Raw genomic sequence first — 56437 nt, forward strand, 5'->3', positions numbered from 1 at the left:
GGCGACGTCGTCGACCAGGATCAGGCGCGTTTCGCGACCGGCGCTGGCGGTGATCCAGGTCAGCGGCGGCTCGCTGTTGCGCGGCGCCAGGTCGAGCGTGGCCACCAGTTGCGCCAGCGCCACCGCATCGACACTGCCGGCCGCGGCGCGTGCCTGGATCCGCTGCGCGGTCGCCGCCAGGCGCTCGCGGCTGACCGGCTTGAGCAGGTAATCGATCGCGCCATGCTCGAAGGCATCGACGGCGTACTGGTCGTAGGCGGTGACGAACACCGCCTGCGTTACCGGGCTGGCCTGGGCCGCGGCCGCGGCGACGTCCAGGCCGGTCAGGCCCGGCATGCGGATATCGAGGAAGGCGACATCAGGCCGGTGTTCGGCGATGGCTTCCAGCGCACTGGCGCCGTCCTCGCACTGCGCGACGATCTGCAGTTCCGGCCAGACCTCGCCCAGCAGTTCCACCAGCGCGGTGCGCAGCAGCTCTTCGTCTTCGGCGACGACGGCTTTCATTGCTCTCGCCTCAGCCATGACCGGGCTCCTGCGCGTCCGCACCGGTGCCGGGAGCGACAACGGGAACGGTGATCGTGGCTGCCACGCCGTTGGGGAAGTTGGCGACGATCGCCAAGGTTGCGGCGTTGCCGTAGACCAGGCGCAGACGCTCGCGCACGTTCTTAAGGCCAATGCCGGTGCCGGTACTTTCGGCGTTGAAGCCATCGCCGTCGTCGGCCACGGTCACCGAGACGATGCGGTCGTTGCTGCGCGCCAGGATCCACACGGTGCCGCCGCCGGGCTTGGGCTCCAGGCCGTGCTTGATCGCGTTCTCCACCAGCGTCTGCAGCATCATCGGCGGCAGCGGCGTGGTGCGCAGGTCCTCGGGCACGTCGATCTGCAGCGCCAGGCGCGGGCCCATGCGCAGTTTCAGGATCTCGAGGTAGGCGCGCGAACGCTCCAGCTCCACGCCCAGCGTCGACAGCGCGTCATCGGTGCGCGGCAGCGAATGGCGCAGGTACTGGATCAGGTGTCCGAGCATCTCGTCGGCGCGGGCAGGATCGGTGCGGGTGAGGTATTGCGCGCTTGCCAGCGTGTTGTAGAGGAAGTGCGGCTCGACCTGCGCGTGCAGCAGGCTTAGCTTGGCCACGGTCAGCTCCTTCTCGGTCACCGTCTGGGCGGCGGCGGCTTTTTCACCGCGACGACGCTCGGCAATCCGGCGCGCCACGGCGCGGGTGATCGCTTCGGCATTCTCGAGGTTGGTGCCGTCGTCGACGCGGAACCAGTCGCTCCAGGCGCCGCTCTCGGGTTCGCAGATCAGCGTCACGCTGCCGGTGCCGTCGGCCGGCGTCACGGTCGCCTGGATCTGGTTGCGCGGAATGCCGAACAGCGCCAGTGGATTGACGTAGCGCGAGGGCGAGTGGCCATAGGGTTCCAGGCGCTTGACCTTGGCCCGGATCTGCAGGCTGTCGCGGGCGCTTTCGATTTCTTCCGTGCGCGGCAGTTCGCGGATGGCCGCATCGAGCAGGTCGAAGGCTTCACCGGCCTCGAACGGGATCTCGATCTGCCGGCGCTGGCGGTTGCCGAGCGTACCCGCGTCGACCTGGCCGGCGATCAGGCGAACCCGCCGCAGGTGCGAGACCGCGCCGATGACGACAAAGCCAATCGTGACAAAGAACAGGAACGTCAGCGGCCAGCCATCGAAATACCCCAGCGGCGTGGCGTCGATCAGGATCGCCAGCACCAGGAATGCCACGAACCAGGCGGCGATCAGTCGAACGATGAAGTAGAGGCTGGTGGTCATGCGGCGTCGGCAAGGTCGCGTCGGGATTCTGTGCGGCCGAGCATAGCCGCGGCACGCGGCGACCGGGGCGCGGTTGCGACGGAAGCGGCGTGGCGGCGACGAAATCGCCTTTCCGCCTCCCGAATCCGGACGGCCGCAGGGGCGGGCGCCTACATGCGCAGCCAGCGCATCGTCACGATCCCCAGCACCGTCATCGCCAGCGACCCCAGCAGGTGCAGCGCGATGGTCACCAGCGCCCAGCCATAGGATTCGCGCTGCAGCAGTTGCACGGTTTCGGCAGAAAACGTCGAGAAGGTGGTCAGCCCGCCGAGCAGCCCGGTGATCACGAACAGCCGCCATTCCGGCGCCACGCCCTGGCTGGCGCCGAACCACGCCACTGCCAGGCCAATCAGGTAACCGCCGCCGAGGTTGGCCGCGAGCGTGCCCATCGGAACACTGGCGTGCAACGAGTTGAGCCAGACCGACAGCCCCCAGCGCGCCCATGAACCGAGCGTTGCGCCTACCGCGATGGCCAGCAATGAGTTGAGCATCGGGACAATCCGCCGTGTCTGTGCGGCAAGGCTAACCCAGCCTGGAGCCTCGGGACGAGCGGTCAACGGCGGAATGGCTGGTCTGATCGGCGTCAATACGGCACTCGCGAGGCGAGGACTAAACTCGGCTTTCCCCCACTGTGCACCTTCACCATGAGCGATCGCATCCGCCACCCCGGCCTGCGTGACCGGCGCATGTCCGCCGCGCAGGCCGCCGCCCTGATCCGGCCCGGCATGACCGTGGCGATGAGCGGCTTCACCGGCGCCGGCTATCCCAAGGCCGTGCCGCAGGCACTGGCCGCGCAGATCGAACAGGCACACGACGCCGGCGAAGCGTTCCGCATCAAGGTGCTGACCGGTGCGTCGACGGCGCCCGAACTCGACGGCGTGCTCGCACGCGCGCAGGGCATCGAACTGCGCCTGCCCTACCAGTCCGATCCGGCGCTGCGCGATCGCATCAATGCCGGCGAGCTGGACTACATCGACCTGCACCTCAGTCATGTCGCGCAGTACACCTGGTTCGGCTTCTACGGTGCGGTCGATGTCGCCGTGATCGAGGTCACCGCCATCACCGAAGACGGCCGGCTGGTGCCGTCGTCGTCGGTCGGCAACAACAAGACCTGGCTGGACCAGGCCGACAAGGTGATCCTCGAGGTCAACCGCTGGCAGCCGGAAGCGCTGGAGGGAATGCACGACGTCTACTACGGCACCGCACTGCCGCCCAACCGCAAGCCGATTCCGTTGCTGCATCCCGACGACCGCATCGGTGAGGCCTACCTTCGCTGCGATCCGGACAAGATCATCGCGATCGTCGATACCGACGCGCCCGACCGCAATTCGCCGTTCACTCCGCCCGACGCCGATTCGAAGCAGATCGCCGCGCACCTGCTGGACTTCTATGCCCACGAGGTCCGCCGCGGTCGGCTGACGCCGCAGCTTCTGCCGCTGCAGTCCGGCGTCGGCAACATCGCCAACGCGGTGCTGACGGGCCTGGCCCAGGCCGGTTACCGCGACCTCACCGCGTTCACCGAAGTGATCCAGGACGGCATGCTGGAGCTGCTCAAGAGCGGCGTGGTGCGCATGGCGTCGGCGACGTCGTTCTCGCTGAGCCCGGCCGGCATCGACGAGTTCCTCGCCCATCTCGACCACTACCGACAGCGCATCGTGCTGCGCACGCAGGAGATCTCCAATCATCCCGAGCTGGTGCGGCGCCTTGGCTGCATCGCCATGAACGGCATGATCGAGGCCGACCTCTACGGCAACATCAACTCCACCCACGTCGCCGGCACGCGGATCATGAACGGCATCGGCGGCAGCGGCGACTTCGCCCGCAACGCCTACCTGTCGGTGTTCATGTCACCGAGCACGGCCAAGGGCGGACGCATTTCGTCGATCGTGCCGATGGCGAGCCACGTCGACCACACCGAGCACGACGTGATGGTGGTGGTCACCGAACAGGGCCTGGCGGACCTGCGCGGTCTGGCGCCAAAGCAGCGGGCGCAGCGTGTGATCGATGCCTGCGCGCATCCGCAGTACCGGCCGATGCTGCAGGACTACTTCGACCGCGCCAGCCGCGAAAGCTACGGCAAGCACACGCCGCATCTGCTGACCGAGGCGCTGTCGTGGCATCAGCGCTTCATCGAGACCGGTGACATGCGACTTTCATAGCCGCACCGTCACTTCAGCGGATTCGCCGCCCGCAGGTAAGCCGCCAATCCACGCTCCTTGCTCTCCACGAACGTCTCGCCCGTAGGCGAATAGTCGACGATCCGGTCCGGCCGGAAGTTGCGGAAGTCCTCGCGTAGCCGGCACCACGCGCCCAGCGTCCAGCTGCCTCCCCAGAACGCCAGGCACAACGGTTCGATCTCGCGCTCGCTGGCACGGGCATCGTTGTCGCGATAGCGCATGCGCAGCACCTGCGCGCTGGTGACGGCCGCATGCAGGTCGTCGATCAGCCCGCTGTTCTCCAGTCGATCGACTTCCGGCGCGAAGATGCGCGTGCGTTCACTGCGCTCGCGCAACTCCGGCGGCAGTACCGCCTCGATCTTCAGCAACGCCGCAGCGGCTTCGCGGCCCAGACGCACACCGCCGAAGGCACGGACGAATCGCGTGCCGACCACCAGCGCTTCGAGCTCGTCGGCGGTGAACATCAGCGGCGGGATGTCGGAGCCCTTGCGCAGCATGTAACCGACGCCGGCTTCGCCTTCGATCGGCACACCGGATCGCTGCAGGTCGGCAACGTCGCGGTAGACCGTGCGCAGCGACACGGCCAGGGTCTCGGCCAGTCGTTGTGCGGTGAGGGCAGAGCGGCGTCCACGCAGGGCATGGATCAGCAGGAAGAGACGGTCGGCGCGGCGCATGCGGCATGATCGCCTGCCGCCGCGTCCGGCTCAATGTGCCGCTCGGTGCGAGTTAGCGATATCACCGGCGGATTTGCTACAGCATGTCTCATATGCGCAACTCCGACCGCGGCGTCGGCGCCAGCCGCAGTCGTTGCGGCGGTTGCCTGAGTCCATCGAGCAACGCCTGCGCCACCGCGGTGTTCCACAAACCATCGGCCAGCAATGCCGACTCGTAGCGGTGATGGGCATCGACATCGGCGAAGCGCGCGAACCAGACCAGCACCGGTTCGCCTTCGCGCACCGGCAGGCGCGGGAATGTGTTCGGCGCCGCTTCGGTGATGTAGATACCGATGATCTCCGCCCCCGCGGCGCGAAGACGCGGCGCCATGTTCTGTTCGAACCTCGCGAGGAAGCCGGCGTCGGCCGCCGCATCGAGATGGCAGATGCCCGCTTCGACCAGGCCCTTCGACGTGGCCGCCTTTGCATCGGCGGAGCGCTCTGCACTATGCGGCAGCGCCGAGTCCGGCCGTGCCGGTCGCAACAGCAGCACGTCGTCGCTGTCGATCATGGTTGCGTTGGCCGCCTCGCGATGGCGCCCCCACGTCGGCCCGGAATAGAAGCCGTTCAGTGCCTCGGCGCGCACCTGCATGTCGGCGAATCCACGCATCCAGACAAATCGGTCGTCCTGGTCGAGGTCGCGGAACTGCCCGATCACATGCATGCCAACCGCCTCCTGCGGCTCGATGAATTCGCGTTCGAACAGCTCGACCAGTTCATCGCGTCGACCCGGTCGCAGCGTGTACTGGCGCAGTTCGATCACGCCGTCGTCGTGCAACAGATGCCCTTGCTCGTCGGTACGGCGGAACCACATGTGCCAGTTGGTTTCCCAGCTTTCGCCCTGGTCCGGCGAGAACGCCTGCTGCCAGTGCGCGGTGTTGGCGCTGACCTGGTTCCAGATGAAACGCACCTGCACCGGCCTGCCCGCGTGCTCGGCCAGGCCGAGGAAGGTGCCGGTGCCATGGTCGAAGTGACCGACCATCGGCGGCTCGAGACGGCCATCGTGATTGCCGGCCCAGTAGATGCTCCACTGCCGCGATTCGGGGCTGAACAGGCGCAGGGTCATGCCGATGAAGCGCTCCGCGGAACCGGGACGCTGCCAGTCACTGACGAAGTCGTCGACATTGCCGATCCCGCCGAGCATCGGCTGGCACCACTGGCTGGCGCCGAAGATCTCCCAGTCACCGGGTCCGGGATTGCCCGAGCTCTCCAGTCGGCGCTTCAGGCGCTCGTTGCGGATCTGCCACTGGCCGTGGAGGAAATCGAAGTCGTGGCGGCCGTCGCCGGCGGCGCCCGCGGTCGCAGCGGGTGTCGCGGTCCGGGACGGACGGGCCACCGCGCGCAGCGGCAGCAGCACCATCGCTTGGGCGCTGGCGGCCAGCTGCAGCAGCAGGCGACGGTAGCGGTCGACCGCCCTGGCGCCGGGAGCGCCGTGACGGTTGGCGGTACTGGGGGCCGTCCTGCTGGCCATTTCGTTGTTTCTCATTGCGGCGCTCCAGCCGTGGGTGCCCATCGCACCAGTGCAGCTTGCGACCGGGCTGCTGCCAGCCTCCTGTCAGCAGGCGCGAAGGCGAAACAGGCTCGCCGACATGCCACCGCGACTGCCGCATCGGCGACAATGGCGCCCCCGTTGCCGCTGCCCGCCGTGCCCATGTCGAACTCAATGCCGCAATCCATCTCCCTGACCCGCTACCTGATCGAGGAGCAGCGCGCCGGCCGCATCAATGCCGATGCCCGCCTGCTGATCGAAGTGGTCGCCCGTGCCTGCAAGACCATTTCCATCGCGGTCGGCAAGGGCGCGCTCGGCGGTGTCCTTGGCGATGCCGGCACCGCTGGCGAGGCCAGCATGAATATTCAGGGCGAGGCGCAGAAGAAGCTCGACGTGCTGTCGAACGAGATCCTGCTGGAAGCCAACGCCTGGGGCGGCCACCTCGCCGGCCTGGCGTCGGAAGAGATGGACACCTCGCAGCCTATTCCCGACGTCTACCCGCGCGGCAACTACCTGCTGCTGTTCGATCCCCTCGATGGCAGTTCCAACATCGACGTGAACATCTCCGTCGGCACGATCTTCTCGGTGCTGCGCTGCCCCGAGGGCGTCACCCAGGCGCAGGACGAGCATTTCCTGCAGCCGGGCACCGCCCAGGTTGCGGCCGGTTACTGCACCTACGGCCCGAGCACCATGCTGGTGCTGACGATCGGCAACGGCACGCATGCCTTCACACTCGACCGCGAGGTTGGCAGCTTCGTGCTGACCACGCGCGGCATGCGCATCCCGGACGAGACCAAGGAGTTCGCGGTCAACATGTCGAACCAGCGCTTCTGGGAAGCGCCGATGCAGCACTACGTCGGCGACCTGCTCAGCGGCAAGGAAGGCCCGCGCGGCAAGGACTTCAACATGCGCTGGGTCGCCTCCATGGTCGCCGACGTGCACCGCATCCTTACCCGTGGCGGCATCTTCAGCTATCCGCTCGACAGCAAGTGCGCGGCCAAGGGCGGCAAGCTGCGCCTGATGTACGAAGCCAATCCGATGAGCCTGCTGGTCGAGCAGGCCGGTGGCGCCGCCAGCACCGGTCGCCAGCGCATGCTCGAAGTGCAGCCGACCGGTTTGCACCAGCGCGTTCCGGTGTTCCTCGGCTCGAAGAGCGAAGTCGAGGCGGCGGTGCGTTACCACCGCGAGCACGACGAGACGAGCGACACGAAATCGGCATGAAGTGCTGCGTGACGTGCTGAATGCGAGTGCGGCGCCCTTGCGCGTCGCACTCACGAAGTTGAATCACGTTGGCGCGATTCGTGCCGGGAAAATGCGTGGTTTTTCGTATTCTTTTTGACCGTTCATCGTCATCCCTGCCGTAAATAACACTGCGTATCCATGCGTGATGGCAGCATTCTGCAGCCACGGCAGGGCCCGTTAATGCATTTCGGACCGGCCCTCCGGGTTGCCACTCACGCGGCCCGACCCGGATTGTTCGAAATGCGCCAGCAGGTCCTGTCCGGCGACGGAGACGGAGACGGAGATGGCGATCGAAGGAACGCAGGAATCCCTGTCGGGCGACCCCGACGCACGTGAACTGATTTACGTCACCCGCGGCGGCGCCGGTCGCGTGCTCGCCCTCGGTGGCCTCCAGCAGATGGGATGGAACCTGCGCCGCGCGCCTGACGCCCGCAGTGTGCTGCGCATCCTCCAGCGTGATCCGCGGCAGCCGCACGCGGCGCTGCTCGACCTGCGCGAGGGTTTCAGCCAGCAGGACCTGGCCGAGTTCGGCGGCGCGCTGTCGGCGGCCAACGTCGGCTGGGTTGCCGGCATCGATGCGCGCCAGCTCGACGAAGAGCCGGTGCGCAAGCTGATCCGCGACTACTGCTACGACTACCTCACGCTGCCGTGCCCGGAAGGCGTGATGAACACGGTGATCGGCCACGCCCACGGCATGGCCAGCCTCGCCTGCGAGGGCGGCGACGTCACCAGTGAAGCCGGATTCGACGGCATGATCGGCGAGAGCGGTGCGATGCGCACCCTGTGCCGGACGTTGCGCAAGGCCGCGTTGACCGAGGCGCCGGTGTTCATCGCCGGCGAAACCGGCACCGGCAAGGAGCTGGCGGCGATGGCCGTGCACCGGCATTCGCGCCGGCACGCGCATCCGTTCGTGGCGATCAATTGCGGCGCGATCCCGCACAGCCTGATCCAGTCGGAGTTATTCGGTTACGAGCGCGGCGCATTCACCGGCGCGCAGCAGCGCAAGCTCGGCCGCATCGAGATGGCCAATGGCGGCACGCTGTTCCTCGACGAGATCGGCGACCTGCCCCTGGAGAGCCAGGCCTCGCTGCTGCGTTTCCTGCAACAGGGCAGCATCGAGCGACTCGGCGGCCACGAGCAGATCCCAATCGACGTGCGGATCATTTCGGCCACGCACCACGACCTGGATGTCGCCGTCGCCGATGGCCGTTTCCGCGCCGACCTCTACCACCGCCTGTGCGTGCTGCGCCTGCAGCAGCCGCCGTTGCGCGAGCGCGGCAGCGACATCGACCGCATCGCCGAGTACGCCCTGCAGCGGTATTCGCAGGAGGGCCATCGCACGCTCAAGGGGTTTGCGCCGTGCGCGCGCCAGGCGCTGCACAGCCATGGCTGGCCGGGCAACGTGCGCGAACTGATCAACCGCGTCCGCCAGGCGGTGGTGATGGCCGAAGGCCGCCTGATCACCGCCGCCGACCTGCACATCGAGAACGCACTGGCGACGCCGCCACCGACCCTGGACGAGGTCCGCGATGCCGCCACGCGTACCGCCATCGAGCACTCGCTGCACCGCAACCGCGGGCGCCTGGTCGATGTCGCGCGCGAGCTTGGCGTGTCCCGCGTCACGCTCTACCGGTTGATGCAACGCCACGGTCTGCGCGCCAGCGATCCCGACTCTCCGAACACGGTCAGCATTGCCTGAGCGCCATTGCCTGGACGGCGTCGCCTGAGCCGGGCGTGGCCCGTCGGCCCGGTGGCGTGCGAGGATGGCCACTGCCGCCGGATCCCCTGCCTCCCGCATGTCCAGCCAACCCGCAGTTCCCGTCGCCGGCGAACACGCCCGGGACAACGACTTCATCGAGGTTTACCCGGACGCCCTCACCCGCGAACAGTGCGCGCAGCTGGTGGCGCGCTTCAGCGACAGCGGCGACACCGTTCCCGGGCGCGTCGGTGGTGGCGTGATGCCCGACCTCAAGGACAGCCGCGACCTGACCATCAGCGGGCGCGACGGCTGGCGCGATGCCGAAACGCTGCTGAACCTGGCGGTGTTCCGCGGAGTCATCGCCTACCTGCGCCGTTACCCGCACACGCTGATCGCGCCGCTGATGCTGGAAACGCCGGGCGCCGACGGCAAGAGCCATCGCCTCACGCCCGAGCGGATGGCGGCGATGGATGACGAGGACCTGGCACCTGTGATCAAGACGGTGCTGCGGCCGGGATCGATCAACCTGCAGCGCTACAGCGCCAATCGCGGCGGATATCCCTATTGGCACTGCGAGCTGTATCCGCGCGACCCGCGCGCGGAAACGCTGCACCGGCACCTGCTGTGGACGATCTACCTCAACGACGAATTCGAGGAAGGCGAGACCGAGTTCCTCTACCAGCAGCGCAAGATCGTGCCACGCACTGGCAGCATGCTGATCGCACCGGCTGCGTTCACCCACACCCATCGCGGCAACCGGCCCAAGGGTGGCGACAAGTTCATTGCGACCAGCTGGGTGTTGTTCCAGCGTGCGGAGCAGTTGTTCGGCGCAGGCTAGGGCGTTGTCGCGCTACGCAGTACGCGGGTGGTTCAGCACCAGCCAGTACAGACCGACCTGCTTGACCGCCCAGACGAACTGCTCGAAGTCGACCGGCTTCTGGATGTAGCTGTTGACGCCCAGCGCGTAGCTGGCTTCGACGTCGAACGGTTCGGCACTGGTGGTCAGCACGACCACTGGCAGCGTCCGCGTGGCTTCGTTGGCGCGCACCGCCTGCAGCACTTCGCGACCGTCGACCTTGGGCAGGTTGAGGTCGAGCAACATGATCGAGGGCAGGTCCTCGGGGTCGCGATCGCTGTATTTGCCACGGGCGAACAGATAGTCGAGGGCTTCTGCGCCATCGCCGACGACCATCAGTCGGTTGGCGATCTTGGCCTCGTCGAAGGCCAGCCGGGTCAGCTCGACATCGTCGGGATTGTCCTCGACCAGCAGGATTTCCTTGTGCATCAAATACCATCCTCCGCCGCGGTAACCGGCAACTCGAGGGTGAAGATGGCACCGGCTTCGGGCTGGGACTCGGCCCGGACGCTACCGCGATGTCGCTCTGCGATGCGTCGGGCGATCGCCAGCCCCAGACCGTGACCACCCCCCTGATCCGGTCCGTGCAGCCGCTGGAAAGGCTCGAACAGCTTGTGAGCATAACGCATGTCAAATCCGATGCCCTGGTCACGGATCTGCACCTGCAGCGTGTCGCCTTCGCGACAACCGCTGACATCGATGCGGATCGGCTCGCGTTCGCGCGAGAACTTCCAGGCGTTGTCCATCAACTGCACCAGCAGCAGCTTGAGCAGGCGCTCGTCGCCCTCGACCTGCAGATCCGGTTGCACGCGGATCTCCGCGCGCCGTTGCGGATCGGCGTCCTGCAACTCGGCTCCTACCCAGTCGGCCAGCAGGCTCAGGTCGACCGTGGTCGACTTCAGGTCGGCGCGGGTGACGTAGGACAGGTCGTTGAGTGACGTGAGCAGGCCACTCATTCGCGCGGCGGCAGCGCGGATGCGCGCGAGGTAATCGCGATCGGTGTCGTCGAGCCGTTCATTGGCGCGGTCGGCCAGTAGTGCCGAGAAACTTTCGATCGAGCGCAACGGCGCGCGCAGGTCGTGCGCGACCGCATCGGCGAACAGTTGCAACTGGCGGTTGGAGATGTCGCGCGCGGCGTGCTCGGCCTCGGCGCGCGATTCCAGCGCCAGCTCGGCGGCACGCTGCGCGCTGATGTCGCGCAACTGCACCAGCAGGTACAGCGGAGCGCCGAAATCATCGCGCATGACGGCGATGTTGATGTGCGCCCAGATGGTCTGGCCGCTGCGGTGCAGGTAGCGCTTCTGCGCATCGAGCACGGGAATGCTGCCGTCGATCAGGCCGCGCAGGTAGGACTGCGTGAGCGAGATGTCGTCGGGATGGGTGAAGGCAACAGTGGGGCGACCAACGACCTCCTGGGCGCTGTAACCGAACATGCGCTCGAATGCCGGATTGACCTCGACCCAGTGTCCGTTCAGATCGACGATCGCCATGCCGACACCGGAGGCGGCCATTGCCAGCCGGAAGCGGTCGACTCCGGTTTCTTGGCCGGTGGTGTTGCTCATCGGAGGGGTGACTCTTGAACCTGCCGCAATGGCGAAGTGTATCCAACCCGATTGTGACGGGGTGGTGGACGGCTTGGGAAGCCAGCCTGTGTCGGCCGATCAAGCAAAGTGAGTGCAAGGACTTGCGACAGCCCCCTTCCTGCTGACGCGGTCCAGGCCGACCGACTGGGCCGCGACGGGCTTCACGGAATGCGTCTGCCAAGGTATCGGATGCGCCCGACGACACAGCGGGACTGGCGCGATAGCCGTGGTGAATTAGGCGCTGGCGCCGCGGTCGTCATTCACCCGTCACGCTTTGTCGACGATCAGAACAGTTCGCCCTGCGCTGATGGCTTGCGCGGCGGCACGAACAACGACGTGTCCAGCGGCGGCAGGCGACCAAATCCGAGGCGCTTGTGCGCCTTGCGAAAACGCTGCTCGATCAGTTGCGCGAACGGTCCCTGGCCGTGCATGCGGGTGCCGAAGGCACTGTCGTAATCCTTGCCGCCGCGCATCTGCTGGATGAGGCTCATCACGTGCGCTGCACGCTCCGGGTAATGCAGCTGCAGCCATTCACGCCAGACCTGCTTGAGTTCGTGCGGAAGTCGCAGCAACACATGCCCGGCCGAGCCGGCACCGTGTTCGCGTGCAGCCTCGAGGATGTGCTCGATCTCGCGATCGTTGATCATCGGAATGACCGGGGCGACCATCACGCCGACCGGTACTCCGGCATCGGCCAGGGTGCGCATGGCCTTCAGGCGCGAATGCGGCGCCGATGCACGCGGTTCCATGCGCGCCGACAGCTGGTTGTCGAGCGTGGTGACCGAGAAGTACACCGTCGCCAGCCCGCGTCGCGCCATGGGGGCGATCAGATCCAGGTCGCGGGTGACGGCGGCGTTCTTGGTGATCAGGCTGAACGGATGCGAACAGGCCGACAGCAGTTCGATCAGTTCCCGGGTAATGCCATAGCGACGCTCGATCGGCTGGTAGGAGTCGGTGTTGATGCCCAGCGCGATGGGTTCGCAGCGGTAGCCCGGGCGGGCGAGTTCGGCCTGCAGGCGCTCGGCGGCGTTGGTCTTGGCGAACAGGCGCGTTTCGAAATCCAGGCCCGGCGACAGGTCGAGATAGGCATGCGATGGGCGCGCGAAACAGTACACGCAGCCGTGCTCGCAGCCGCGATAGGGATTGACCGACTGGCCGAAGGCGATGTCGGGCGAATCGTTGCGGCTGATGATGCTGCGCGCGCGCTCCAGCGTGACCTGCGTCTGCGGTCGCGACGGTTCGGCGAGGTCTTCGTAGACCGAACCCCAACCGTCGTCCTCGCCGCGTGCGACCGTCACCGCGTAGCGGCCGTCGACCTGCGAGGCCGCGCCGCGACCCTTGATCGGTTGCTGGGCTTTACGGGCGTCGTCCATGCCGCCGAGGGTACTGCGCCCGCGTCGCAGTGGCTGAGACCGCTCAGCGCATCGCTGGCATGTGCAGTGCCCGCGGCTTAGCCTAGGGCCGGCCTGCCGTTGTCTGGACAGGTACCTGACCAGACGAAGGAGCGGTTCCGATGCTAGAAGCCTTGCAGGCGGCCTGGTCCACGTTGCTGGATGTCGAGCACCTGCGGCTTTATCTGGTGCTGGGTTGGATCGGTTACCTGGTGTGGCTGGGCCTGTGGATCGTGCTGCAGAAGCGCGAGCCGGTGGCGACGCTGAGCTGGCTGATCAGCCTGGCGGCCCTGCCTTATGTCGGCTTCCTGATCTATTACTTCTTCGGTCCGCAGCGCATCCATCGACAGCGCCTTCGCCGCGGCCGCACACGCGCCACGCTGCAACCGCTTCCGGAAGGCCTTCACCCATCGCCCGAAGCCATCGAACTGGCGCGGCTGGCCCAGGGCCACCACCGGACTTCCTCCGATCACTGCCACGCGCGCGGAGCTGCTGATCGATGGCGCCGCCAAGTACACGGCGCTGCTGGCCGCGATCGCCTCGGCGCGCGACCACATCCACCTCGAGTACTACATCTTCCTGCCCGACCGCACCGGCACTGCACTGCGCGATGCACTGGTGGAGCGCGCGCGCGCAGGCGTGCAGGTGCGATTGCTGCTCGACGCCGTCGGATCGGGCAAGACCAGGCGCCGCTTCCTGCAGCCGCTGGTCGAGGCCGGTGCCGAGGTGGCCTGGTTCCATCCGATGAAGATGTACTGGTTCTGGAAGCGGCCGTGGCTGAACATGCGCACGCACCGCAAGATCGTCGTGATCGACGGCCGGATCGGGTTCACCGGCGGCATCAACATCACCGACGACGAAGACGAGCGGCTGCGCAAGGACGCCTACCGCGACCTGCACCTGCGCCTGGAAGGCGACGTCGTGCGCGAGCTGCAACTGGTGTTCGTCGAGGACTGGGCCTACGCCACCGGGCAGCCGCCGATGCGCCTGCACAATCCGCCGCCGAAACCGGGCCCCATTTCGACGCAGGTCCTTGGTGTCGGGTCCGGACTCGGACTGGGAAGCGATCCACCGGCTGCACGTGTCCGCGATCCACTCGGCGCAGCGACGCGTGTGGCTGGTCACCCCTTACTTCGTGCCTGGCGAGGCCGCGCGGATGGCCCTGACGTCGGCGGCGCTGGGTGGCCTGGACGTGCGCCTGCTGGTGCCGAAGGTGTGCGACAGCAAGCTGGTCACCCTGGCGGCGCGGTCCTATTTCGACGAGCTGCTAGTCGCCGGCGTGAAGATCCACGAATACGGCCCGCGCATGCTGCACAGCAAGGCGCTGCTGTGCGATGACGACCTGGCGATCATCGGCAGCGCCAACTTCGACCATCGCAGCTTCCGCCTGAACTTCGAGGTGTCGGTGATGTTCCGCGATGCCGGCGTGGGCGCGGAGCTGGCGCGGTTGATCCAGGGCGAGTGCAACCTGGCGCCGCGCGTACGCGACGATCGCGCCCGGCCGCTATGGGGCACGCGGGTGCCCGAAGCCCTCGCCCGGCTGGTTTCTCCGGTGCTGTGAACAACGGCGCGCAGCCGCTGACCGGCGGTCGCCGCGGGCCGGCAATCGGACGATGCCGCCGCGGCGGTGCAGGCTAAACTGCCGTCGCCGTCGAAATCCCATACGGAGCATCGCCCCAATGCACTGGCTTCTACTTCTGCTGGCCCTGGTTGCCCTCGCGGTCGCGTTCAAGACCTCGTCGGTGGCCGTGCTGATCATCTGCCTGCTGGCAGCACTGGGGCTGTCGCTGGCCTGGGTGATGAAGCTGCTGGCGCAGCGCGTCGACAGCCAGAGCCGTGACACCTCGATGATGCTCGACCCGATGGAGCTGCGTCGCCTGCGTGAGCAGGCCGAGGCTCGCCGCGCCGCCACCGGCAACCCGCCGGGCGCGCCGCCGGCCGCTTGAGCCGAGTCACACCCGGGTCACTGCGCAGGCACTGAGCCGTTTCACGCGGCGCGCTGGCGGGCGCCTGCTAGCATGGCCGCGCCCCAGGCACGGCGCACGTCCCAGAGCGAGCGCCGAATTCAGAGGAGCCCGCCATGAACCTGTCCGCCTTGTGCTGTCTGCCGCTGCTCGCCGTGGCGTTCGCCGCGAGCGCTCAGCCGCTGTCCCAGGTCGATCCGGCCAGTGCACCGGCGTCCACCGCCGCCACCCCGGCCGTCGCCGGATGTGGGCGCATCAGCGTCTTCGACGTCGCGCCGCGCAGCAAGGACCTCTACCGCGCGCGGCTGATCAATGTCGACGGCCAGCTACCCGGTCCGACATCCGCGCGCAGCTACCGCGTCAGCCCCGGCAAACACTCGCTGGAAGTGGCCGAACTGATCGACGAGAAGCAGTTCAACGATCTGCAGATGCGCCAGCGCACGCAACGCTCCGACCGCTACAAGACGATCGAGCTGGACGTGCAGCCCAACACCACCTACCTTCTCGCCGCGCACCTGATCGAGGCGAACCGCAACGACATCATCGGCCAGACCTACTGGGAACCGGTGATCTACAGCCAGAGCAGCGAAGCGTGCAATTGAGCCGACTTTTGTTCCCGTCGCGACGCCGGGTCACGGCGTCGTGACCGTCCTCAGCGTCAACGTCAACAAGATTGCCGTGCTGCGCAATTCGCGCGGCGGTGACGAGCCCAATGTGGTGGCCGCGGCGAAGGCATGCCTGGACGCCGGCGCGCATGGCATCACCGTCCATCCGCGGCCCGACGCCCGGCATATCCGCTCCGACGACGTGTATGCGCTGTCGGAGCTGACGCGCGAGCGCGGCGTCGAGTTCAACCTCGAGGGCAACCCGTTCGCGCCGGCGCGTGCCGGTTATCCGGGTTTCCTGACCTTGTGCCAACAGGTGCGTCCTGCGCAGGCAACGCTGGTGCCCGACAGCGATGCGCAACTTACCTCCGACCATGGTTTCGATTTCGTCCGCGATGCCAATGCACTGCGGCCGCTGGTTGATGCGCTCAAGTCCATCGGCTGCCGCGTGAGTCTGTTCGCCGACGCCCACACCGAAGCAGGGCGCCTGGGCATCAACCACGCCGCGGCGGTGGGTGCGGACCGGGTCGAGTTGTACACCGGCCCGTATGCGGAAGCGTTCGCCGCCGGCAGTGGTCGCGCCATGGCCGCGCAGTTCGCCGAAGCCGCGCGACGTGCCGGCGACGCTGGCCTTGGCATCAATGCCGGGCACGACCTCAGCCAGGCCAACCTGGGATTCTTCCTGCAGCAGGTACCCGGTGTGCTCGAGGTATCGATCGGTCACGCACTGATAGGCGAGGCGATCTACCAGGGCATCGATGCGACGATCGATTCGTACCTTCGGATCCTTTCGCGCTGATGCATTGTCGGCAGGAGCCAGCGAGCTGGCTCCTGCCCATGCGCATGTGTTGCTGCGCTGACCGTTACTGCCAGGCGATGTCGTGCAGGCCGCTGCGCTCAGCCTCGGCCAGTGCCCAGGCGAATTCCTGGTAGTCGGCATCGGCGTCGGCTGCGACCTGCAACACGGCACGCGGACTGCGTCGCGCCATCTCTTCCAGTGCCGGCGTCAGTTCGGCGCGCGCCAGCACGACGCCATCGAGCCGGTACGCACCATCGCTGCCGACACGCAGTTGCACCCGCGGTGGCGGTGCGCTGTCTTCGGGCGTCGGGGTGGGTTGGGGGATGCGCAGGTCCATGCGTCCGGTCAGTGCCGGGGTCGCCACCATGAAGATCACCAGCAGCACGAGCAGGACATCGACCAGCGGGGTGATGTTGATCTGGGCGACGGCGCGATGTTCGCCGTGCGCACCGTGGCGGGAGTCGGAGAGATAGAACGCGGAGACGGCCATACGCAACCTCCATGGGGCCCCATGCCCGGTTCCACGCTACGCCTGGCCGATGGCAGCAGGCAAGCGTTCCGGTTCCCCGCGTCGCCCGATGTGCACCGCTTGTCTGGGCGTCGTCCCGCACCGTTCAAGCGAAGCGAAGGCTGACAGCAAAAAAAACGCCGCCCGAGGGCGGCGTTTTCACGACGGTAAGCGACACCGATCGGTCAATCGTTCTGGACGAAGCCGATCTTATCCATATCAGCATTCTTCGCGTGAGCAAGCACCTTGGCCAGGATGCCGTAATCGGCGTCCGGGCTGGTATCGATCTCGAGCATGGGCTGGTTGGTCGGGTCGCGCTGGACTTCGACTTCCATCATGTTCTGGATCGCGGTGATCGGCTGCGGCGCGTCATTCCAATACACCTGGCCCGAGGCGTCGATCCGCAGCCTGATCGGCGGCGGCGGCTCTCGCGTCTGCGGCGGTGGGTTCAGCGACTTCTGCGGAAGGTTAACGTCGATCGGGTACGTCAGAGGAGGCGCCGTGACCATGAAGATGATCAGCAACACCAGCATCACGTCCACGAGGGGCGTGACGTTCATGTCCGCCATCGGACCGCCACCGGATTTCGATGCAAATGCCATATCTGGATCTCCGGATTAGCGAGGTTCTTTAAGCGCCATGAAACCGACCTTGCGCATGCCTTGGGCCTGCGCCGTCTGTACCACCTCGGACACGATGCGGTACTTGGTCGTCTTGTCGCCGCGGACGTTGATCTGCGGCTGCGGGGTCTTCTGCGCTTCGATCGACAGACGGCTCTCGAGCAGATCCTTGGTGATCGGCTCGTCGTTCCAATAAAGGTTCCCGTTGTCTTCCACCGTGATGTTGATCGGCGTGACCGGCGGGGCCTTATCGGGACGCTGGTCCAGATTGGCTTGCGGAAGATCGACTTGGACCTTATGCGACATCAGCGGTGCGGTGATCATGAAAATGATCAGTAGCACCAGCATCACGTCGACTAGCGGCGTGACATTGATCTCGGCCATCGGGCCGCCGCTATCGTTGCCTGTACTGAAGGCCATGTACGAACTCCAAACCTACTGCGAGAGGGCGTCGGTTATTGCTTAGCGCTTGCTGACAACTTCGCCGACGCGCGAGCCGGTAGCGAAGAAGTCATGCAGGTCGTGAGCGAACGTATCGAACTTGTTGTTCGTAACGCGGTTCAGACGGGTGAAGAAGTTGTATGCCAGCACCGCCGGGATTGCGACGAACAGGCCGATGGCGGTCATGATCAGTGCTTCACCGACCGGGCCGGCAACGGCGTCGATCGAAGCCTGGCCGGTGGCGCTGATGCGGATCAGGGCGTGGTAGATGCCCCAAACGGTACCGAGCAGACCGACGAACGGAGCGGTCGAACCGACGGTGGCGAGCACGGTCAGGCCGGCTTCCAGCTTCGAGGACTCGCGGGTCACACCCTGACGCAGGGCGCGGTCAACGAACTCGGAGCGGTTGAGCGACTCGACCAGGCGCGAACCTTCGTGGCGCTGGTGGTGGGCTGCTGCCTGGGCAGCATCGAGAGCGATCTTCGAAAACGGCTCGAAGCGACCCTGCTCTTCCATGAAGCGGATGGCGTCCTGTGCGTTCGGGGTCTCCCAGAACGTGCTGACCACGCGATCAGAACTGGCGCGCAGGCGCAGGTTCTTCACGAAGTTCACCACGATCCAGTAGATCGAGAGGATCGACATGATGGCGAGGGTGAGGAATACGACCCAGCCGACCAGGTCGAAGTTCTGCAACAGATGCGCGAAGCTCATCTGCTGGAGTGCCTCGGCGTTGGAGCCTCCGGCGGTCGCAGCGGTGGTGGTTTCCTGCAGCATGACGCTTACCTTTGAATGTCGTGGAAAGGAAAGAGGTATTACGGATTGCCTACAACGTGTCCCGTGACCCCGATCAGGTCGGCGGGACGAAATCTACCGGGACGCGGACGCGGCTGGTGACGCCAACGCCGTTCTGCATCTCGGGGTTGAACTTCCACTTCCGGGCGGCGTCCATTGCAGCGCGGTCGAGGTTTCGGTTACGGCTCGACTTCTCGACCGCGACGTCCAGGACATTGCCCTGGCCGTCAATGGTGATGATCAACGTTACCGTGCCACCAACGCCCTGGCGGGCTTCGGTCGGCGGGTACTTGGGCGGGTTGAGCCGCTTCGAGGACGGGTCGACGCTGGAGCCAATCGTCGTTGCCGGTGCGGGCGGCGACGGGGGGCTCGGCGGCGGCGCGGCCACGTCAACCGGGCTCGGATCGTCGACCAGCACCGGCGGTTCATCCGGCGGAGGCGGCAACGGAGTCGGCTGCGGCGGCGTCAGCTTCGGCGGCGGCTTGAGCTCCTTCGGGGGCTCAGGCGGCGGCGGCGGCGGCGGCGGGGGCGGCGGCGGCGGCTTGATCAGGTTGACGAACGTGACGTCTTCCTCTTGCTGCTGCTGGGCCGGAGGGGCCATAGGAGCGAGCAAAAGCAGCAGGGCCGCGACATGGAATGCGATCGCAATGGTTACACCGGCGATACGCGCCCAGTTCAAACCTTCACGGTCGTCATCTTTTCTTGCGTGGATTTCGAGGTCTTGCGTCATGCGCCGTAGCTCGGGAGGTATTTCCGGACGCCAGGGCGCCTCGGGCCGTCAGTTACGATTCCCGCGACTACTTCGAGTCGCGGGAACCTCCTAGCATATACCAAATTGCGCTCTTTGGACCAAGTGCAATTGGATGATTTCGCGTTGCCGAATCTAGTCGGCCCTCAACTCGTTACTTGCCAGGCAACGCGATGATCTTCTTGGCGTCCTCGGGCTTCTTCACGCCCTTTGCGACAGCCTGCTTGGCGGCTTCCTTTGCCTCGGGGACACGATCTTCCTGCCAGAGCACGCGGGCGAGGTTCAGGTACGCCTCGCCGTCTGGCGCCAGGGGAGCGGCCTTCTTGTAGGCGTCGATCGCCGGGCCGGCCTGATCAGAGAAATAATACGCCTGTGCGAGGGCCAGGTACGTCTGGTAGTCGGGCTTGATCACACCCTTCTGCAGGCCGTCGTTGATGACCCCGATTGCCTCCTTCTCCTTGCCATCCATGTTCAGGTAGGTGGCGTAGAGCTGGCGGTATTCCTTGTCCTCGGTGAGCTGGCCGCTGGCGCGGAGCTTCTCGAGGACCACGGCGGCCTTGTCCAGCATGTCGTTCTGCTGGTAGACGGCCGCCAGGTTCAGCTGGGCGCGCTTGTCGCCCGGGTTCTTGGCGGCCAGTCCCTCGGCGATCTTGGCCGCTTCACCGGCCTGGCCGGACTCGGCGTAGGTCGCCATCAGCAGCTGCTGCCACTCGGGCTTGGGCGTGGGGCTCAGGTCGATGGCCTGCTTGATGACCGGAGCGGCCTCGGCGAAGCGGTCGAGGCGATACAGGGCGTTGCCCTTGATGATCAGGTGCTCGGGCTTCTGGCTCTTGGTCTCGGCCAGGAACTGGTCGATGGTCTTGAGCGATTCGGCGTACTGGTCTTCCTGCAGCTGCAGCTGCGCGAGCATCAGCATCGCGCCGAAGTGGCCGTTGTTGTCCAGGCCGTTGGATGCGATCGCCTGCTTGAGGTAGTTCATCGCGCCCGGGGTGTCGTCGCCGTCATAGGCGGCCTGGGCGGCGATCTGCGAGGCGAACGCCTTGTCGTAGGCGTTGGCTTCCGGCAGCGCGATGATCTGGTCGGCGATGGCGCGGGCCTCCGGGCCCTTGTCGTCGTCGTAGGCCTTCATCATCTTCTGCAGCTGCGGCGTGGCCTTCTTCGAAGCCTTGGTATCGCCGGCCACACGGGTGGCCTGCGGGTATTCGTTGGTGACCTTGGCCGTGCCCTGCTTGCCTTCTTCCTTCTTGGCGCGGCGCTCGGCCGCACGCTCGTTCGCGGTCTGCGCGTTGACCTGGCTGACCGCACCAAACATCAGGACGGCGCTGACAGCGGCGGCCAGGACGCGTTGGTTACGGCGGGAGACATTGTTCATCGATCACCTCAAATCTGCGGCCGCACGTAATCGGGCGGGACGGTGGCAAGGCCAAGGGGGTGTGAAGCTATCAGAAACGTGACAGCCAGCGATACGGGGTTTTCTGTCCTAATTCACGTTCCCTGCACATCGTCATCCGCACTTGGGCGTATGGCCGGAGGCTCGGGCCTGCTCGTAGACGGGCATCAGGGTGCCTGCGCGGGCGCCCAGTTCGCCGATGCGAGAGGATGGATCCGGGTGCGTCGACAGCCACGTCGGTGCACGTTCGCCGCCTGCGGCGGCCATGTTCTGCCACAGATTCACCGCCTGGCGCGGGTCGAAACCGGCCTTGGCGGCGAGTTCCTGGCCGACCACGTCGGCTTCAGTTTCCTGGGTGCGCGAGTTCGGCAGCAGGTAGAACGTCTGCGCCGCGGCCCCGCCAAGCTGGCCGGCGGCATTCGCCGCGCCTGAGCCGTAGGCCGAGCCGACGATCGCGCTGCCGATGCCCAGCAGCGTCGAGGTGCCCTGTTGCTTGGTGATGCGCTCGTCGTGGTGGCGCGAGACGACATGGCCGATCTCGTGGCCGATCACCGCGGCGAGCTGATCCTGGTTCTTGGCGACGGTGAAGATGCCGGTATTCACGCCGACCTTGCCACCGGGCAAGGCAAAGGCGTTGGCCGAGCTGTCCTCGAACACCGCCACTTCCCAGTTGGTCTGCCAGCCCTGCGGCAGCTCGCGGGTGATGTCGTTGACCACGCAGCGCACGTAGGCGTTCATCTTTGCGTCGTTGCTGACCTTCTGCTTGGACTTGGCCTCGGCGAAGGCCTGCGCGCCCATCTGGTCGAGCTGTTGCTGCGAGACCGCGCCGACGTACTGCTTGCGCCCGGTGGGCGAAGTGGAGGTGGCGCAGGCAGTGACAACGGTGGCAATGGCCACGGCGAGCAGAAGGTGCTTCATCGTCGGGAATCCCGCTTCAGGTTGATGACGCGTTGTAACGTCCGCCGGATTAACACTTCGTCAATACGGCGGGCGGAGGGCTGAGTCCTGTGGAAGGGGTTCAGCCCGAACGGCGGAGGTCGCGAAATCGGGGCTTAAGCCCCCTCACGCCCCGGTCACACGTCGAGGTTGGCGACCTTCAACGCGTTGTCCTCGATGAAGATCCGACGCGGTTCGACCACATCGCCCATGAGCGTGCTGAAGATCTGGTCGGCCGCCACCGCGTCCTCGATCCGCACCTGCAGCAGGCGACGGGTCTCCGGGTTGACCGTGGTTTCCCACAGCTGCTCGGGATTCATTTCACCCAGGCCCTTGAAGCGCTGGATCTGGCGGCCCTTCTTGGCCTCCTCGAGCAACCAGGCCTGGACCTGAGCGAAGGTGGTGATCGGTTGCGCGCGACTGCCGCGCACGATCTGCGCGCCTTCGCGGATCAGACCATACAGCTGCGTTGCTGCTTCACGCACGGCACGAAGCTCGCCGCCTTCGAATGCGGCCAACGGCAACACCTGGGTCATTTCCTCGCCCATGTGCAGGCGCTTGACCAGCAGCGCCGCCTGGCGCTCGCCGCCGCCTTCGTGCAGTTCGAGCTTGTAGCGCGGCTTGCCGAGTCCGCCGAGGTTGAGGCGCGATTCGACGCGATCGAACTCGGCGCGCAGCGCGTCGTGGTCACCGATGTGGGCGGTGTCGAGCGGAATCGAATCGATCAGCGCTTCGACCACGCTCGGATCGTAGCGATGTGCGTTGCGCTGGATCGCTTCGCGCGCGCCGGCATAAGCCAGCAGCAGCTTCTCGAGCGCAGCGCCTTCGATCGCCGGTTCACCGATCGCCGGGCGCAGCGAAGCGCCTTCGACCGCGTTGTTGGCCAGGTAGGCATCGAGCGCGGCATCGTCCTTGAGGTAGAGCTCGTTCTTGCCCTGCTTGATCTTGTACAGCGGCGGCAGGCCGATGTAGATGTGGCCGCGCTCGATCAGCTCCGGCATCTGCCGGTAGAAGAACGTCAGCAGCAGCGTGCGGATGTGGCTGCCGTCGACGTCGGCGTCGGTCATCAGGATGATGCGGTGGTAGCGCAGCTTGTCCGGGTTGTACTCGTCCTTGCCGATGCCGGTGCCCAGCGCGGTGATCAGCGTGCCGACTTCGGCCGAACCGAGCATGCGGTCGAAGCGCGCACGCTCGACGTTGAGGATCTTGCCCTTGAGCGGGAGGATCGCCTGGGTCTTGCGGTTGCGGCCCTGCTTGGCCGAGCCACCTGCCGAGTCACCCTCGACGATGAACAGTTCGCTGAGCGCCGGATCCTTCTCCTGGCAGTCGGCAAGCTTGCCGGGCAGGCCGGCGATATCGAGCGCGCCCTTGCGGCGGGTCAGGTCGCGGGCCTTGCGCGCAGCTTCGCGGGCGCGGGCCGCATCGACGATCTTGCCAGTGATGGCGCGGGCTTCGTGGGGGTGCTCCTGCAGGAACTCCTCCAAACGTGCACCGAACGTGCTCTCAACGACCGGCCTGACCTCCGAACTGACCAGTTTCTCCTTGGTCTGCGAGGAGAAGCTGGGGTCAGGGACCTTTACCGACAGCACGGCGATCATGCCTTCGCGCATGTCGTCGCCGGTCAGGGCGATCTTGGCCTGCTTGGCGATGCCACTCTGTTCGATGTAGTTCGACAGCGTGCGCGTGAGCGCGGCACGGAAGCCGATCAGGTGGGTACCGCCATCCTTCTGCGGGATGTTGTTGGTGAAACAGAACATCGTTTCCTGGTAGGAGTCGGTCCACTGCAGGGCGACGTCCACCGTGATGCCGTTCATTTCGCCCGACACCGAGATCACGTTCGGGTGCAGCGGGGTCTTCAGCTGCGCCAGGTGCTCGACGAAGGAGGCGATGCCGCCGGCGTATTCGAAGACGTCGCGCTTACCTTCACCGCGCTCGTCGATGAGCGTGATCTTGACGCCGGAATTGAGGAACGACAGTTCGCGCAAACGGCGCGCCAGGATGTCGTAGTGGAATTCGATGTCGGTGAAGATCTCGCGCGCCGGCAGGAAGCGCAGCGTGGTGCCGCGCTTCTGCGATTCTTCGAGCTGCTTGAGCGCGTAGCTCGGCTCGCCCAGCTGGTATTCCTGCTGGTAGTGGTGGCCGTCGCGCCAGATGTCGAGCCACAGGTGCTCGGACAGGGCGTTGACCACCGACACGCCGACGCCGTGCAGGCCGCCGGAAACCTTGTAGCTGTTGTCGTCGAACTTGCCGCCGGCGTGCAGCACGGTGAGGATCACCTCGGCCGCGGAGACGCCTTCTTCCTTGTGGATGTCGACCGGAATGCCGCGACCGTTGTCGGACACCGAGCAGGAGCCGTCGTTGTGCAGGGTCACGGTGACTTCGTTCGCGTGGCCGGCGAGGGCCTCGTCGATCGAGTTGTCGACCACTTCGAACACCATGTGGTGCAGGCCCGTGCCGTCGTGAACGTCGCCGATGTACATGCCGGGACGCTTGCGCACAGCTTCGAGACCACGCAGGACGGTGATCTTGCTGGAATCGTAGGTCTGGGAAGGTACGGCGGTGACGGTCGGGTCTTGCGAGGGGTCGTGCTCGATATGGGTCATGCGGCAACAGGCTCCGTCGACGCGTTACCCGGCGGGGCCGGAGGCGTCAAGACACATTAGCTATTCAACGCGAGAGTATACCAGCCGGCCCCTATTGCTGGTTGACTGGGAGCTGGAGCGGAGGTAATGGCGGCTGGCGCTGTGGCCTTCGCGCTTGAAGCGCTACCTGGCTTCGGAGTGGCGGTGATCGGCTACCGGGGCGTGGTGCCTCGCCCACACGACCTTCCGCCTCTCACCGTCATCTCCGCGAAGGCGGGGATCCAAGGACGTTGCTCTGCCTGGCCGACGGCCCAACCCCCAATCAACCGCTGATCACCCCATGTTCCACGTGGAACCGTCGAAGCTGGGTGGTGGGGTCCAACCCATTGGGCGCTTCGGTCCCCGTAATGAAAACCTGCGCTCCGCTGGACTGAAGCCGCGCCAGCACCCGCCCCTGATGCTGCCGGTCCAGCTCGGAGGCGAGATCATCCAGCGCCACCACGGGCCAATCCCCGCGCGCCGCGGCGTGGTGCTCCGCCTGCGCCAGCAGGGTCGACAGCGCGGTCAGCTTGGCTTGGCCACGCGAGAGCGCTTCGCGGCCGGGAATCGCGCCGAAGACGATCCGCCAGTCAGCCCGATGGGGTCCGACAGAGCTGTATCCGGCAACAAGATCGCGCTCCCGGGCCAGAAGCAGGGCGTCCGCCAGCGGCAGTTCGTCCCGACGCCACCCTGGGACATAGTCCAGGCGGCTGGGGCCGAGGGCAGGGGCCAGTTCTGACAGCAGGGCGGCAAATCTGGGCTGGAGTTGCTCGAGATACTGCTCCCGGCGTCGGCTGAGCGGTTCTCCGGCCTCGGCGAGCTCGTGATCCCAGGCGTCCAGCTGGCCATCGCGTGCGCGGGCCTTGAGCAGGGCGTTTCTTTGCTTCAGCGCCCGCGCGTAGCGGCGCCAGAGCGGAAGGAAATCTTGTTCCACGTGGAACAAGCCCCAATCGAGGTAGCGTCGACGGGATTCGCCGCCGCCGGTGATCAGGGCATGGCTGCCGGGTTCGAAACTGACGACAGCCAGAGCGGCACACAGGTCACCCAGCTGGGCGACGTTGCTGCCGTCCAGGCGCCCGGTCCAGTCCTCGCCGCTGTGCCTCATGCCGGCCTTACGCGTGCGCTCCGGGGCTGTGGCGGCCGTCTGGGCGTCAGCACCGGCTGCCAGGCGCTCCTGCCACTCGACGAAGACCTCCAGGGCTTGGTCTCCGTCCCGGATAAGCCCGTCGCGCACCCGCCCGCGGAAGCTGCGGCCGTAGGCCATCAGGTGCAGGGCTTCGAGCACGCTGGTCTTGCCCGCGCCGTTGTCGCCGGTGATCAGGTTGAGGCCTGGGGATGGATCGAGGCGGAGCTCGACGAACCGGCGCAGGTTGCGCAGTTCAAGGCGGGTGACGTGCATTGGGGTCAGTTTACCGGTCCGCCTTGGCTGGGGGTAAGGACGGCGGCGTCAGAGCCTGAGAACGGTCGATGGACGTGTTCCACGTGGAACACGGCTATTCAGGGCGTTGCGAGCCGCTCTTTGGCAGATCCAACTGACCAACCGGGCAGCATTCCTGGGTTCCAGCCTTCGCGGGAATGACGGGCCAAACAACCGGCAACAAAAAAGCCCGGCACTTGGCCGGGCTTCCTGGTGTTGCGGGCTGGGCCAATCAGAGGCGCAGCGGCATCACGACGTGGCGGCAGCGATCGTTTGCGGCTTCGCGGACCAGTGCGGACGAGTTGGCGTCGCGCAGCGCGATGACCACATGCTCGTCCTTCAGCGCGGTCAGTGCGTCGAGCAGGTAGTTGACGTTGAAGCCCACGGCCAGGTCGTCGACCTTGGTGTCGGCTTCGACTTCTTCCTGTGCTTCTTCCTGCTCCGGGTTGTGCGCGCTGATCTTCAGCTGGCCCGGGGAAACTTCCAGGCGCACGCCGCGGTACTTCTCGTTCGACAGGATTGCCGCACGCTGCAGCGAAGCCCGCAGCACTTCACGGTCGATGCGGACTTCGCGGTCGGCGCCGATCGGAATCACTGCCTCGTAATCCGGGAAGCGGCCGTCGATCAGCTTGCTGGTAAAGGTCACGTCGTCGCGCTTCACGCGCAGGTGGCCGCGACCCATCTCCAGTTCGAGTTCGCGATCGCCGCCTTCAAGCAGGCGCTGCAGTTCCTGCACGCCCTTGCGCGGCACGATGATCTGGCGCTTGGTCTGGGCTCCGTTCTCGAGCGGCGATTCGCATAGTGCCAGGCGGTGACCGTCGGTGGCCACGCAACGCAGGCTGGATTCGCGCAGGTCGAACAACAGGCCGTTGAGGTAGTAGCGAACGTCCTGCTGCGCCATCGCGAACGCCGTGCGTTCGATCAGTTCCTTCAGCGCTGCTTCCGGCACGCGTACGCGCTCGGTGGCTTCGACTTCGTCGATCGACGGGAAGTCGTTCGCCGGCAGGCTCGCCAGGGTGAAGCGGGAACGGCCGGCTTGCACCGTGATCTTTTCCGCCGACTGCGAAATGGTGACCTTGCTGCCGTCGGGCAGGGCGCGAACGATCTCGAACAGCTTTCGCGCCGGGATCGTGGTTTCACCGTCCTGGGCGTCATCGACCAGGACACGCGACACCATCTCCACTTCCAGGTCGGTACCGGTCAGCGACAGCTGTCCGTCCTTGACCTGGACCAGGAGGTTGGCCAGAACCGGAAGGGTCTGGCGGCGCTCGACAACGTTGACGACCTGAGCGAGCGGCTTGAGAAAGACTTCGCGTTGAAGGCTGAAACGCATGCGGACCCCGTCCCCGTGCCATTACTAAAGATGTGGAATAAATCAAAAGCATGGTGGTGGTGGAGTCGCCGAAAATCCGGTAAAACTGCACCAAGCATTTGATTTACAAGGAATTTATTGCCTTCGAAACTTCGGTAGAACCAACCCTGTAAGTCCCGGACAAACTGTGGACAACTCTAACGCACCGGTGATGGGTGTGAATTGTCCACAACTTGTGCCCGCAACATACACGGCTTACCCGCAGGCATTGAGGATAAGTATGTCTCGCCCGGCGCAGCTTTGCGCTGTCGCCCTGGCCGACTCACTCACTGAGCTTGCGGATCAGCTTGTCCCAGTCTTCCTGCAGCTTGCCGTCGGTTTCCTTCAGCGTGCGGATCTGCCGGCAGGCATGCAGCACGGTGGTGTGGTCGCGACCGGCAAAGGCATCGCCGATCTCCGGCAGGCTGTGCTCGGTCAGTTCCTTGGCCAGGGCCATCGCCATCTGCCGCGGACGCGCCAGCGAGCGCGTACGGCGCTTGGACAGCAGGTCCTTCATCTGCAGGCCGTAGTAATCGGCAACGGTCTTCTGGATGTTGGGAATGCCGATCGCCTGCTGCTGCGCGCGCAGCAGGTCGCGCAGGGTTTCCTGGGCGAACTCGACGGTGATCGCGCGGCCGGTGAAGTTGGCGCGTGCGGTCAGGGTGTTGAGGGCGCCCTCGAGGTCGCGCACGTTGCTGCGCATCTTCTTGGCGAGCAGGAAGGCGACTTCCTCGGGAATGTTGGCGCCGCGCTCGCGCGCCTTCGACAGCACGATCTGCGCGCGCGTCTCGAAGTCCGGCGGCTCGATCGCCACGCTCAGGCCCCAGGCCAGGCGCGACTTCAGGCGCGGCTCCAGGCCTTCGACTTCGCGCGGGTAGCGGTCGCAGGTCAGGATGATCTGCTGCTTGCCGTCGAAGAGCTGGTTGAAGGTGTGGAAGAACTCTTCCTGGGTGCGGTCCTTGCCGGCGAAGAACTGGATGTCATCGATCAGCAGCGCGTCGACCTGCTGGAACTGGCGCTTGAACGCATCCATGGTCTTGTCCTGCAGCGACTTCATCATCGCGCTGAAGAACTGTTCGCTGCGCAGGTACAGCACGCGCATGTTCGGGTTGGCGCTGCGCATGGCGTTGCCGGCGGCGAACATCAGGTGGGTCTTGCCCAGGCCGGTGCCGCCGTACAGCAGCAGCGGGTTGTGGGCACGGTCGCCGGGCTTGAGCGACGCCTGCCAGGCGGCAGCGCGACCAAGCTGGTTGCTGCGGCCTTCGACGAAATTATCGAAGGTGTAGTGATTGTCGAGGTGGCCGTTGAACGGTTCCGACGGCACGGCGCGCGCCACCGGCACTGGTTCGTTCTGGGGCACGTACGGTGCCGCGCGCGGCAACGAGCCGATTTCCAGGCTCACCTCGCCACTGCCGACGAAGTAGGTCAACAGCTCGCGAATGCGGGACAGGTAGCGCTCGCGGACGTGTTCGACCACGAACGCATTGGGCGCGTACAGCACGGTGACATCGTCGCGCTGGGCAGCCTGCAACGGCTTGAGCCAGGTGTGGACATCTTCGGCCGGCAGTTCGGCTTCAAGGCGTTCGAGGCAGCGGGGCCAGGCTTCCATCAGGTCGGGCGTCTTCTTCTGTTGCGGTCTGCGGGCCTGTGGCCACGGACGAAAAGCGGCCCGCCGCGCGATGAGCGCATCGCGGCGAACGGGGCGGGGGGTGGAGTCCAGCCTATCACCGGGAATGGGCGCGGAACAGGACTTGTCCACAGGCAAATTAACAGGTAGTCCACAGGGCATGGTCGGCTCCGCCGGCCATGCCCCCAAAGTTTGCAGGGCAAACTTTGGGTCCCGCTGCATGTCTCCACACCCCATTCGCGCTGCGCGCGAATCGCCCCCTGACTCAGGGGGCTGGTACCGTGCTCCGGGGCCTCGTTGCCGCTGTCGAAGGCGAGCTCGTGCCAACAGGCGGTGGTTTGGCGGGTTGACCTGCGGTTCTTCGACCCGCTAGAATCGCCGGTCCTATTTGACGTTTTCGCAGAGCCGGATCATGGCCACCAAGCGCACCTATCAGCCCAGCAACCTCAAGCGCAAGCGCGACCACGGCTTCCGTGCCCGCATGGCGACTGCCGACGGCCGCAAGATTCTTGCCCGTCGTCGCGCCAAGGGCCGCAAGCGTCTCTGCGCCTAAGCGTCGCTGCCGCCGCACCTCGCGGCGGCCGACCGGCACTCGCCGGTAGTCCCTAGATGATATCGGCCCGCTTCCCGCGCACGGCGCGGGTACGCGCGCGTTCCGACTTCGATCGCATCTTCCAGCATGGCCGGCGCGTAGCGCTGCCCGTGCTGGCTTTGCATTGGCAGGCCAGCCAGACACCTGCGCGCCTGGGCCTTGCCGTCTCGCGCAAGGTCGATCCCAACGCGGTCGGCCGCAATCGCATCAAGCGCGTCCTGCGCGATACCTTCCGCAAGATCCGCGGCGAACTGGCCGCGGGCGACTACGTCGTGGTCGCCCGTCCCGCCGCCGCACGCAGCACCGGCCCGGAACTCGCCGCGGCCCTGCGTGGTCTGTTGCAGCGCTGCGGCGCCTTGCCCGCCGCGTCGACCTCCACTGCGTTGCCCGCGACTTCATTGCCCCCAACATCCGTGGACGGCACAATGCCGGCCGCTTCCCCTTCCGCCCCAATGCCTGACTCCGGTCAAGGCTGAGCCCGCCTGTCGCCCATGAACCAGACCCGTGTTTTTCTGATCTTCGCCTGGCTAATGGTGGCGACCCTGCTGTGGATGGAGTGGGGCAAGGAAAAGGCCTTGCCGGCCGAAGCCGCGCAGACCTCGACTGCGACCGCGACCAGCGCCGCTGCCAACGGCTCCGTGCCGGGCGCACCGTCGGCTCCGGCCGCTCCGGGCGCCGTGCCCAGCGCACCGAGCATGGCCGCCGCCGCATCGCCGGCCACGGCGGGCGCAGCCTCGTCGCCGACCGCGACCGTCACCACCGACGTGCTCAATGTCGTCCTCGATGGCGGCGAACTGCGCCAGGCTGACCTGCTGAAGTATCCGAGCACGGCCGACCGCGACAGCGCGCCTGTGCGCGTGTTCGCGCAGGACCCGGCGAACTACTTCGTCGCGCAGAGCGGCTGGGTCCAGAGCGGTTCGGCCAATGGCCAGAATGCGCCGACGCATCAGGCCGGCTTCGTGCCCGAAGGCGGCAAGACCGACTACACCCTGGCCGACGGCGCTTCCAGCGTCGACGTGCCCTTCGTCTGGACCGGCGCCAACGGCGTGACCATCCGTCGCACCTATACCTTCAGCCGCGGCGACTACGTGGTGAAGGTGCGCGACGAAGTGATCAACGCCGGCAGCGCGCCGTGGCAGGGCTTCGTCTATCGCCAGCTCAGCCGCGTTCCGCGCGCACTGGTGAAGAAGGGCCCGATGAGCGCCGAGCAGTACAGCTTCCAGGGCGCGGCGTGGTACTCGAGTACCGACAAGTACGAGAAGCGCAAGTACGAAGACTTCGTCGACGACGGCCCGATGCAGAAGGAAGTCACCGGCGGCTGGATCGGCATGCTGCAGCACCACTTCTTCTCGGCCTGGATCCCGGGCGCCAACGACAAGAGCACCTTCTCGCTGGCGACCACGCAGGGCACCGGTGGCACCCAGTACGTGGTGCGCGAGGTCGGTCCGGGCGTGAACGTCGCCCCGGGCGCCACCGCCAGCACCGAGGCGCGCCTGTGGGTCGGCCCGAAGCTGGTCAAGGCGATCGAAGCACAGAACGTCCCCAACCTCGATCGCGCGGTCGACTTCAGCAGCTTCAGCATCATGGCGACGATCGCCGGCTGGCTGTTCTGGGTGCTCGAGAAGATCTACGGCCTGGTCGGCAACTGGGGCTGGGCGATTGTCGGCCTGGTGCTGCTGATCAAGCTGGCGATGTACCCGCTGTCCGCGGCGCAGTACAAGTCGATGGCCAAGATGCGCAAGTTCCAGCCGCGCATGGCGCAGCTCAAGGAGCGCTACGGCGACGACAAGCAGAAGCTGCAGATGGCGATGATGGAGCTGTACAAGAAGGAGAAGATCAATCCGGTCGGCGGCTGCCTGCCGATCCTGCTGCAGATGCCGGTGTTCCTGGCGCTGTACTGGATGCTGTCGGAGTCGGTCGAGCTGCGCCACGCACCGTGGATCGGCTGGATCACCGACCTGACCGCGCGCGATCCTTACTTCGTGCTGCCGCTGATCAACGTCGCGGTGATGTGGTTCACGCAGAAGCTCAACCCGACCGTCGGCATGGATCCGATGCAGGCGAAGATGATGCAGTTCATGCCGCTGGTGTTCGGCGTGATGTTCGCCTTCTTCCCGGCCGGCCTGGTGCTGTACTGGGTGACCAACGGCGCGCTCGGCCTGCTGCAGCAGTGGTGGATGGTCAAGCGCTACAGCGAGGAGCCGGCCAAGGCCTGAGCCTTGCGGCAATGAACCCACGAAGCCCGCCGAAAGGCGGGCTTTGTGTTTGTGGGGCCAACAGGCCTCCGAGGTGGGCCAGGGAGAGGGCTATCTGCGACCATATCGCCATGATTACGCCCGACCGCGACACCATCGCCGCGATCGCCACCGCCCCGGGCGCGGGCGGCGTCGGCATCGTGCGCCTGTCCGGTCCACGCTCGCGCGCCATCGCCGAGCATCTGTGCGCGCGCACGCTCAGGCCGCGCCATGCCCACCACGTCCGCTTCGCTGCCGAGGATGGCGGCGCCATCGACGATGGCATCGCCCTCTACTTCGCCGCGCCCGCCAGCTATACCGGCGAGGACGTGGTCGAGCTGCAGGCGCACGGCAGCCCGGCCGTGCTGCAGGAACTGGTGACGCGTTGTGTCGCGCTGGGTGCGCGACGGGCGCGACCGGGTGAGTTCAGCGAGCGCGCCTTCCTTGAAGGTCGCCTCGACCTGGCCCAGGCGGAAGCGGTCGCCGACCTGATCGCCGCTGCCGATGTCCGTGCCGCCCGCGCGGCGCGACGCGCACTCGACGGTGAGTTCTCGCGCCGCGTCGATGCGCTGGCCGACGAGCTGCTGGCCATCCGCGTGCACGTCGAGGCGGCGATCGACTTTGCCGACGAGCCGATCGACACCCTCGGCGGCGCCCAGCTCCGCGCGCGACTGGCGACCACGGCTTCGGCCCTGGACGAACTGCTCGCCGCCGCCGAACGCGGCCGCCGCCTGCGCGACGGACTGCATGCCGTGATCGTCGGCCCGCCCAACGCCGGCAAGAGTTCGCTGCTCAACGTGCTCGCCGGCAGTGACCGCGCCATCGTCACCGATATCGCCGGCACCACACGCGACCTGCTGCACGAAACCATCCGCATCGATGGCGTCGAACTGACCCTGGTCGACACCGCTGGATTGCGCGAAGGCGGTGACGTCATCGAGCGCGAGGGCATGCGCCGTGCGCGGGGCGAACTCGGGCGCGCCGACCTGGCCATCGTCGTGCTCGATGCGCGCGAGCCCGAAGCCGGCCGCGCGGCCGTGATCGACGCGATCGCCGATGTTCCCCAGCACCTGTGGCTGCACAACAAGGCCGACCTGCTCGCCGCGCCGGTCACGGCCGTCGCCGCCGACACGCTCCAGGTCTCGGCACGAACCGGGCTCGGCGTGGAAGCGCTGCACGCCCGCCTTCGCGAGCTCGCCCAGGGCAACGACGACGCAGCCGGCGAAGGTGCCTTCACTGCCCGTGCCCGCCATGTCGATGCCCTGGTCCAGGCCAGGGTCGAACTGGTCGACGCCCGCGCCCACCTCGATCACGAGGCGCTGGATCTGGCCGCCGAAGCCCTGCGCCTTGGCACACGACCAACTGGGTGAGATCACCGGGCGCGTCCGCGCCGATGACCTGCTCGGGCACATCTTCTCGAGCTTCTGCATCGGCAAGTAGTCCGCGCAGTGGCAATTGCGCCGCGATTGACCCGGATCAAAGCGCTCGCCCCGCGCGCGACCGCAAAGTGCGCCGAAAGGGCGACGCACTCCGCGTTGCCATGGCTCAGGAACGCGCGATGGAAACCCTCGACACCGACGTGACCATCATCGGCGCAGGCCCGGTCGGCCTGTGCCTCGCCCGTGCCCTGTCGAGTGCGGGGCTGGACATCACCGTGGTCGACCGGCAAGCCAGGTCGGCGTTGTCGACCCCGGCTTTCGACGGCCGCGAGATCGGCCTGACCCATCGCTCGCGGGCGCACATGCAGCAACTGGGGTTGTGGCAGCGACTGGCGGCCGAGGACGTGTCGCCGTTGCGGGACATGCAGGTGTTGAACGGCGACTCCCTGCAATCGATGCACGTCAGCCACCGCGGCAGTGGTCGCGATCAGCTGGGCTACCTGGTGTCCAACCAGGGCATCCGCGCGGCCGCGTTCGCCGCGGTCGGCGAAGCCGACGACATCCGGCTCCTGGACAGCGCCCGCGTCACCGACGTCGACAGCGACGCCGACTGCGCGCGCGTGCGACTGGAAGGAGGGCGCGAGCTGGTGTCGAAGTTGCTGGTCGCCGCCGACAGCCGGTTCTCCGAGACCCGTCGCGCCTTCGGCATCGGCACACGCATGTTCGACGTGGGCCGGTCGATGCTGGTGTGCCGGGTCACGCACGATATCCCTCACCACGACATCGCCTGGGAGTGGTTCGGTGTCGGCCAGACCCTGGCCCGCCTGCCGTTGGGCAGCGCGCAGCCACTCGGGCATCGATCCTCGCTGGTCCTGACCCTGCCGGCGCGGGAAATGCGCGGTATCCAGGCGCTGGACGAGGAAGCGTTCGCACGCGAGATGGAGCGCCGAAGCGGGGGCCGCCTGGGCGCCATCCATTCGGTCAGCGAGCGCCATGTCTATCCATTGGTCACCACCTATCCCAGGCGATTCAGCGGCGATCGCTTCGCCCTGATCGGCGACGCCGCGGTCGGCATGCACCCGGTCACCGCACACGGATTCAACTTCGGACTGATGAGCGTGCAGACCCTCGCCCGCGAGATCCTGCAGGCCACCGCAGCCGGCACGGACATCGCCGCGCCGGAGCGGCTGGCGCGATACGACCGCGAACACCGCCGCGCGACCTTGCCGCTGTACCTGGCGACGCGGGGCATCGTCGGCCTGTACACCGACGACCGCCGTCCGGTGCTGCGCGCGGCACTGCTGCGCGTGGGCGACGGGCTGGTGCCATTCAAGCGACTGCTGGTGGCCTCGCTGACCGATGACGGCACCCGGTTGCCCCGCGCGGCGTTGCGGCCGGCGCCCCGGGGCGGTGCCTGAATGGGTCAAAGCGAAAACCCTTGTTCCGACCCGGGCCGGGCAGATGGTAGGCTGCTGCCGCCACCGCTTGACAAACACGGCCCGCTCACGCGATTAAGAGCCGTGTGCTCGTGACGGCGCACTTCAGGGGAGCTTTGCCAATATGACCGTCGTAAATCCGCAAGCCCGGCGTTCCAGCCGGCTGTCCGCCGTAAAGCAGCTGTCCGTCGTGCTGGCAATCGCCTGCGCGCTGGTCGCCTGCCAGAAAGAAGAGCCAGCGCCGGAGAGCGCGGCTGCACCAGCAACCACCGCAGCCGCACCCGCGGTGACGGCCGACACCGCGGTGTCTGCCAAGGTAACGGCCATGACGGCCGACCAGTTGCGCGAGGCGGCCCGCAAGGCCTATGCCGAGAACCGCCTGTACGCTCCGGCCGAGGACAACGCGGTCGAGTACTACCTCGCCCTGCGCGACAAGGCACCCGGCGACGCCGCCGTGTCGAGCGCGCTGACCGACCTGCTGCCGATGACGGTCATCGCCATCGAACAGAGCGTCAACCGCGAAGACTTCACCGAAGCGCAGCGCCTGTCGGCCCTGCTCGAGAAGGCCGACGCGCAGCACCCGGCGCTGGCCCGCCTCAAGACCAGCATCGCCGCCCAGCAGGAAGCCGTGGGCAAGCGTGCCGCCCAGCAGCAGCTGACCGCCGAGGAAGAGACCAAGCGCAAGGCCGAGCTCGAACTCAAGCGTGTCGAGGACCAGAAGAAGCAGCAGGAAGAAGCTGCCAAGCTCCTCGCCCAGCAGAACAAGGCCGCTGCCGACAAGGCTGCCGCGGACAAGATCGCTGCCGACAAGGCGGCTGCTGACAAGGCGGCTGCCGATGAGCGTGCTGCCGAGCAGCGCGCTGCGCTGGCACGCCAGACCGCCGCGGCTCCGGCCAGTGCCAATGCCAGCGATCTGCGTCCGCTGTCGATGCCGCCGCCGCGTTATCCGCCGGAGGCACTGCGTGCCGGTACCTCGGGTGAGGTGCAGGTCGAGTTCACCGTCGGTACCGATGGTTCGGTCACCGCCGCCCGCGTGGTGCGTTCCAACCCGGCGCGCATCTTCGATCGCGAAGCGGTCAACGCTGTACGCAAGTGGCGCTTCCAGCCGGTCGATTCCCCGGTGACCACGCGCCGCACGATCGGCTTCAATCCGCAGAGCTGATCAGGCCAGCGTCGCGGGGACGGTTGGGGAACCGGACTCGCAGATGCCAGCCAGCAACAAAAAGAGCCCGGCGCAAGCCGGGCTTTTTCTTTGCACGGAACAACCTCAGCCAGAGATCGCCAGGCGCTCCTGGTGGTAACGCCGCACCGCCGCGAACCACAGCAGCGCCGCCACACCGAAGCCCGCCGCCAGGTAGATCGCCCACACCTGCGGGTCGATCGACTCGCCACGGATCACCTTCAGCAGCATCTGGTTCTGCGCGAGGAACGGCACCGTGAACTGCCACATCTGCGTCTTGATCGGATTCACCGCCAGCGCGATCGTCGGGATCATCGGCAGCAACATCAGCCACGTCATGTGGCTCTGTGCCTCCTTCATGCTCTTGGCCGTTGCCGACAGCAGCGTCAGCAGCGTCGTGCCAATGAACAGCATCGGCAGCAGCACCAGCAGCATCTTGCCGATCGCGGCGAAGCTGACGTCGAGCATCTTGCCGACACTGGTGCCGACCTGCGCGCTGAACTTGAAGGCGAGCAGCGTCAGCAGCAGCGACAGCAATCCAAGCGCACACGCCGCGGCGATCTTGCCGCTGACGATCGCACCGCGACGGGCCGGAGTGGCCAGCAACGGTTCGAGCGACTGACGCTCACGTTCGCCTGCGGTCGCATCCATGATCAGGTACGCGCCGCCGAGGAACGACATCAGGATCAGCAGGTACGGCATGATCGACGACAGCACGATGCCGCGCTTCGCATCCTCGGTGGCGAGGTCGCGACTGCCGACGTTGAGCGCGCGCGTGATCGACGGATCGATGCCGCGGGCGAGCAGGCGCAACGCACCGACCTGGTCGCCGTAAGCCGTCAGCGCCGCGCGCAATCGTGCACCCGGAATGTCGCTGTCGCGACGCGTGCTGTCGCGAACGATCTCCACCAGCGCCGGCTGGCCGTCGTGCCAGTTGCGGGCGAAGCCGACGCTGATGCGCATGGCGACGTCGATGTCCTGTCGCGCGATCGCCGCATCCAGGTCGGCCGGCGCCGGCTTGGCCTGGATGCCCTGCGTGGCCAGGAACGCCACCAGGTTCGGCGCGCGCTCGATGCCGACGGTTGGCACTTCGAGGACTTTGTCGAGCTGCGTCTTGGCGCGGCTCTCGGCGAGCGTGCCGATGCCGATCATCAGCAACGGGTACAGCAGCGGTCCCATCAGCAGCGCGAGTGCCAGCGTGCGGCGGTCACGCGAGATGTCGCGCAGTTCCTTGTGCATCACCGCCCACAACGTCGCGATGCTGCTGTTGCGAGGAGCCTTGGTGCTCTGGATCGAACTCATGCGTGCAGGCCCTCTTCCGAACCGATCGCCTTGACGAAGGCATCCTCGAGATTGGCTTCGCCGGTCTGCGCACGCAGCTCGTCGGCACTGCCGGCGGCGACCACCTGGCCCTTTGCGATGATGACGATGCGGTCACACAGCGCGGCGACCTCCTGCATGATGTGGCTGGAGAAGATCACGCAACGGCCCTCGGCGCGAAGCTGCTGCAGGAAGGTGCGCATGGCGCGCGTGGTCATCACGTCCAGGCCGTTGGTCGGCTCGTCCAGGATCACGTTGCGCGGATCGTGCACGAGTGCGCGCGCGATCGCGGTCTTGGTGCGCTGGCCCTGCGAGAAGCCTTCGGTCTGGCGGTCGAGGATGTCGTGCATCTGCAACGCGTCTGCCAGCGTCTGCGTGCGTTGCGCGATCGCCTGCGCGGACATGCCATGCAGCTCGCCGAAGTAGGCGATGTTCTCGCGGGCGGTCAGGCGCTTGTAGACGCCGCGGGCATCGGGCAACACGCCCAGTGCACGGCGCACCGCCTCGGGGTCGCGCGCGGCATCGACGCCGTCGACCATGACCTCGCCGGCATCGGGTTTCATCAGCGTGTAGAGCATGCGCAGCGTGGTGGTCTTGCCGGCGCCGTTGGGTCCGAGCAGGCCGGTGATCTGGCCGTCGTGCGCTTCGAAGTTGACGCCATCGACGGCGCGCACGGTACCGGTCTTGGTCTTGAAGCTCTTGTGCAGGTCGTTGGCGATGATCATGGTTCCCACCCATTGAAGCCGGTGAACGGAGGCACGTAGCCGATCGTGTCCAGGCACTTGGCATCGAGCTTTCGCGCGTCGGTCGATTCAATGAACTGGCCGACCAGCTTGGGCAGGCAGCCGACGCCGCCGACGTTGTGGCCCTGTCCGCGCAGAACGAGATGACGTCCGTTGGGCAGATCCTTGAGCACCTGTTCGCCATAGGCAGGCGGTGTCACCGGATCGATCTCGCCCGACAGCAACAGTGCCGGCACCTTGGACTTCAGCGGCTCGTTGAACCCGGCCGGTCGCGACCCGTGCGGCCAGCTCTTGCAGGCGGCGAAGAACGCCGTTGCCACGTCGGCGCCAAGCACGGTCCCGGCATCGTTCGGGTCCGGCTGATAGCGATCGGCATCCTCGGCGCAGATCACCGACCACTGCATGGTCCGCGACATCTGCCCGCCGACTTCACGCGTCATCATCTGCGACAGCGCCATCAGCGGTGCGTAGCGGCCGCGATCGGCCTCGTCGATCACCACCGGCAGCAGCGATGCCATCTGTGGCATGTAGGAGAACAGGTGGGTCAGGCCGACCACGGTGTCGGCGGTGAGCGTGTCGTGCTTGACCTCGGCACTGGCGGGATCGCGGTACTCGACCTCCACTGGTGCGGCGGCAAGACGCGCCTTCAGTGAATGCAACTGCGTGCGCAGGTCCTGCGGGAAGCGCTTGCGACAGCTCTCCAGCTTCTGGCATTGCGCGACCTGCAGGCCGAGCGCGCGCTCGAAGGTGCGGGCGAACTCGCCACCGACGACCAGCGAGTTGGGAGCGACGCCATCGAGCACGATCGAGCGCGTGTGCTGCGGGTAACGTGCCGCGTACTGCTGCGCCACGCGCGTGCCGTACGAGACGCCGACCAGGTTGATGCGATCTACACCGAGTGCGGTACGCACCGCGTCGAGATCGGCGATGGCCTGGGTGGTGGTGTAGAAACGCGGATCGGCCTTGCCGGCCAGCGCCTGCGCGCAGCGCCCGGCGTAATCGGCGATCGCGTTGGCATCGGTCTCGTCGGCATCGGGCAGCGCCAGCTCGCGGCCATTGCCGTCGCGGCAATCGAGCGGGCTGAGCTTGCCGGTACCGCGCTGGTCGACCAGGACGATGTCACGCTGCTTGCGCACGTCGCGCAGCGCCATGTCGATCTGCGCGGCGTACTCGGTCGCGGCCTGGCCGGGGCCGCCGGCGAGGAAGAACACCGGGTCGCCGGTGCCGCCGGACTGGTCGGCGGCAGGCAGCCAGGCAATGTTGAGCGGGATCTTCCTGCCCGCGCTCCTGCCAGCATGGGGCGCGGCCGGATCTTCTGCGACCTCGAACTTCGCGCATTGCGCGTCGATGCTGGTCGGCGAGAGCGGCGCCGACAGCGTGCACGGCTCGAATGCGATGGTGCCGTACATCCGCTTGCCGGCGTCCTTCGCCGGCGCAGGGTCCGCGACCTGCGAACTGCAGCCCGACAGCAGCAAACCCAATGACAACGGAACCGCCGCGAGCGCGGAAGTCCTTCCCCAGATACTGCACGTGCGCATGATGACCTCTCGTCCATAAGGCAAAGCGCCTTCAAGGATGCCAGACGAGGGGCAAGGGAAGAACGTGACCCGGTGCGGGCGGCGTCAGCCGGAGCTGTCACCGCCAGCGGCAGCCCTACTTGCTGCTGACGTACTTCTCGCGGCGGATCTGCGGCACCGGCAGGCCATGGACCTTGAGCGCCTCGAAGCAGGCATCGACCATGTTCGGATTGCCGCACAGGTAGGCGATGTCGTCGCCGGCACTGGGCGCGAACTCGTCCAGGTACTGCTGCACGTAACCGTGGCGGACATCGGCATGCGCCTGCGCCGAACCCGGCTCGGGCAACTCACGCGAGAAGCAGGGGACGAAGCGGAAGTTCTGCGGGTGCCTGGCGGCGAATTCGCGGAACTCGTCGCCGTAAAGCAGCTCCACCGGCGTGCGTGCGCCGAACAGCAGCACGACCTGGATGTCGCGCTCGCGGATCAGCGCATCGAGCTGCGGCAGCATCGCCCGGTAGGGGGTCACGCCGGTGCCGGTGCCGATCAGCAGGTAGCGCTTGTTGGCGTCGGCCGGCATCAGGCAGAAGCGGCCGAACGGACCGCTGGCGTCGACCCGGCCGCCGCCCTCCAGGCCCTCGAACAACGCAGTCGCGGCACCACCGGCGACGTAGCTGACGGCGATCTCGACCGCCTCGCCAGGCCCCAGGGCGTGGTCGTGGATGGTTGCCAGCGAGTAGCTGCGCTTGGTCGCGGTGCCGTCGGCGTAGGTGAAGTGGACCTGGATGAACTGGCCCGGGATGAAATCCAGCGGCTGGCCATCGTCGCGGACGAAGGTGTAGTGGCCGACCGTGGGGGCCAGCATCCGGCGCGAAACGAGCTTGAGAGGGAAGTGCTGGATGGCCACGACAATACCGATGGAAGTTGCAACAGACTGTAGCCGGAGTGCCGGCACGAGGCCGCCTATACTACCGGTTATCGCTGCGCGGCTTGCCGCGAAGGCGCGCTCCACAACAGGCCCCCAGATGACCCCGGCTTCGAACCTCTCCTCCGCGGCTGCTGCCGCATCCGCGGCGCCTGCTCCCGCAGCAAGTGCCCTGGCCGCCGCCCCCGCGCTGTCCGTGCGCGACCTGCGCAAGACCTACGACAACCGTGTCGAGGCGCTCAAGGGCGTGTCCCTGGACGTGGTCCCGGGCGATTTCTTCGCCCTGCTCGGCCCCAACGGCGCCGGCAAGAGCACCCTGATCGGCATCGTCAGCTCGCTGGTCAACCTCAGCGCCGGCTCGGTGTCGATCTTCGGCGTCGACCTGGCGCGGCACCGCGACGCCGCGATGCGCCTGATCGGCCTGGTTCCGCAGGAGCTGAACTTCAACATGTTCGAGAAGCCGCTCGACATCCTGGTCAACTACGCCGGCTTCTACGGCGTGCCGCGCGAGCTGGCCCTGCAACGCGCCGAAGTCGAGCTCAAGCGCGCGCACCTGTGGGAAAAGGCCAACATGATGAGCCGCACCCTGTCGGGCGGCATGAAGCGCCGGTTGATGATCGCGCGGGCGATGATGACCCAGCCGCGCCTGCTGATCCTCGACGAGCCTACCGCTGGCGTCGACATCGAGATCCGCCGCGGCATGTGGAAGACGCTCAAGGAGATCAATGCCGCCGGCACCACGATCATCCTGACCACGCACTACCTGGAAGAAGCCGAGAGCCTGTGCCGCAACCTGGCCATCATCGACCGCGGCCGCATCGTCGAGCAGGGTCCGATGAAGGCGCTGCTGGCCAAGCTCGACGTCGAGGGTTTCCTGCTCGACATCGACGGCCAGCTGCCGGCGACGCTGCCGCTGATCGAGGGCACGACGCTGTTGGCCGCCGACGACCACACGCTCGATATCGAGATGCCGCGCGCGATGGACCTCAACCGCGTGTTCGCCGTGCTCGGCGAAGCCGGGATCCGCGTGCGCTCGATGCGGACCAAGTCCAATCGCCTGGAAGAGCTCTTTGTGCGCCTGACCGGCGAGAACGCCCAGGACAGCACCGCGCAGGCTCCGCCGGAACCAGTGGCGTAACGCCACACACACAACGCATTGCAGGACGAAGCATGAACACCGCCGTCGCCAAGGAACTCACCGACCACCAGCGCAACCTGGTGGCGCTGGGCACAATTGTCCGTCGCGAGATCAACCGCATCCTGCGCATCTGGGGCCAGACCCTGGTGCCGCCGGCGATCACGATGACCCTGTACTTCCTGATCTTCGGCGGCCTGATCGGTTCGCGCGTGGGCGAGATGGACGGCATCAAGTACATGGACTTCATCGTCCCCGGGCTGGTGATGATGAGCGTGATCCAGAACAGCTACGGCAACATCTCGTCCTCGTTCTTCGGCGCCAAGTTCGGCCGCCACGTCGAGGAGCTGCTGGTCAGCCCGATGCCGAACTGGGTGATCCTCGGCGGCTACGTCGCCGGTGCCGTGCTGCGCGGCCTGATGGTCGGCGCGATCGTGCTGGTGATCGCGATGTTCTTCACCAAGGTGCGCATCCCGCATCCGCTGGTCACCTTCACCACCGTGCTGCTGGGCGCGACGATCTTCTCGCTGGCCGGTTTCGTCAACGCGGTCTACGCCAAGAAGTTCGACGACATCGCGATCGTGCCGACCTTCATCCTGACCCCGCTGACCTACCTCGGCGGCGTGTTCTATTCGGTCAAGCTGCTGCCGCCGTGGGCCGAGGCGATGACCCATGCCAACCCGATCTTCTACATGGTCAACGCCTTCCGCTACGGCCTGCTCGGTGTCAGCGACGTGCCGGTGTGGGTCGCCTACACGCTGATGATGGCCTTCGTCGTGGCGCTGGCATCGCTCGGCCTGTGGCTGCTCAAGCGCGGTGTCGGCCTGCGCAGCTGAGGGTTTCTACATGCCGGCCTCAAGCATGCGCGTCCTGGTTCTCGGTGCCGGTGGAACCGGCGGCTACTTCGGCGGGCGCCTGGCGCAATCGGGCGCGGACATCACCTTCCTGGTGCGTCCGGCGCGCGCGGCACAACTGCACGCGGACGGCCTGGCATTGCGCAGCCCGCTTGGCGATGCCGACCTCCAGGTCGCGCATGTCACCGCCGATGCACTTCCGGCGCTTGCGCGCGAGCGTCCGTTCGACCTGGTGCTGCTGAGCTGCAAGGCCTACGACCTCGACAGCGCGATGTCATCGGCGGCGCCAGCCGTCACCGCCGACACCGCGATCCTGCCGATCCTCAATGGACTCGCTCATTACCCGTTGCTCGACGCCAGGTTCGGCGCGCAGCGAGTGCTCGGTGGCCTGTGCTTCATCAGTGCGATGAAGGGAGCCAACGGTGAAGTGCTCCACCTGGGTCGCCCGGCATCGATCACCTTCGGCGAGCGCGACGGCGATCCCGACAGCGAGCGCACGATCGCGTTCGCCCGCCTGTGCGCGAATGCCGGCATCGACCACGTGCGCTCGCAGCGCATCGCCGCCGATCAGTGGGCCAAGTACACGTTCCTGTCGACATTGGCTGCGGCCACCTGCCTGATGCGCGCCTCCGTCGGCGGTATCGTCGCCGCCGAGGGCGGAGAGGCCTTCATGCGCGCGCTCTACGACGAATGCCTCGCCGTCGCGATGGCCGAAGGCGAGCCGATCGTGGAATCGGCGCAGCAGGCCGCACTGACGACGCTGACCCAGGTCGACTCGCCATTGAAGGCGTCGATGCTGCGCGACCTGGAAGCCGGTCAGCCGGTCGAGGCGATGCAGATCGTCGGCGACATGCTGCACCGCGCGCGCGCGGCCGGACAGTCGGCGCCCCGGCTCGCTGCTGCGTGGTGCCATCTGCAGGCGTACGAAGCGGGGCGCTAGTCGCAGGCCATGCCGTTGCCGTCGGCGTGGCACACATCCGGCCAGCCATGCTCGCGCCAGTACGCGGCGATTCCGCTGCGCAGCAGGTAACGCTGGAACGCCGGGTCCTGGCGCAATGCGCGCGATTCGGGTTGCCAGAACACCCACTGGTACGAGGCATAGCCGGCTTGCTGCACGGCATCGAGGCCGTCGATGTCGCGCGCGTAGTCGCGCACCGGCAACAGCAACCGGGTGAAGTCGTACGGAACCTGGCCATGCAGCGGATGCCGCTCGGAGAGCTCGATCGCCGGGGTCACGGCCGGCCATAACGTCGGATCACGCAGGGCGGCAACGGCTGCCAGTTCCGAGGCGCGCCAAGGCAGGTCAGCGGGCAGTGCTTCAACCAGGCGCTGCGCGGTGGCGTAGTCGCGACGCCATACCGCATTGAAGAAACTCGCGGTCGCGGCGCGATCGGGCGGGGCCAGGGCGAGGTGCTCGCGTGCCTCGTCGTGGCGGCCCAGCGTATCGAGCAAGCGGCCTCGCCAGAAATGCAGGTCCGGGTCGAAGGGCGCCAGCTTCAGGGCTTCGTCGGTCTCGCGCAGCGCCTGCTGGACGTAGCCGAGCGTGGCCAGGCGGTAAGCGTGCCAGCCGCGGCACCAGGTATCGGAAGGTGCCAGTTTGATCGCGAGCTGCGACAACCGCATGCACTCGCTCCATTGCTGCGACCGACAGGCCTTTGCCGCGATGACGGCGTGTGCTTCGGGTTGTCGCGGGTCAAGTTGCAGCGCCCTTGCCGCCACCTGCTCAGCCTCTGCGCGCAGCTCGTCGCGCCCGGGCCGCGCCGACAGTGAGCGTCCCCACAGGATCACCGCCAGTCCGCCCTGCGCCCGCGCGTAGCCGGGATGCTCGCGGGTCAGTTCGCGCAGCGCGGCTTCCGCTGCCTCGGCGCGATCCTCGCCGACGCGCGGCGACGCGTTGCGCGCCAGCAGGTAGCGCCGGTACAGCGCGGGATCCTCGCCGGGGCCAGACGAAATCACCGACAGCCCCAACTGCAGTTCCAGCGTGTTGGCGATGGCGTAGGCGATGCTGCGCTGGACGACGAAGATGTCGCGGAATTCGCGGTCGAAGCTCTGCGACCAGACGGTGCGATTGCCGCTGGCTTCGACCAGGTGCAGGCTGATGCGCAGGCGCTCGCCGTCCTGGCGCACACTGCCCTCGAGCAGGTGCGTCGCCTGCAGCTGCCGGGCGACTTCGGTCATCGGCAATGCGCCATCGCGGAACTTGAACGACGCGGTGTGCGAGATCACGCGCAAGCCGTCGATGTGGGCCAGTAGCCCGATCATCTCCTCGCTCAGGCCGTCCGCGAAGGCCTGGCCGCGCGGGTCCTCGCCGACCGCGCGCATCGGCAGCACGGCCAGCACCGGCGATGCCACTGCAGTGCCCGTCGGACGTGGCCATAACCAGACGGTCAGGGCCACCGCGATGAGTACGGTTGCGGCGACGGCGTATGCCAGCCAGGGTCGCAGTCGCGGCCGGGTGCGCGCTGGCTGTGTTGGCGCGGGCGCCGCCGGCGCGGAGACCAGGCTCTCGTCGACCACCTCCGCGGCGTCTTCCACCTCTGCCTCGGGCACCTGAACCGGCGCTTCCGATGCGCCACTGTCCGCCTGCGCCGGCAGGTCGAAGCGATAGCCATAGCCGTGCACGGTATGCAGGTAGCGCGAGCTGTGTGCGTCTTCACCCAGCGCGTGCCGGACCAGGGTGATCACGCGGTTGAGCACGCCGGGAGTGACGTGGCGATGGCCCCAGACTTCGTCGAGGATCTCGTCGCGGCAGAAGACCTGGCCCGGCGAGCCCGCCAGCAGTTCGAGCACCGCGAAGGCCTTGGGCTCGAGCGACTGCGGCTGGCCCGCGCGCAGCAGGCGCCGGCCTGGCAGGTCCAGGACGATGTCGTCGAAGCGGAGCACTGGGGGGACAGGTCGGGTCATCGCGGCACGTGGAAAACACCCATCTACGGATACGCGGGCCGGTCGTGCACACGGCCTAAGCTTTCCCCAAGGTTTGGCTGCGGGCCCAACACAAGCCTGCGCTTGTCCTCAGCCCATCCTCAAGACCTGCGGCGGGCACGGCGCGAGTCTGGTCGCGCCGGAATCGACCGGCGTCGCCCGGAGATTCACATGAACACCCGTCTCGCAGTCCTCATGCTGGCCGTCGTCACGTCCTCGGCCGCCGCCCAGTCCGCCGCAGCCCAGTCAGCCCCGGATCCGATGGTCCCGACCATCACCATCGACTGCCAGCGCCCGCTGCTGCCCAGTCAGCAGGACATCGCCCGCCTGACCGGCGTCGACAACCTCGGCCAGGCCTATACCGTGCGCACCCGCCTGATGATCGACACCCAGCGCGCCTGCCAGCGCAACGCCGGCATCGTCCAGCTGGTGCTCGCCAACCCGAAGGCAACCAGGCGCCTGGCCAGCCGTTGAGCGACCTCAGGCCGGCAGGCGGAAGAACGCGCGCGCCGTGGCGGTGCTGTTGGCCGCGGCGGTGGCGACGTCCTCGCCGCGGTCGCGGGCCAGCTCTTCCACGATATGGGCCAGGTACATCGGCTCGTTGCGGCGGTGCGGCGGTGCTGGACGGATCGTGCGCGGCAGCAGGTAGGGCGCGTCGGTCTCGATCATCAGGCGGTTGGCCGGGATCGACTTGACCAGCTCGCGCAGGTGCTGGCCGCGGCGCTCGTCGCAGAGCCAGCCGGTGATGCCGATGTGCCAGTCGCGGTCGAGGTAGTCGAACAACTCCTCGCGCGTGCCGGTGAAGCAATGCACCACTGCCGGGCCGATGCGGCCATCGAAGTTGTTCATCATCGCCATGAAATCGGCGTGGGCATCGCGCTGGTGCAGGAACAGCGGCTTGGCCACGCCGTCGACAGCGTGGTCGACGGCGATCTGCAGCTGCTGTTCGAACGCCCGCCGCTGCGCGGGCCGCGGCGAGAAATCGCGGAAGTAATCGAGCCCGCACTCGCCCACGGCGACCACTTCGGCATGCGAGTGCAGTTCGCGCAGCTCCGCATCGCACTCGCTGGTGTACTCGCTGGCGTGGTGGGGATGCACGCCAGCGGTGGCGAACAGCTCACCGGGATGTCGCTTGGCCAGCTTCAGCGCCAGCGGCGAATGCTCGCGGCTGGCACCGGTGATCACCATCTGCGCCACGCCGGCTTCGCGCGCACGTGCGAGCACGGCATCGCGATCGTGGTCGAACGAGTCGTGGGTGAGGTTGGCGCCGATGTCGACCAGTTGCATGTCTGAAGGGGCATTGCGGGGCGGGGCAGTTTAGCAACTGTGTCCCGGCAGGCCGGTTTCGACCTGCACCGCGCGCCCACGCCTTATCCTTGTGCGGTGAACGAGCAAGCCCGGCAAGCGCCCACCTTCCCGATCGACGAGCTGCTGCCGCGCATCCGCGACAGCCTGGCCGCGCATCCGCGCCTGGTCCTGGAGGCACCGCCGGGCGCCGGCAAGACCACGCAGGTGCCTCCGGCGCTGCTGGATGCGCCGTGGCTGGGTGGCCAGAAGATCGTGATGCTGGAGCCGCGTCGTGTGGCCGCGCGCGCCGCCGCCGGTTTCATGGCCCGGCAGCGCGGCGAGCCGGTGGGAGAGACGGTCGGCTACCGCATCCGCTTCGAGAACAAGGTGTCGGCGCGCACGCGCATAGAAGTCGTCACCGAAGGCATCCTGACGCGGATGCTGCAGGACGATCCGATGCTCGAAGGCGTCGGCGCGCTGCTGTTCGACGAATTCCACGAGCGCCACCTCGCCGCCGACCTCGGCCTGGCGCTGGCGCTGGACGTGCAGTCGGGCCTGCGCGAGGACCTGCGCATCGTGGTGATGTCGGCCACGCTCGATGGCGAACGGCTGGCCGCCTTCCTCGACGCACCGCGCCTGAGCAGCGCCGGACGCAGCTATCCGGTCACCGTCGCTCACTTCCCGGGGCGGCGCGAGGAGGCGCTCGAGCATCAGGCGCGCCGCGCCGTCGAACAGGCGCTGACGCAGCATCCCGGCGACGTGCTGGTGTTCCTGCCCGGGCAGCGCGAAATCGCCAGGGTGCAGGCGGCGCTGGAGGCGAGTGCGGCGTCGGCGAGCGCCGATATGCTCACCTTGCACGGCGAGCTACCGGTCGAACAGCAGTCGCGCGTGCTCCAGCCCGACCCGGACGGACACCGCCGCGTCGTGCTCGCCACCAATGTCGCCGAATCGAGTGTCACGCTACCCGCTGTGCGCGTGGTGATCGACAGCGGCCAGGCGCGCGAACCCCGTTACGACCCCAACAGCGGCTTCGCCCGACTCGACGTGGTCACCATCGCCCAGGCCTCCGCCGACCAGCGTGCAGGCCGCGCCGGTCGCGTCGCCGAAGGCTGGGCGTACCGGTTGTGGCCCGAGTCGCAGCGCCTGGAACCGCAGCGCCGGGCGGAAATCGGACAGGTCGAACTGGCCGGCCTGGCGCTGGAACTGGCGGCGTGGGGCGATGCCAACCTGCGTTTCGTCGATGCGCCGCCCAGTGGCGCGCTCGCGGCCGCGCGCGAACTTCTTCAGCGCCTGGGCGCGCTCGACGGCGGCGCGATCACGCCGCTGGGCCGACGCATGCTCGCACTGGGCACGCACCCGAGACTGGCAGCGATGCTGCTGGCGCCGACGCAGGCCAGCGAGCGTGCGCTGGCCTGCGATCTCGCCGCGCTGATCGAGGCGCGCGATCCCCTGCGCTCGCGCAGCGATGCGGTGGCCGAGCGCTGGCAGGCGCTGGCGGCGTTCCGTGTCGGTCGTGTCGGCGGCGATGCCTCGCGTTCGGCGCTGGCTGCCATCGACCAGGCCGCGAAGCAATGGCGCCGGCGTCTGCGCGTCGATGCACCGCCACCGGCTTCCGCGCCGCCGCACCTGCTTGGCGATCTGTTGCTGCATGCGTTCCCCGATCGCATCGCGCGCCAGCACCCGAGCGATCCGTATCGCTACCAGCTCGCCAACGGCCGCAGTGCAAAGCTGTTCGATGACAGCGCGCTGTATGGCGAGCCGTGGATCGCGATCAGCGAGCTGCGCGATGACCCGCGCGATGCCCGTGTGATGCGCGCCGCACCCCTCGACGAACAGCGGCTGCGCAGTGATTTCCCCAAGCGCTTCGTCAGCGAGGACCGCGTCGTCTGGGACAGCGCATTGCGTGGGATAGCCGCCGTGCGCGAGCAGCGCTTCGACCGCATCGTCATCGACAGCCGGCCGCTGGCAAAACCCGACCCGTCGCGCTACGCCGATGCGCTGGTCGATGCCGTGCGCCAGCTCGGCCTGCAAGCGCTGCCGTGGACACCATCGCTGTCGCAATGGCGCGCACGCGTGCGCTGCCTGCGCGCCTCGCTGCCCGAACTCGAACTGCCCGACCTGTCGGACGACGCGCTGATGGCCACCGTGGAGCAGTGGCTCAAGCCCGTGCTCAGCGGCAAGACCCGTCTGGATGCGCTGTCGGAACAGGAACTGGGCGAAGCGTTGCGGTCGCAGCTCGACTGGTCATTGCGGCAGAAGATCGACGCACTGGCGCCGACGCGGATGGCAGTACCATCGGGCATGGAGCGGTCGATCGAGTACGCCTTCGACGATGCCGCCGACACGCCGGTGGCGCCGGTGCTGGCGGTGAAACTGCAGGAGCTGTTCGGCCTGGCCGACACGCCGCGCATCGCCGAAGGCCGCGTGCCGCTGACGCTGCACCTGCTCTCGCCGGGCGGCAAGCCGCTGCAGATCACCCAGGACCTGCGCGGCTTCTGGGACCGCACCTATCCGGAAGTGAAGAAGGAAATGAAGGGTCGTTATCCCCGGCATCCGTGGCCCGACGACCCGTGGACGGCGGCGGCGACCCACCGCGCCAAACCCCGCGGCACGTGATCGTCTCGCTACACTCGGCGGCATGACGTCACCGCTGGACGATCCGGGTTTCCTGCCCTTCAAGCTCGACCTGGTCGGGCGTCGCCTGCTGTGGCTGCGACTGGATGCGGCGCAGCGACGTGATGCGGCGTTCCTCGACGATCGCGCGCTGCCGGCCAACGCCGAGGGCGGCTGGATGCCGCTCGATGCCGTGCTCGCCCGCGATGCGGATGCCGCACACGCAGACGCCCGCAAGCCGGCCGACGCGATCTTCCATATCGGCCACTGCGGCTCGACCCTGCTCAGCCGGTTGCTCGACAGCTGGCCACAGGTGCAGGGACTGCGCGAGCCGTTGCCGTTGCGCACGCTGGCCGAGGCCTGGCCCGGGTTGAATACGCCGCAGTCGCGCCTGTCCGCCGCGCAGGCATCGCAGCTGCTGCGCCTGCTGTGGTCGCGCTGGTCGCAAACACTGCCGCCGCAGACCCGCAGCGTGGTCAAGGCCACCAGCAGCTGCAACGGCCTGATCGCGCCGCTGCTTGCACTGCATCCGACGATGCGTGCCGTGCTGCTCGACATGCCGCTGCGGCCCTACCTGGCGACGCTGCTCAAATCGCCGGCGTCGGTGCTGGACGCGGCCAATGCCGCCGGCGAGCGCCTGCACGACCTGCACGCACGCGGCTACGCCGATGGCATCGCCCTGCATGCATTGAGCCTGCCGCAGCAATGCGCAATGGGTTGGCTGGCCGAGCGGATCCGATTCGCTGCCATCGCGAACGGTGACCACGCGGCACGCGTGCTGCGCGTGGACTTCGACGCGTTGCTGACGCAGCCGCGCGAGCAGCTCCATCGAGTGGCCGATCACCTCGGCCTAGATCCGGAAGGTGTCGATCAGGCGATGACCTCACCGGCCTGGGGTCGCTACTCGAAGGCGCAGGCGCACGACTACAGCCGTGATGATCGTGCCCACGATCTTGCGCTGGCGATGCAGCGGCACGGGCCCGAGATCGCCGAAGGGCAGGCGTGGGTGGAGGCGCTGCTGCAACAGCATCCGCGCCTGCGCGACGTTGCCGTCGCCTAGCGGATCAGGTGTCGGCCCACATCCGGAACAGATTGGTCCGCAGCGATTCCAGCAGCACCTGCAGACGCTGGCGGTCGCCACCGCTGGCAGCCAGTGCCCGCGCTTCTTCCAGCTGCACCAGCAGTTCGCGCTGGCCGCTGTCGGCGACCCAGCTCTGCAGCCATGTGATCGCCGCCAGGCGCACGCCACGCGTGACCGGCGTGACGCGATGGATGGTGGTGGACGGATACAGGATCGCGCTGCCGGGCTCGAGCTTGTAGGACAGCTCCTGCGCGCCCAGCTGGATGGTCAGTTCGCCGCCGTCGTAGTCGCCCGGCTCATTGAGGAACACCGTGCACGACAGATCGCTGCGCATCGGCGGCGTCGACGGGAACAGCGCCTCGTCGACATGCCAGCCGTAGTTCATGCCCGGCTCGTAGCGCACGACCGTGGTCCGCGCCATCGTCCGTGGCTGCGCGAACACGCGCAGCTCCGGATAGCGCATCAGTGCATCGCGGGCGATCTGGGCGATGCGGGCATTGGCCGGATCCTCCTGCGGCGCCTGCAGGTTCTGCTTCACCGACGAGTCGGGATTGGTGATGCGGCCGTCGCCGAAGCGCACCTGCGGCAACAACTCGCGCACCGCCTGAAGTTCGGCGGCGGAGAGCACGTTGGGCAACACTCGGATCATGGCGGACCGCGCTGGAGCGAACGAGGCAATGGCCATGATCGGCATTCAGCCACGAGCCGGCAACCTCGCGTCCCGCTCACGCCGCTTCAACGAACCGGCGTGGACACTGCACCCCTGTCACCGTTTCCCCGGGTTATCCACGATGAGCAAGCTCTCCGACCTGCCCGAACGCGCCCTGGAACTGGCTTCCGCGGTCAGCGACAACATCCGCCATGCCGTGCCCGGCGTCACCCAGCAGGCCGGCAAGTGGCTCGAAACCGGTGCCAAGCTCGGCGTGGTCAAGAGCGGCGTGCAGGTGGCGGGCAAGTTCGCGCGCCGCAATCCGGTGCTGGTCGCCGCTGCCGTCGCTGGCGCCGGCCTGCTCTGGTATGCGGCCAAGCGACGCGCCCGCCAGGCCGAGAACGGCGAAGCGATCGAAGGCTCCTCGCGCCGGGTCGAGGCGCAGCGCAGCACCAAGCGGCCCGCCCCGCGCCGCAGCCGCCGCGTCGAAAGCCAATAGCCCTACAAGCTGATCGGCGCCGCTTCCGGCAACTCGATGATGAAGCGCGAGCCGCCGTGGCGGCGCGGTTCGTACCAGAGCTGGCCGCCGGCATTGGCGATGATGCGCTTGGCCAGCGACAGGCCCAGGCCATTGGACAGGCCGTCGGCGTCGGTGCCTTCGTGCAGCCGCACGAACGGTTTGAACAGCTCGCGCTGGCGGTCGGCCGGAATGCCCGGTCCGCGGTCGGCGACGATCAGCTGCCAGTAGCCCGGCGCACCGCTGCGCGCGGTCAATAGCAGCTCGCAGTCGGGCGCGTACTTCATCGCATTGGTCACCAGGTTCTCGCTGACCTGGCGCAGCACGCGCGGGTGGATCGCGACTTCGGCGCGGCCGGCCGGCGGTCGCAGGTCGATGCGGATGCCGCGGGCTTCCAGCTGGATTTCGTAGCGCTGCAGCAGCCATTCCAGCGTCTCGCCGACGTCGGCGCGCTCGGCGGGAAACTCCTGCTTGAGCCGCCCGGCCTGGCTTTCCAGGTAATGGCGGATGTAGCCCAGGGCGTCGTCGGCGCTCTCGTGGATCATCTGCAGGTAGCGCGGCACCCGCTCGGGCTTGCACACGCCACTGCGCAGCAGCTCGCCGGCGAACAGCACGCTGCTGAGCGGATTCTTGAGGTCGTGGGCGACGAGGTTGACCAGTTCCTCGCGCTCGCGGGCAACGCGCTCGAGGCGGTCGCGAGTCAGCTTCAGGCCCACGTGGGCGTTGACCCGGGCCAGCAGCTCTTCGGGCAGGAACGGCTTGGTGACGTAATCGACCACGCCGGCGTCGAAGGCGCGCAGCAGCAGGTCGCGGTCGTGGGCGGCGGTAACGAAGACCACCGGCACCTGCAACGGACCCAGGTCGTGCAGCGAGGCCAGCACGTCGAAGCCGTCCATGCCGGGCATCATCATGTCGAGCAGGATCAGGTCGGGTGGCGATTCGACGTAGCGCTGCAGCGCTTCCTCGCCGCTGCCAGCGGTGATCACCTCGTAGCCCTGGCGGACGAGGAGGGTTCCGACCACGCGCAGGTTCACGTTCTGGTCGTCAACGACCAGGATGCGTCCCGATGTGTTCGGGCCTGCGTTGCTTGTTGCCATGGCCATGCGTCCGTGTCCCCGTGGCGGCGACGTCCCCTCTCGCGCCGCGGCAGCATCGGCCCAGACGTTAGCAGAAACCCGCCTGATTGCGTGCATTTGACACCCCATCGCCCGCAATCCAGTGCCGGCATCGGTCGACATCCGGTCATGATCCGCAACACGGCGTTGCGGGATGCGTCTGCCCCAACGACCACAACGCGCCGCATCATGTAACACCCTACTCCTGCCGCGACCCCCCCAATGCGCCAGTCCCTCCGCCCGCTCGGCCGTTCGTCGCTGCAGGTCGCCCCGCTTGCCTTCGGCGGCAACGTGTTCGGATGGAGCGCCGACGAGGCGACGTCCTTCGCCCTGCTGGACGCCTTCGTCGAGACCGGCTTCGACCTGGTCGACACGGCCGACTCGTACTCGTACTGGGTCCCGGGCAACCAGGGCGGCGAATCGGAGACGATCCTCGGCCGCTGGTTCAAGCGCAGCGGCAAGCGCGACCGGGTCACCGTGGCCACCAAGCTGGGCAAGTGGGAGCGCCATCGCGGGCTGTCGCCGGGCAACATCCAGGCCGCGGTCGAGGGTTCGCTGCAGCGCCTGCAGACCGACGTGATCGACCTCTACCAGGCCCATGCCGACGACCCCGACACGCCCCTGGTCGAAACCCTGGGTGCCTTCTCGCGGCTGATCGACCAGGGCAAGGTGCGGGTGATCGGGGCATCCAACTACAGCGCCGCGCGCCTGGCGCAGGCGCTCGACACCGCCGAGCGCCACGGCTTGCCGCGCTACGAATGCCTGCAGCCGGAGTACAACCTGCATGACCGCGCCGGCTACGAATCGGAACTGGAGCCGCTGGTGCTCGCCCACGGCATCGCCGTGATTCCTTATTACTCGCTGGCCAGCGGCTTCCTCAGCGGCAAGTACCGCAGCGCCGCCGACATCGGCAAGAGCGCCGCCCGTGCCGGCGCCATCGGCAAATACCTCAACCCCAAGGGGCTGCGGATCCTGCAGGCATTGGACGATGTCGCCGCCAGCCATGGCGCGACGCCGGCACAGGTGGCGCTGGCCTGGCTGATGGCAAGACCGTCGATCACCGCGCCCATCGCCAGTGCCACCAGCGTGGCGCAGCTGCATGAACTGCTGGCGGCGGCGCGGCTGTCGCTGACACCGGCGCAGATCGCCCAGCTCGATGGCGCCAGCGCCGAATGAACCGTCCCGCTGACGCCATCGCTCTCCACGACCCGGCCGCGCGTCGCGCTCGCAAGGTCGGCTTCACCCTGGCTGCGGTCGGCGCGGTGCTGTTCTCGGCCAAGGCGATCCTCGCCAAGTTCCAGTATCGCTACGGCATCGATGCGCTCGACGTGCTGGCGCTGCGCATGCTGATGTCGCTGCCGCTGTTCGTGATCCTCGGCATCCACGAATCGCGGCGGCCCGGCCGGACGCCGATGAGCCGTCGCGATTTTGGCCTGATCCTGATCCTGGGCGTGCTCGGCTACTACCTCTCCAGCCTGTTCGACTTCTGGGGGCTGGAGTACGTGCCGGTGTCATTGGAGCGGCTGATCCTGTTCCTCAATCCGACCTTCGTGCTGCTGATCGGCGTATTCGCCTTCGGCCGCAAGGTCGCGCGCAAGGAATGGATCGCGCTGGCGGTGAGTTACGCCGGCGTCGCCCTGGTCTTCGTCGAGAACCTGCGCGTGCAGGGCGAGCACGTGCTGTTCGGCAGCGGCCTGGTGCTGCTGGCCGCGCTGAGCTATGCGCTGTACCTGGCGATGTCGGGCCAGCTGATCCAGCGCATCGGTTCGCTGCGGCTGGTGGCGTATGCGATGTGCGTGTCGACCGCGGCGACGGTGATCCACTACCTGCTGCTGCGCGACCCGATGCACCTGCTGCAGCTGCCCACGCCGGTGTACTGGCTGGCACTCATCAACGCGATCTTCTGCACGTTCCTGCCGGTGACCTTCACCATGGGCGCAGTGGCGCGACTGGGCGCCGGATCGGCGGCGCAGATGTCGGTGATCGGGCCGGTGTCGCTGGTGTTCCTCGGTGCCTGGCTGCTCGGCGAACCGATCACGGCAGTGCAGCTGGTCGGCACCGCGGTGGTGCTCAGCGGTGTGCTGCTGCTGACGAGACCGGGGGCGAACTCGGTGCCGGTGGCGAACTTTCCCGCCGACACCGATCCGCGCGAAGAAACGCGGGGCTGAGCGTTCCTAGATTTCGCGCCACTGGCCGGGGGCGAGATCACCGAGCCGGTAGGGCCCGATCGCCACGCGCACCAGGCGCAATGTCGGCAGGCCGACCGCGGCGGTCATGCGCCGTACCTGGCGGTTGCGGCCTTCGCTGATTGCGATCTCGAGCCAGGCATCGGGCACGGTCTTGCGAAAGCGCACCGGCGGATCGCGCGGCCATAGCGTTGGCCCCTCGATTCGCCGCGCCTGCGCCGGACGCGTCGGTCCATCGTTGAGCACGACACCGCGCGCGAGCATCGCGACCTGTTCGTCCGTCGGATCGCCTTCGACCTGCACCCAGTAGGTCTTGGGCTGCTTGTGGCGCGGATCGGTCAGGCGATGCGCCAGCGTGCCGTCATCGGTGAGCAGCAGCAGGCCTTCGCTGTCGTGGTCGAGGCGGCCGGCGGCATAGACCTGCGGCGGCAGGCCGAAACCCGCCAGCGTCGGTCGCGGCGGGGTGCTGCGGTCGGTGAACTGGCACAGCACGCCATAGGGTTTGTTGAAGGCGATCAGCATGCGTGCAGGCGCGGGAAGCGGAGGCCGCTTCCCGCGCTGTCGAGGTCACTTCGCCTTGCGGAACCGCAGCGTCATCCGATCGCTTTCACCGATGGCCTTGTACTTGGCGTCATCGGCGGCGTCGTGGCGGTTGACCGGCGGCAGCGTCCACACACCGTTGGGATGGTCGGTGGTGTCCTTGGCGTTGGCGTTGATCTCGCTCTTTTCATCGAGCACGAAACCGGCGCCCTGGGCGAGCTGGATCACCAGCGCTTCGGTCAGGTAGCCCGACTTCTTCTGAGCATCCAGGCTGGCGTCCGGCTTGGCGCGATGGTCGACCACGCCGAGCGTGCCGCCCGGCTTGAGGACATCGTGGAATGCCTTGAAGTAGGCCTCGGCATTGCCGTCGCTGACCCAGTTGTGGGCGTTGCGGAAGGTCAGCACGGTATCGGCCGAGCCGGCCGGGCCGAAGTTCGGCGCCTTCGGATCGAACACGCGCACTTCCGGCGTGCCGTAGACGGCGGCGTTGCCGGCGAACTTGCCGCGCAGGGTCTTGTTGAGGTCGTAGCGGTACTTGGGCTGGCCGGGGATCGCGTCGTCCCAGACCGCGGCGACATAGTGGCCGCCGTTCTTCAGGTACGGCGCGAGGATCTCCGAATACCAGCCGCCGCCCGGGGTGATCTCGATGACGGTCTGCTGCGGCGCCACGCCGAAGAAGGCCAGCGTCTCGCGCGGGTGGCGATACTGGTCGCGCACGACATTGCGCGGATCACGGTTGCTGCCGGCGATGGCGGCATCGAGGGCGGCGCTGTTGTCCGGCTTGGCGCTCGCGCCAGCGGCGGCGGCCGCTTCGGTGGTGGAGTCGTGCGCGCTGCTGGCGCAGCCGGCAAGTGCGACGGACATCAGGCTGGACAGCAGGACGACGGGCAGCGTGCGTTTCATGCGGCGGGCTCCAGGCCTTGGCTCGGTACGGGGGCGCCAGCCTAACCCCAAGCGCACGCGGCGGCCATCACCCGCCCTTGCGGCGCCGGGTGGCCGGGGTCGTCTTCGGCGTCTTGACCACCTTGGTCGCCTTGCGTGCAGCACCGACATGGCGCGGCGGTATGGCTTCGGCCGCCTCGTAGACCTGCGCTTCCTCCAGCAGCCAGTCGCGGAACACGGCCAGTCCGCGGTGCCCGCGCGAACGCGGCGGGAACACCAGGTAATGGGCGAACTCGGCCTTGAAGCGTTCGTCGAACAACGTCACCAGGCGTCCGGCCTCGATCAGCGGACGCGCCAGCGTCATCCGTCCGAGCACGATGCCAAGACCTTCGACGGCAGCGCGGTGCAGGTTTTCCGAATCGTCGAGGATGGCGACGAAGCGTTCCGGCGGCGTGCCGCCGAACTCGGCGAACCATTCGCTCCAGCGACCGCCGGGGGCGCCGAGCAACGGAAAGCTGCCGAGCGTCTGCAGCGTCGGG

Annotated in this window: 51 protein-coding genes and 2 pseudogenes (2 of these 53 cut by a window edge); 23 read left to right on the top strand and 30 right to left on the bottom strand. The window is 67.3% G+C overall.

The genetic code is table 11. The annotated features are described in order from the left end of the window. The 3 genes from HIV01_RS13865 to crcB all read right to left on the bottom strand — a co-directional run. Positions 1 to 522, bottom strand: partial view of a LytR/AlgR family response regulator transcription factor gene (locus tag HIV01_RS13865; protein WP_200608016.1) — the 5' portion only. 258 nt of this gene lie to the left of the window's left edge; only the first 522 of its 780 coding nucleotides appear in the window; it begins with the start codon at positions 520 to 522; its stop codon lies off the left edge, out of view. Beyond that, complete coding sequence (locus tag HIV01_RS13870; RefSeq protein ID WP_200608018.1) at positions 515 to 1786, bottom strand: histidine kinase; 1272 nt, start codon at positions 1784 to 1786, stop codon at positions 515 to 517. Before HIV01_RS13870 ends, HIV01_RS13865 begins: the two co-directional genes overlap by 8 nt. 149 nt (positions 1787 to 1935) lie before the next feature. Next, positions 1936 to 2316 carry a fluoride efflux transporter CrcB gene (gene crcB, locus HIV01_RS13875; RefSeq protein WP_200608020.1) on the bottom strand — a complete coding sequence of 127 codons (381 nt, stop codon included), beginning with the start codon at positions 2314 to 2316 and terminating at the stop codon, positions 1936 to 1938. Positions 2317 to 2469: 153 nt separating this feature from the next. Here crcB and scpC point away from each other — a divergent pair, with 153 nt between their 5' ends. Continuing rightward, a complete protein-coding gene (gene scpC / locus HIV01_RS13880) occupies positions 2470 to 3984 on the top strand; it encodes a succinyl-CoA:acetate CoA-transferase ScpC (RefSeq protein ID WP_200608022.1) in 1515 nt (504 codons plus the stop codon). Between the two features lie 8 nt (positions 3985 to 3992). Here the strand turns inward: scpC and HIV01_RS13885 are convergent, their stop codons facing one another. Together HIV01_RS13885 and HIV01_RS13890 are read right to left on the bottom strand one after the other, a co-directional pair. Continuing rightward, complete coding sequence (locus HIV01_RS13885) at positions 3993 to 4676, bottom strand: helix-turn-helix transcriptional regulator (protein ID WP_200608024.1); 684 nt, start codon at positions 4674 to 4676, stop codon at positions 3993 to 3995. Positions 4677 to 4764: 88 nt separating this feature from the next. Beyond that, positions 4765 to 6201, bottom strand: a complete 1437-nt coding sequence (locus HIV01_RS13890; RefSeq protein WP_200608025.1) for an NIPSNAP family protein — start codon at positions 6199 to 6201, stop codon at positions 4765 to 4767. Between the two features lie 165 nt (positions 6202 to 6366). On the opposite strand from HIV01_RS13890, the gene HIV01_RS13895 reads away from it, so the two are divergent. From HIV01_RS13895 to HIV01_RS13905, 3 genes are all read left to right on the top strand, one after another. Further along, positions 6367 to 7425 (top strand): class 1 fructose-bisphosphatase, encoded by a 1059-nt coding sequence (locus HIV01_RS13895; RefSeq protein ID WP_245156813.1) that lies wholly within the window; start codon positions 6367 to 6369, stop codon positions 7423 to 7425. Positions 7426 to 7729: 304 nt separating this feature from the next. Next, entirely contained in the window at positions 7730 to 9145 is a 1416-nt protein-coding gene (locus HIV01_RS13900) for a sigma-54 dependent transcriptional regulator (protein WP_200608027.1), read from the top strand. Positions 9146 to 9242: 97 nt separating this feature from the next. Continuing rightward, on the top strand, positions 9243 to 9983 hold the full coding sequence (locus HIV01_RS13905) for a 2OG-Fe(II) oxygenase (protein WP_200608029.1): 741 nt from the start codon (positions 9243 to 9245) through the stop codon (positions 9981 to 9983). 12 nt (positions 9984 to 9995) lie between these two features. Here HIV01_RS13905 and HIV01_RS13910 read toward each other — a convergent pair whose 3' ends face one another. From HIV01_RS13910 to HIV01_RS13920, 3 genes are all read right to left on the bottom strand, one after another. Next, complete coding sequence (locus HIV01_RS13910; RefSeq protein WP_158731994.1) at positions 9996 to 10430, bottom strand: response regulator; 435 nt, start codon at positions 10428 to 10430, stop codon at positions 9996 to 9998. After that, entirely contained in the window at positions 10430 to 11563 is a 1134-nt protein-coding gene (locus tag HIV01_RS13915; protein WP_200608031.1) for a sensor histidine kinase, read from the bottom strand. The genes HIV01_RS13910 and HIV01_RS13915 overlap by 1 nt, the downstream gene beginning before the upstream one ends. A 305-nt stretch (positions 11564 to 11868) precedes the next feature. After that, positions 11869 to 12957: a PA0069 family radical SAM protein gene (locus HIV01_RS13920; RefSeq protein WP_200608033.1), complete on the bottom strand. Its 1089-nt coding sequence runs from the start codon at positions 12955 to 12957 to the stop codon at positions 11869 to 11871. 140 nt (positions 12958 to 13097) lie between these two features. Between HIV01_RS13920 and cls the strand changes: the two are divergent. The 4 genes and pseudogenes from cls to HIV01_RS13940 all read left to right on the top strand — a co-directional run bounded on the left by cls (position 13098) and on the right by HIV01_RS13940 (position 16343). Then, a pseudogene (gene cls, locus HIV01_RS13925) lies at positions 13098 to 14536 on the top strand (cardiolipin synthase). A gap of 118 nt (positions 14537 to 14654) precedes the next feature. Then, positions 14655 to 14921: a hypothetical protein gene (locus tag HIV01_RS13930; protein ID WP_200608036.1), complete on the top strand. Its 267-nt coding sequence runs from the start codon at positions 14655 to 14657 to the stop codon at positions 14919 to 14921. Between the two features lie 134 nt (positions 14922 to 15055). Continuing rightward, the gene (locus HIV01_RS13935) at positions 15056 to 15541 is read left to right on the top strand and encodes a hypothetical protein (RefSeq protein ID WP_200608038.1); all 486 of its coding nucleotides are present in this window, start codon (positions 15056 to 15058) and stop codon (positions 15539 to 15541) included. Between the two features lie 40 nt (positions 15542 to 15581). After that, positions 15582 to 16343, top strand: a complete 762-nt coding sequence (locus tag HIV01_RS13940) for a pyridoxine 5'-phosphate synthase (protein WP_200608040.1) — start codon at positions 15582 to 15584, stop codon at positions 16341 to 16343. 64 nt (positions 16344 to 16407) lie between these two features. Here HIV01_RS13940 and HIV01_RS13945 read toward each other — a convergent pair whose 3' ends face one another. From HIV01_RS13945 to dnaA, 11 genes are all read right to left on the bottom strand, one after another. Continuing rightward, positions 16408 to 16833, bottom strand: coding sequence for an ExbD/TolR family protein (locus HIV01_RS13945; protein WP_200608042.1), 426 nt, complete (start codon positions 16831 to 16833; stop codon positions 16408 to 16410). A gap of 203 nt (positions 16834 to 17036) precedes the next feature. Further along, on the bottom strand, positions 17037 to 17453 hold the full coding sequence (locus HIV01_RS13950) for an ExbD/TolR family protein (protein ID WP_200608044.1): 417 nt from the start codon (positions 17451 to 17453) through the stop codon (positions 17037 to 17039). 15 nt (positions 17454 to 17468) lie between these two features. Continuing rightward, positions 17469 to 17891 (bottom strand): ExbD/TolR family protein, encoded by a 423-nt coding sequence (locus HIV01_RS13955; protein ID WP_200608046.1) that lies wholly within the window; start codon positions 17889 to 17891, stop codon positions 17469 to 17471. A 42-nt stretch (positions 17892 to 17933) separates the two neighbouring features. After that, the gene (locus HIV01_RS13960) at positions 17934 to 18686 is read right to left on the bottom strand and encodes a MotA/TolQ/ExbB proton channel family protein (RefSeq protein ID WP_158732005.1); all 753 of its coding nucleotides are present in this window, start codon (positions 18684 to 18686) and stop codon (positions 17934 to 17936) included. A 73-nt stretch (positions 18687 to 18759) separates the two neighbouring features. Beyond that, entirely contained in the window at positions 18760 to 19434 is a 675-nt protein-coding gene (locus HIV01_RS13965) for an energy transducer TonB (RefSeq protein WP_200608048.1), read from the bottom strand. A 172-nt stretch (positions 19435 to 19606) separates the two neighbouring features. Then, positions 19607 to 20824, bottom strand: a complete 1218-nt coding sequence (locus tag HIV01_RS13970) for a tetratricopeptide repeat protein (RefSeq protein WP_200608050.1) — start codon at positions 20822 to 20824, stop codon at positions 19607 to 19609. 132 nt (positions 20825 to 20956) lie between these two features. After that, on the bottom strand, positions 20957 to 21760 hold the full coding sequence (locus tag HIV01_RS13975) for a M48 family metallopeptidase (protein ID WP_200608052.1): 804 nt from the start codon (positions 21758 to 21760) through the stop codon (positions 20957 to 20959). A gap of 155 nt (positions 21761 to 21915) precedes the next feature. Next, positions 21916 to 24381 carry a DNA topoisomerase (ATP-hydrolyzing) subunit B gene (gene gyrB / locus HIV01_RS13980; protein WP_200608054.1) on the bottom strand — a complete coding sequence of 822 codons (2466 nt, stop codon included), beginning with the start codon at positions 24379 to 24381 and terminating at the stop codon, positions 21916 to 21918. A 301-nt stretch (positions 24382 to 24682) separates the two neighbouring features. After that, positions 24683 to 25798 (bottom strand): DNA replication/repair protein RecF, encoded by a 1116-nt coding sequence (gene recF, locus HIV01_RS13985; RefSeq protein ID WP_207526972.1) that lies wholly within the window; start codon positions 25796 to 25798, stop codon positions 24683 to 24685. 250 nt (positions 25799 to 26048) lie between these two features. Further along, a complete protein-coding gene (dnaN, locus tag HIV01_RS13990; protein ID WP_200608058.1) occupies positions 26049 to 27149 on the bottom strand; it encodes a DNA polymerase III subunit beta in 1101 nt (366 codons plus the stop codon). 301 nt (positions 27150 to 27450) lie between these two features. Then, positions 27451 to 28776, bottom strand: a complete 1326-nt coding sequence (gene dnaA / locus HIV01_RS13995; RefSeq protein WP_200608060.1) for a chromosomal replication initiator protein DnaA — start codon at positions 28774 to 28776, stop codon at positions 27451 to 27453. 430 nt (positions 28777 to 29206) lie between these two features. Between dnaA and rpmH the strand changes: the two genes are divergently transcribed. From rpmH to HIV01_RS14025, 6 genes and pseudogenes are all read left to right on the top strand, one after another. Next, complete coding sequence (gene rpmH, locus HIV01_RS14000; protein WP_031374044.1) at positions 29207 to 29347, top strand: 50S ribosomal protein L34; 141 nt, start codon at positions 29207 to 29209, stop codon at positions 29345 to 29347. A 56-nt stretch (positions 29348 to 29403) separates the two neighbouring features. Beyond that, positions 29404 to 29862: a ribonuclease P protein component gene (gene rnpA / locus HIV01_RS14005; RefSeq protein ID WP_200608062.1), complete on the top strand. Its 459-nt coding sequence runs from the start codon at positions 29404 to 29406 to the stop codon at positions 29860 to 29862. 15 nt (positions 29863 to 29877) lie between these two features. Next, positions 29878 to 31602, top strand: a complete 1725-nt coding sequence (yidC, locus tag HIV01_RS14010; RefSeq protein WP_200608064.1) for a membrane protein insertase YidC — start codon at positions 29878 to 29880, stop codon at positions 31600 to 31602. A 110-nt stretch (positions 31603 to 31712) separates the two neighbouring features. Beyond that, a pseudogene (gene mnmE, locus HIV01_RS14015) lies at positions 31713 to 33060 on the top strand (tRNA uridine-5-carboxymethylaminomethyl(34) synthesis GTPase MnmE). Positions 33061 to 33178: 118 nt separating this feature from the next. Then, on the top strand, positions 33179 to 34417 hold the full coding sequence (gene ubiM / locus HIV01_RS14020) for a 5-demethoxyubiquinol-8 5-hydroxylase UbiM (RefSeq protein ID WP_200608068.1): 1239 nt from the start codon (positions 33179 to 33181) through the stop codon (positions 34415 to 34417). A 142-nt stretch (positions 34418 to 34559) separates the two neighbouring features. Continuing rightward, a complete protein-coding gene (locus HIV01_RS14025; protein WP_200608069.1) occupies positions 34560 to 35597 on the top strand; it encodes an energy transducer TonB in 1038 nt (345 codons plus the stop codon). A 105-nt stretch (positions 35598 to 35702) separates the two neighbouring features. Here the strand turns inward: HIV01_RS14025 and HIV01_RS14030 are convergent, their stop codons facing one another. The 4 genes from HIV01_RS14030 to HIV01_RS14045 all read right to left on the bottom strand — a co-directional run bounded on the left by HIV01_RS14030 (position 35703) and on the right by HIV01_RS14045 (position 40099). Next, the gene (locus HIV01_RS14030; protein WP_200608071.1) at positions 35703 to 36917 is read right to left on the bottom strand and encodes an ABC transporter permease; all 1215 of its coding nucleotides are present in this window, start codon (positions 36915 to 36917) and stop codon (positions 35703 to 35705) included. After that, complete coding sequence (locus HIV01_RS14035; protein WP_207526973.1) at positions 36914 to 37660, bottom strand: ABC transporter ATP-binding protein; 747 nt, start codon at positions 37658 to 37660, stop codon at positions 36914 to 36916. Before HIV01_RS14035 ends, HIV01_RS14030 begins: the two co-directional genes overlap by 4 nt. Next, positions 37657 to 39216 carry an alpha/beta hydrolase gene (locus tag HIV01_RS14040; RefSeq protein WP_200608073.1) on the bottom strand — a complete coding sequence of 520 codons (1560 nt, stop codon included), beginning with the start codon at positions 39214 to 39216 and terminating at the stop codon, positions 37657 to 37659. Before HIV01_RS14040 ends, HIV01_RS14035 begins: the two co-directional genes overlap by 4 nt. 115 nt (positions 39217 to 39331) lie before the next feature. Further along, the gene (locus HIV01_RS14045) at positions 39332 to 40099 is read right to left on the bottom strand and encodes a ferredoxin--NADP reductase (RefSeq protein WP_200608075.1); all 768 of its coding nucleotides are present in this window, start codon (positions 40097 to 40099) and stop codon (positions 39332 to 39334) included. Between the two features lie 214 nt (positions 40100 to 40313). On the opposite strand from HIV01_RS14045, the gene HIV01_RS14050 reads away from it, so the two are divergent. From HIV01_RS14050 to panE, 3 genes are read left to right on the top strand one after another with little or no spacing between them, the layout of a single operon-like run. Continuing rightward, positions 40314 to 41255 carry an ABC transporter ATP-binding protein gene (locus HIV01_RS14050; protein WP_245157007.1) on the top strand — a complete coding sequence of 314 codons (942 nt, stop codon included), beginning with the start codon at positions 40314 to 40316 and terminating at the stop codon, positions 41253 to 41255. A gap of 32 nt (positions 41256 to 41287) precedes the next feature. Beyond that, a complete protein-coding gene (locus tag HIV01_RS14055) occupies positions 41288 to 42088 on the top strand; it encodes an ABC transporter permease (protein WP_200608079.1) in 801 nt (266 codons plus the stop codon). Between the two features lie 25 nt (positions 42089 to 42113). Continuing rightward, positions 42114 to 43046 (top strand): 2-dehydropantoate 2-reductase, encoded by a 933-nt coding sequence (gene panE, locus HIV01_RS14060; protein WP_200608080.1) that lies wholly within the window; start codon positions 42114 to 42116, stop codon positions 43044 to 43046. Here panE and HIV01_RS14065 read toward each other — a convergent pair. Next, on the bottom strand, positions 43043 to 45010 hold the full coding sequence (locus HIV01_RS14065) for a winged helix-turn-helix domain-containing tetratricopeptide repeat protein (RefSeq protein ID WP_200608082.1): 1968 nt from the start codon (positions 45008 to 45010) through the stop codon (positions 43043 to 43045). The two genes, panE and HIV01_RS14065, sit on opposite strands and share 4 nt — an antisense overlap. A 189-nt stretch (positions 45011 to 45199) precedes the next feature. On the opposite strand from HIV01_RS14065, the gene HIV01_RS14070 reads away from it, so the two are divergent. Next, positions 45200 to 45502, top strand: a complete 303-nt coding sequence (locus HIV01_RS14070; RefSeq protein WP_200608084.1) for a hypothetical protein — start codon at positions 45200 to 45202, stop codon at positions 45500 to 45502. 6 nt (positions 45503 to 45508) lie between these two features. Here the strand turns inward: HIV01_RS14070 and HIV01_RS14075 are convergent, their stop codons facing one another. After that, entirely contained in the window at positions 45509 to 46315 is an 807-nt protein-coding gene (locus tag HIV01_RS14075) for a TatD family hydrolase (RefSeq protein WP_200608085.1), read from the bottom strand. A gap of 96 nt (positions 46316 to 46411) precedes the next feature. Between HIV01_RS14075 and hrpB the strand changes: the two genes are divergently transcribed. Both hrpB and HIV01_RS14085 read left to right on the top strand, forming a co-directional pair. Further along, the gene (gene hrpB, locus HIV01_RS14080; RefSeq protein WP_207526974.1) at positions 46412 to 48931 is read left to right on the top strand and encodes an ATP-dependent helicase HrpB; all 2520 of its coding nucleotides are present in this window, start codon (positions 46412 to 46414) and stop codon (positions 48929 to 48931) included. A 22-nt stretch (positions 48932 to 48953) separates the two neighbouring features. After that, entirely contained in the window at positions 48954 to 49988 is a 1035-nt protein-coding gene (locus tag HIV01_RS14085) for a sulfotransferase family protein (protein ID WP_200608089.1), read from the top strand. A 4-nt stretch (positions 49989 to 49992) separates the two neighbouring features. Here the strand turns inward: HIV01_RS14085 and HIV01_RS14090 are convergent, their stop codons facing one another. Continuing rightward, positions 49993 to 50658, bottom strand: a complete 666-nt coding sequence (locus tag HIV01_RS14090; protein ID WP_200608091.1) for a Fe2+-dependent dioxygenase — start codon at positions 50656 to 50658, stop codon at positions 49993 to 49995. Between the two features lie 142 nt (positions 50659 to 50800). Here HIV01_RS14090 and HIV01_RS14095 point away from each other — a divergent pair, with 142 nt between their 5' ends. After that, positions 50801 to 51157, top strand: coding sequence for a hypothetical protein (locus HIV01_RS14095; protein ID WP_200608093.1), 357 nt, complete (start codon positions 50801 to 50803; stop codon positions 51155 to 51157). A gap of 2 nt (positions 51158 to 51159) precedes the next feature. Here HIV01_RS14095 and HIV01_RS14100 read toward each other — a convergent pair whose 3' ends face one another. Next, positions 51160 to 52272, bottom strand: a complete 1113-nt coding sequence (locus tag HIV01_RS14100; RefSeq protein ID WP_200608095.1) for a hybrid sensor histidine kinase/response regulator — start codon at positions 52270 to 52272, stop codon at positions 51160 to 51162. A 240-nt stretch (positions 52273 to 52512) separates the two neighbouring features. Between HIV01_RS14100 and HIV01_RS14105 the strand changes: the two genes are divergently transcribed. Both HIV01_RS14105 and HIV01_RS14110 read left to right on the top strand, forming a co-directional pair. Next, positions 52513 to 53466: an aldo/keto reductase gene (locus HIV01_RS14105; RefSeq protein WP_200608097.1), complete on the top strand. Its 954-nt coding sequence runs from the start codon at positions 52513 to 52515 to the stop codon at positions 53464 to 53466. Next, positions 53463 to 54458, top strand: coding sequence for a DMT family transporter (locus HIV01_RS14110; protein ID WP_200608099.1), 996 nt, complete (start codon positions 53463 to 53465; stop codon positions 54456 to 54458). Before HIV01_RS14105 ends, HIV01_RS14110 begins: the two co-directional genes overlap by 4 nt. A 6-nt stretch (positions 54459 to 54464) precedes the next feature. Here the strand turns inward: HIV01_RS14110 and HIV01_RS14115 are convergent, their stop codons facing one another. From HIV01_RS14115 to HIV01_RS14125, 3 genes are all read right to left on the bottom strand, one after another. Continuing rightward, complete coding sequence (locus HIV01_RS14115; protein ID WP_200608100.1) at positions 54465 to 54998, bottom strand: pseudouridine synthase; 534 nt, start codon at positions 54996 to 54998, stop codon at positions 54465 to 54467. Between the two features lie 45 nt (positions 54999 to 55043). Next, positions 55044 to 55919 carry a class I SAM-dependent methyltransferase gene (locus HIV01_RS14120; RefSeq protein WP_200608102.1) on the bottom strand — a complete coding sequence of 292 codons (876 nt, stop codon included), beginning with the start codon at positions 55917 to 55919 and terminating at the stop codon, positions 55044 to 55046. 67 nt (positions 55920 to 55986) lie between these two features. Continuing rightward, on the bottom strand, positions 55987 to 56437 hold the end of the coding sequence (locus tag HIV01_RS14125) for a LysR substrate-binding domain-containing protein (RefSeq protein ID WP_200608104.1). 527 nt of this gene lie beyond the right edge of the window; the window shows 451 of its 978 coding nt (coding positions 528-978); its start codon lies beyond the right edge, outside the window — the gene reads right to left on this strand; it ends in the stop codon at positions 55987 to 55989.

Origin of the sequence: Lysobacter arenosi (genome assembly GCF_016613475.2) — a bacterium.
In the GTDB taxonomy this organism is placed as follows: domain Bacteria; phylum Pseudomonadota; class Gammaproteobacteria; order Xanthomonadales; family Xanthomonadaceae; genus Lysobacter_J; species Lysobacter_J arenosi.

Bases quoted from the DNA above. Each gene is read 5' to 3' on its own strand.
- HIV01_RS13945 (WP_200608042.1), bottom strand. From the start codon at position 16,833: ATGGCCGTCTCCGCGTTCTATCTCTCCGACTCCCGCCACGGTGCGCAC.
- panE (WP_200608080.1), top strand. From the start codon at position 42,114: ATGCGCGTCCTGGTTCTCGGTGCCGGTGGAACCGGCGGCTACTTCGGC.
- HIV01_RS14115 (WP_200608100.1), bottom strand. From the start codon at position 54,998: ATGCTGATCGCCTTCAACAAACCCTATGGCGTGCTGTGCCAGTTCACC.
- HIV01_RS14105 (WP_200608097.1), top strand. From the start codon at position 52,513: ATGCGCCAGTCCCTCCGCCCGCTCGGCCGTTCGTCGCTGCAGGTCGCC.
- HIV01_RS14030 (WP_200608071.1), bottom strand. From the start codon at position 36,917: ATGAGTTCGATCCAGAGCACCAAGGCTCCTCGCAACAGCAGCATCGCG.
- HIV01_RS14025 (WP_200608069.1), top strand. From the start codon at position 34,560: ATGACCGTCGTAAATCCGCAAGCCCGGCGTTCCAGCCGGCTGTCCGCC.
- HIV01_RS14055 (WP_200608079.1), top strand. From the start codon at position 41,288: ATGAACACCGCCGTCGCCAAGGAACTCACCGACCACCAGCGCAACCTG.
- HIV01_RS14040 (WP_200608073.1), bottom strand. From the start codon at position 39,216: ATGCGCACGTGCAGTATCTGGGGAAGGACTTCCGCGCTCGCGGCGGTT.
- HIV01_RS14070 (WP_200608084.1), top strand. From the start codon at position 45,200: ATGAACACCCGTCTCGCAGTCCTCATGCTGGCCGTCGTCACGTCCTCG.
- recF (WP_207526972.1), bottom strand. From the start codon at position 25,798: ATGCACGTCACCCGCCTTGAACTGCGCAACCTGCGCCGGTTCGTCGAG.
- HIV01_RS13930 (WP_200608036.1), top strand. From the start codon at position 14,655: ATGCACTGGCTTCTACTTCTGCTGGCCCTGGTTGCCCTCGCGGTCGCG.
- HIV01_RS14075 (WP_200608085.1), bottom strand. From the start codon at position 46,315: ATGCAACTGGTCGACATCGGCGCCAACCTCACCCACGACTCGTTCGAC.
- HIV01_RS14090 (WP_200608091.1), bottom strand. From the start codon at position 50,658: ATGATCCGAGTGTTGCCCAACGTGCTCTCCGCCGCCGAACTTCAGGCG.
- HIV01_RS13950 (WP_200608044.1), bottom strand. From the start codon at position 17,453: ATGGCATTTGCATCGAAATCCGGTGGCGGTCCGATGGCGGACATGAAC.
- HIV01_RS13960 (WP_158732005.1), bottom strand. From the start codon at position 18,686: ATGCTGCAGGAAACCACCACCGCTGCGACCGCCGGAGGCTCCAACGCC.
- HIV01_RS13970 (WP_200608050.1), bottom strand. From the start codon at position 20,824: ATGAACAATGTCTCCCGCCGTAACCAACGCGTCCTGGCCGCCGCTGTC.
- yidC (WP_200608064.1), top strand. From the start codon at position 29,878: ATGAACCAGACCCGTGTTTTTCTGATCTTCGCCTGGCTAATGGTGGCG.
- HIV01_RS13915 (WP_200608031.1), bottom strand. From the start codon at position 11,563: ATGAGCAACACCACCGGCCAAGAAACCGGAGTCGACCGCTTCCGGCTG.
- HIV01_RS13900 (WP_200608027.1), top strand. From the start codon at position 7,730: ATGGCGATCGAAGGAACGCAGGAATCCCTGTCGGGCGACCCCGACGCA.
- dnaA (WP_200608060.1), bottom strand. From the start codon at position 28,776: ATGGAAGCCTGGCCCCGCTGCCTCGAACGCCTTGAAGCCGAACTGCCG.
- HIV01_RS14065 (WP_200608082.1), bottom strand. From the start codon at position 45,010: ATGACCCGACCTGTCCCCCCAGTGCTCCGCTTCGACGACATCGTCCTG.
- HIV01_RS14120 (WP_200608102.1), bottom strand. From the start codon at position 55,919: ATGAAACGCACGCTGCCCGTCGTCCTGCTGTCCAGCCTGATGTCCGTC.
- HIV01_RS13955 (WP_200608046.1), bottom strand. From the start codon at position 17,891: ATGGCCTTCAGTACAGGCAACGATAGCGGCGGCCCGATGGCCGAGATC.
- scpC (WP_200608022.1), top strand. From the start codon at position 2,470: ATGAGCGATCGCATCCGCCACCCCGGCCTGCGTGACCGGCGCATGTCC.
- HIV01_RS14035 (WP_207526973.1), bottom strand. From the start codon at position 37,660: ATGATCATCGCCAACGACCTGCACAAGAGCTTCAAGACCAAGACCGGT.
- HIV01_RS13870 (WP_200608018.1), bottom strand. From the start codon at position 1,786: ATGACCACCAGCCTCTACTTCATCGTTCGACTGATCGCCGCCTGGTTC.
- HIV01_RS13885 (WP_200608024.1), bottom strand. From the start codon at position 4,676: ATGCGCCGCGCCGACCGTCTCTTCCTGCTGATCCATGCCCTGCGTGGA.
- HIV01_RS13890 (WP_200608025.1), bottom strand. From the start codon at position 6,201: ATGAGAAACAACGAAATGGCCAGCAGGACGGCCCCCAGTACCGCCAAC.
- ubiM (WP_200608068.1), top strand. From the start codon at position 33,179: ATGGAAACCCTCGACACCGACGTGACCATCATCGGCGCAGGCCCGGTC.
- rpmH (WP_031374044.1), top strand. From the start codon at position 29,207: ATGGCCACCAAGCGCACCTATCAGCCCAGCAACCTCAAGCGCAAGCGC.
- HIV01_RS13965 (WP_200608048.1), bottom strand. From the start codon at position 19,434: ATGACGCAAGACCTCGAAATCCACGCAAGAAAAGATGACGACCGTGAA.
- HIV01_RS14095 (WP_200608093.1), top strand. From the start codon at position 50,801: ATGAGCAAGCTCTCCGACCTGCCCGAACGCGCCCTGGAACTGGCTTCC.
- rnpA (WP_200608062.1), top strand. From the start codon at position 29,404: ATGATATCGGCCCGCTTCCCGCGCACGGCGCGGGTACGCGCGCGTTCC.
- HIV01_RS13905 (WP_200608029.1), top strand. From the start codon at position 9,243: ATGTCCAGCCAACCCGCAGTTCCCGTCGCCGGCGAACACGCCCGGGAC.
- gyrB (WP_200608054.1), bottom strand. From the start codon at position 24,381: ATGACCCATATCGAGCACGACCCCTCGCAAGACCCGACCGTCACCGCC.
- HIV01_RS13975 (WP_200608052.1), bottom strand. From the start codon at position 21,760: ATGAAGCACCTTCTGCTCGCCGTGGCCATTGCCACCGTTGTCACTGCC.
- HIV01_RS13935 (WP_200608038.1), top strand. From the start codon at position 15,056: ATGAACCTGTCCGCCTTGTGCTGTCTGCCGCTGCTCGCCGTGGCGTTC.
- HIV01_RS14110 (WP_200608099.1), top strand. From the start codon at position 53,463: ATGAACCGTCCCGCTGACGCCATCGCTCTCCACGACCCGGCCGCGCGT.
- HIV01_RS14100 (WP_200608095.1), bottom strand. From the start codon at position 52,272: ATGGCAACAAGCAACGCAGGCCCGAACACATCGGGACGCATCCTGGTC.
- HIV01_RS13910 (WP_158731994.1), bottom strand. From the start codon at position 10,430: ATGCACAAGGAAATCCTGCTGGTCGAGGACAATCCCGACGATGTCGAG.
- HIV01_RS13920 (WP_200608033.1), bottom strand. From the start codon at position 12,957: ATGGACGACGCCCGTAAAGCCCAGCAACCGATCAAGGGTCGCGGCGCG.
- crcB (WP_200608020.1), bottom strand. From the start codon at position 2,316: ATGCTCAACTCATTGCTGGCCATCGCGGTAGGCGCAACGCTCGGTTCA.
- dnaN (WP_200608058.1), bottom strand. From the start codon at position 27,149: ATGCGTTTCAGCCTTCAACGCGAAGTCTTTCTCAAGCCGCTCGCTCAG.
- HIV01_RS13895 (WP_245156813.1), top strand. From the start codon at position 6,367: ATGTCGAACTCAATGCCGCAATCCATCTCCCTGACCCGCTACCTGATC.
- HIV01_RS14085 (WP_200608089.1), top strand. From the start codon at position 48,954: ATGACGTCACCGCTGGACGATCCGGGTTTCCTGCCCTTCAAGCTCGAC.